The sequence below is a fragment of the Rhizobium sp. M10 genome (assembly GCF_002531955.1).
In the GTDB taxonomy this organism is placed as follows: Bacteria; Pseudomonadota; Alphaproteobacteria; order Rhizobiales; family Rhizobiaceae; genus Rhizobium; species Rhizobium etli_C.
The window spans coordinates 111,274-166,096 of record NZ_NWTA01000010.1; the positions used below are offsets into that span (position 1 = coordinate 111,274).

The 54,823-nt window shown below is 60.5% G+C and carries 59 protein-coding genes, 6 tRNA genes and 2 pseudogenes (2 of these 67 running past the window's edge); 33 read left to right on the plus strand and 34 right to left on the minus strand.

Features of this window, described 5'->3' with window-relative positions; translation table 11 throughout:
- The 3 genes from trmFO to CO671_RS17965 all read right to left on the minus strand — a co-directional run.
- On the minus strand, positions 1-299 hold the beginning of the coding sequence (gene trmFO, locus CO671_RS17955; RefSeq protein ID WP_097607045.1) for a methylenetetrahydrofolate--tRNA-(uracil(54)-C(5))-methyltransferase (FADH(2)-oxidizing) TrmFO. The gene continues 1,132 nt to the left of window position 1, outside the view; 299 of the gene's 1,431 nt are visible here — the first part of the coding sequence; its start codon is at positions 297-299; the stop codon falls past the left edge of the window.
- 100 nt (positions 300-399) lie between these two features.
- Positions 400-543 (minus strand): DUF1127 domain-containing protein, encoded by a 144-nt coding sequence (locus tag CO671_RS17960; protein WP_010030024.1) that lies wholly within the window; start codon positions 541-543, stop codon positions 400-402.
- A 298-nt stretch (positions 544-841) separates the two neighbouring features.
- Positions 842-988 (minus strand): DUF1127 domain-containing protein, encoded by a 147-nt coding sequence (locus tag CO671_RS17965; protein WP_004678838.1) that lies wholly within the window; start codon positions 986-988, stop codon positions 842-844.
- 889 nt (positions 989-1,877) lie between these two features.
- Between CO671_RS17965 and CO671_RS17970 the strand changes: the two genes are divergently transcribed.
- The 5 genes from CO671_RS17970 (at position 1,878) to CO671_RS17990 (ending at position 6,061) form a co-directional block, all read left to right on the plus strand.
- Positions 1,878-2,972 (plus strand): DUF2157 domain-containing protein, encoded by a 1,095-nt coding sequence (locus CO671_RS17970; protein WP_097607046.1) that lies wholly within the window; start codon positions 1,878-1,880, stop codon positions 2,970-2,972.
- On the plus strand, positions 2,969-3,559 hold the full coding sequence (locus tag CO671_RS17975) for a GDYXXLXY domain-containing protein (protein ID WP_097607047.1): 591 nt from the start codon (positions 2,969-2,971) through the stop codon (positions 3,557-3,559). The genes CO671_RS17970 and CO671_RS17975 overlap by 4 nt, the downstream gene beginning before the upstream one ends.
- A 153-nt stretch (positions 3,560-3,712) precedes the next feature.
- Positions 3,713-3,797, plus strand: a tRNA-Leu gene (locus CO671_RS17980).
- Between the two features lie 203 nt (positions 3,798-4,000).
- Positions 4,001-5,485, plus strand: a complete 1,485-nt coding sequence (tig, locus tag CO671_RS17985) for a trigger factor (protein ID WP_097607048.1) — start codon at positions 4,001-4,003, stop codon at positions 5,483-5,485.
- A gap of 153 nt (positions 5,486-5,638) precedes the next feature.
- Complete coding sequence (locus tag CO671_RS17990) at positions 5,639-6,061, plus strand: nuclear transport factor 2 family protein (RefSeq protein ID WP_097607049.1); 423 nt, start codon at positions 5,639-5,641, stop codon at positions 6,059-6,061.
- A 64-nt stretch (positions 6,062-6,125) separates the two neighbouring features.
- Here CO671_RS17990 and CO671_RS17995 read toward each other — a convergent pair whose 3' ends face one another.
- The 6 genes and pseudogenes from CO671_RS17995 to CO671_RS18020 form a co-directional block, all read right to left on the minus strand.
- Entirely contained in the window at positions 6,126-7,895 is a 1,770-nt protein-coding gene (locus CO671_RS17995; protein WP_097607050.1) for a radical SAM protein, read from the minus strand.
- A 161-nt stretch (positions 7,896-8,056) separates the two neighbouring features.
- Positions 8,057-8,860, minus strand: coding sequence for an endonuclease/exonuclease/phosphatase family protein (locus tag CO671_RS18000; RefSeq protein WP_097607051.1), 804 nt, complete (start codon positions 8,858-8,860; stop codon positions 8,057-8,059).
- A 55-nt stretch (positions 8,861-8,915) separates the two neighbouring features.
- Positions 8,916-10,322 carry a Si-specific NAD(P)(+) transhydrogenase gene (gene sthA / locus CO671_RS18005; protein ID WP_097607052.1) on the minus strand — a complete coding sequence of 469 codons (1,407 nt, stop codon included), beginning with the start codon at positions 10,320-10,322 and terminating at the stop codon, positions 8,916-8,918.
- 115 nt (positions 10,323-10,437) lie between these two features.
- Positions 10,438-10,584: pseudogene (locus CO671_RS18010) on the minus strand (JAB domain-containing protein); the annotation flags it as partial.
- On the minus strand, positions 10,574-11,761 hold the full coding sequence (locus CO671_RS18015) for an alpha-hydroxy acid oxidase (RefSeq protein WP_097607134.1): 1,188 nt from the start codon (positions 11,759-11,761) through the stop codon (positions 10,574-10,576). The pseudogene CO671_RS18010 and the gene CO671_RS18015, both read right to left, overlap by 11 nt.
- A gap of 238 nt (positions 11,762-11,999) precedes the next feature.
- Positions 12,000-12,929 carry a LysR family transcriptional regulator gene (locus CO671_RS18020; protein ID WP_097607054.1) on the minus strand — a complete coding sequence of 310 codons (930 nt, stop codon included), beginning with the start codon at positions 12,927-12,929 and terminating at the stop codon, positions 12,000-12,002.
- Between the two features lie 92 nt (positions 12,930-13,021).
- Between CO671_RS18020 and CO671_RS18025 the strand changes: the two genes are divergently transcribed.
- From CO671_RS18025 to CO671_RS18035, 3 genes are all read left to right on the plus strand, one after another.
- Positions 13,022-13,654, plus strand: coding sequence for a flavodoxin family protein (locus CO671_RS18025; RefSeq protein ID WP_348627718.1), 633 nt, complete (start codon positions 13,022-13,024; stop codon positions 13,652-13,654).
- 103 nt (positions 13,655-13,757) lie between these two features.
- A complete protein-coding gene (locus CO671_RS18030; RefSeq protein ID WP_097607056.1) occupies positions 13,758-14,738 on the plus strand; it encodes a quinone oxidoreductase in 981 nt (326 codons plus the stop codon).
- A 97-nt stretch (positions 14,739-14,835) separates the two neighbouring features.
- On the plus strand, positions 14,836-15,324 hold the full coding sequence (locus tag CO671_RS18035; protein ID WP_097607057.1) for a DUF4440 domain-containing protein: 489 nt from the start codon (positions 14,836-14,838) through the stop codon (positions 15,322-15,324).
- 215 nt (positions 15,325-15,539) lie between these two features.
- On the opposite strand, the gene radC is transcribed toward CO671_RS18035, so the two are convergent.
- Together radC and map are read right to left on the minus strand one after the other, a co-directional pair.
- Positions 15,540-16,364 carry a DNA repair protein RadC gene (radC, locus tag CO671_RS18040; RefSeq protein WP_097607058.1) on the minus strand — a complete coding sequence of 275 codons (825 nt, stop codon included), beginning with the start codon at positions 16,362-16,364 and terminating at the stop codon, positions 15,540-15,542.
- Positions 16,365-16,367: 3 nt separating this feature from the next.
- Complete coding sequence (map, locus tag CO671_RS18045) at positions 16,368-17,204, minus strand: type I methionyl aminopeptidase (RefSeq protein ID WP_004673840.1); 837 nt, start codon at positions 17,202-17,204, stop codon at positions 16,368-16,370.
- 236 nt (positions 17,205-17,440) lie between these two features.
- On the opposite strand from map, the gene CO671_RS18050 reads away from it, so the two are divergent.
- From CO671_RS18050 to CO671_RS18060, 3 genes are all read left to right on the plus strand, one after another.
- Positions 17,441-18,100: a TetR/AcrR family transcriptional regulator gene (locus tag CO671_RS18050; protein WP_010029629.1), complete on the plus strand. Its 660-nt coding sequence runs from the start codon at positions 17,441-17,443 to the stop codon at positions 18,098-18,100.
- A 120-nt stretch (positions 18,101-18,220) separates the two neighbouring features.
- Complete coding sequence (locus tag CO671_RS18055; protein ID WP_097607059.1) at positions 18,221-18,403, plus strand: hypothetical protein; 183 nt, start codon at positions 18,221-18,223, stop codon at positions 18,401-18,403.
- Complete coding sequence (locus CO671_RS18060; RefSeq protein WP_097607060.1) at positions 18,400-18,732, plus strand: DUF6105 family protein; 333 nt, start codon at positions 18,400-18,402, stop codon at positions 18,730-18,732. The genes CO671_RS18055 and CO671_RS18060 overlap by 4 nt, the downstream gene beginning before the upstream one ends.
- Here the strand turns inward: CO671_RS18060 and ruvX are convergent.
- A complete protein-coding gene (ruvX, locus tag CO671_RS18065; protein WP_097607061.1) occupies positions 18,669-19,163 on the minus strand; it encodes a Holliday junction resolvase RuvX in 495 nt (164 codons plus the stop codon). The genes CO671_RS18060 and ruvX overlap by 64 nt on opposite strands.
- A gap of 113 nt (positions 19,164-19,276) precedes the next feature.
- Here ruvX and CO671_RS18070 point away from each other — a divergent pair, with 113 nt between their 5' ends.
- From CO671_RS18070 to CO671_RS18090, 5 genes are all read left to right on the plus strand, one after another.
- Complete coding sequence (locus CO671_RS18070) at positions 19,277-19,981, plus strand: metal-dependent hydrolase (protein WP_010029171.1); 705 nt, start codon at positions 19,277-19,279, stop codon at positions 19,979-19,981.
- 69 nt (positions 19,982-20,050) lie between these two features.
- The gene (gene gatC / locus CO671_RS18075; protein ID WP_004673847.1) at positions 20,051-20,338 is read left to right on the plus strand and encodes an Asp-tRNA(Asn)/Glu-tRNA(Gln) amidotransferase subunit GatC; all 288 of its coding nucleotides are present in this window, start codon (positions 20,051-20,053) and stop codon (positions 20,336-20,338) included.
- Between the two features lie 58 nt (positions 20,339-20,396).
- Positions 20,397-21,878 (plus strand): Asp-tRNA(Asn)/Glu-tRNA(Gln) amidotransferase subunit GatA, encoded by a 1,482-nt coding sequence (gene gatA, locus CO671_RS18080; protein WP_064683533.1) that lies wholly within the window; start codon positions 20,397-20,399, stop codon positions 21,876-21,878.
- 165 nt (positions 21,879-22,043) lie between these two features.
- Complete coding sequence (locus CO671_RS18085) at positions 22,044-22,394, plus strand: hypothetical protein (RefSeq protein WP_097607062.1); 351 nt, start codon at positions 22,044-22,046, stop codon at positions 22,392-22,394.
- A gap of 117 nt (positions 22,395-22,511) precedes the next feature.
- Complete coding sequence (locus CO671_RS18090; protein ID WP_097607063.1) at positions 22,512-22,787, plus strand: hypothetical protein; 276 nt, start codon at positions 22,512-22,514, stop codon at positions 22,785-22,787.
- A gap of 50 nt (positions 22,788-22,837) precedes the next feature.
- Here the strand turns inward: CO671_RS18090 and CO671_RS18095 are convergent, their stop codons facing one another.
- Positions 22,838-23,095 (minus strand): YjhX family toxin, encoded by a 258-nt coding sequence (locus CO671_RS18095; protein WP_097579117.1) that lies wholly within the window; start codon positions 23,093-23,095, stop codon positions 22,838-22,840.
- A gap of 313 nt (positions 23,096-23,408) precedes the next feature.
- Between CO671_RS18095 and CO671_RS18100 the strand changes: the two genes are divergently transcribed.
- Positions 23,409-23,915, plus strand: coding sequence for a GNAT family N-acetyltransferase (locus tag CO671_RS18100; RefSeq protein WP_097607064.1), 507 nt, complete (start codon positions 23,409-23,411; stop codon positions 23,913-23,915).
- A 77-nt stretch (positions 23,916-23,992) separates the two neighbouring features.
- Here CO671_RS18100 and CO671_RS18105 read toward each other — a convergent pair whose 3' ends face one another.
- Both CO671_RS18105 and CO671_RS33775 read right to left on the minus strand, forming a co-directional pair.
- Positions 23,993-24,367, minus strand: coding sequence for a VOC family protein (locus tag CO671_RS18105; protein ID WP_097607065.1), 375 nt, complete (start codon positions 24,365-24,367; stop codon positions 23,993-23,995).
- Between the two features lie 7 nt (positions 24,368-24,374).
- On the minus strand, positions 24,375-24,551 hold the full coding sequence (locus CO671_RS33775) for a hypothetical protein (protein WP_170965000.1): 177 nt from the start codon (positions 24,549-24,551) through the stop codon (positions 24,375-24,377).
- Between the two features lie 260 nt (positions 24,552-24,811).
- On the opposite strand from CO671_RS33775, the gene gatB reads away from it, so the two are divergent.
- The 5 genes from gatB (at position 24,812) to CO671_RS18130 (ending at position 28,353) form a co-directional block, all read left to right on the plus strand.
- Entirely contained in the window at positions 24,812-26,314 is a 1,503-nt protein-coding gene (gene gatB / locus CO671_RS18110) for an Asp-tRNA(Asn)/Glu-tRNA(Gln) amidotransferase subunit GatB (RefSeq protein WP_096770336.1), read from the plus strand.
- A gap of 3 nt (positions 26,315-26,317) precedes the next feature.
- A complete protein-coding gene (locus CO671_RS18115; RefSeq protein ID WP_010031402.1) occupies positions 26,318-26,821 on the plus strand; it encodes a GNAT family N-acetyltransferase in 504 nt (167 codons plus the stop codon).
- Positions 26,822-26,824: 3 nt separating this feature from the next.
- Positions 26,825-27,298, plus strand: a complete 474-nt coding sequence (locus tag CO671_RS18120) for a GNAT family N-acetyltransferase (protein WP_097607066.1) — start codon at positions 26,825-26,827, stop codon at positions 27,296-27,298.
- Positions 27,299-27,400: 102 nt separating this feature from the next.
- Positions 27,401-27,799 carry an NADH:ubiquinone oxidoreductase subunit NDUFA12 gene (locus CO671_RS18125; RefSeq protein ID WP_004671258.1) on the plus strand — a complete coding sequence of 133 codons (399 nt, stop codon included), beginning with the start codon at positions 27,401-27,403 and terminating at the stop codon, positions 27,797-27,799.
- A gap of 113 nt (positions 27,800-27,912) precedes the next feature.
- Positions 27,913-28,353 carry a DUF2155 domain-containing protein gene (locus CO671_RS18130; protein WP_097579123.1) on the plus strand — a complete coding sequence of 147 codons (441 nt, stop codon included), beginning with the start codon at positions 27,913-27,915 and terminating at the stop codon, positions 28,351-28,353.
- 87 nt (positions 28,354-28,440) lie between these two features.
- On the opposite strand, the gene CO671_RS18135 is transcribed toward CO671_RS18130, so the two are convergent.
- From CO671_RS18135 to CO671_RS18160, 6 genes are all read right to left on the minus strand, one after another.
- Positions 28,441-29,385 carry a DUF2167 domain-containing protein gene (locus CO671_RS18135; protein WP_097607067.1) on the minus strand — a complete coding sequence of 315 codons (945 nt, stop codon included), beginning with the start codon at positions 29,383-29,385 and terminating at the stop codon, positions 28,441-28,443.
- A gap of 62 nt (positions 29,386-29,447) precedes the next feature.
- Positions 29,448-30,062, minus strand: a complete 615-nt coding sequence (gene aat / locus CO671_RS18140; protein WP_097607068.1) for a leucyl/phenylalanyl-tRNA--protein transferase — start codon at positions 30,060-30,062, stop codon at positions 29,448-29,450.
- A gap of 7 nt (positions 30,063-30,069) precedes the next feature.
- Positions 30,070-31,425 carry an acetyl-CoA carboxylase biotin carboxylase subunit gene (gene accC, locus CO671_RS18145; protein WP_016732915.1) on the minus strand — a complete coding sequence of 452 codons (1,356 nt, stop codon included), beginning with the start codon at positions 31,423-31,425 and terminating at the stop codon, positions 30,070-30,072.
- A 4-nt stretch (positions 31,426-31,429) separates the two neighbouring features.
- Positions 31,430-31,903, minus strand: coding sequence for an acetyl-CoA carboxylase biotin carboxyl carrier protein (gene accB, locus CO671_RS18150; protein ID WP_097607069.1), 474 nt, complete (start codon positions 31,901-31,903; stop codon positions 31,430-31,432).
- A gap of 20 nt (positions 31,904-31,923) precedes the next feature.
- Positions 31,924-32,361: a type II 3-dehydroquinate dehydratase gene (aroQ, locus tag CO671_RS18155; protein WP_097607070.1), complete on the minus strand. Its 438-nt coding sequence runs from the start codon at positions 32,359-32,361 to the stop codon at positions 31,924-31,926.
- Positions 32,362-32,507: 146 nt separating this feature from the next.
- Positions 32,508-33,266 (minus strand): DsbA family protein, encoded by a 759-nt coding sequence (locus CO671_RS18160; protein WP_010032448.1) that lies wholly within the window; start codon positions 33,264-33,266, stop codon positions 32,508-32,510.
- A gap of 210 nt (positions 33,267-33,476) precedes the next feature.
- Here CO671_RS18160 and CO671_RS18165 point away from each other — a divergent pair, with 210 nt between their 5' ends.
- Positions 33,477-34,634, plus strand: coding sequence for an aminotransferase class I/II-fold pyridoxal phosphate-dependent enzyme (locus CO671_RS18165; RefSeq protein ID WP_097607071.1), 1,158 nt, complete (start codon positions 33,477-33,479; stop codon positions 34,632-34,634).
- 32 nt (positions 34,635-34,666) lie between these two features.
- Here CO671_RS18165 and CO671_RS18170 read toward each other — a convergent pair whose 3' ends face one another.
- Both CO671_RS18170 and phaC read right to left on the minus strand, forming a co-directional pair.
- A complete protein-coding gene (locus CO671_RS18170) occupies positions 34,667-36,010 on the minus strand; it encodes a DUF2778 domain-containing protein (protein ID WP_097607072.1) in 1,344 nt (447 codons plus the stop codon).
- 208 nt (positions 36,011-36,218) lie between these two features.
- A complete protein-coding gene (gene phaC / locus CO671_RS18175) occupies positions 36,219-38,087 on the minus strand; it encodes a class I poly(R)-hydroxyalkanoic acid synthase (RefSeq protein ID WP_245423842.1) in 1,869 nt (622 codons plus the stop codon).
- Between the two features lie 146 nt (positions 38,088-38,233).
- On the opposite strand from phaC, the gene CO671_RS18180 reads away from it, so the two are divergent.
- From CO671_RS18180 to recJ, 5 genes are all read left to right on the plus strand, one after another.
- Positions 38,234-38,647 (plus strand): hypothetical protein, encoded by a 414-nt coding sequence (locus CO671_RS18180; RefSeq protein ID WP_010030004.1) that lies wholly within the window; start codon positions 38,234-38,236, stop codon positions 38,645-38,647.
- A 221-nt stretch (positions 38,648-38,868) separates the two neighbouring features.
- Positions 38,869-40,086: an LL-diaminopimelate aminotransferase gene (locus tag CO671_RS18185; RefSeq protein ID WP_064683553.1), complete on the plus strand. Its 1,218-nt coding sequence runs from the start codon at positions 38,869-38,871 to the stop codon at positions 40,084-40,086.
- A 61-nt stretch (positions 40,087-40,147) separates the two neighbouring features.
- A complete protein-coding gene (locus CO671_RS18190) occupies positions 40,148-41,473 on the plus strand; it encodes a homoserine dehydrogenase (RefSeq protein ID WP_097607074.1) in 1,326 nt (441 codons plus the stop codon).
- Between the two features lie 208 nt (positions 41,474-41,681).
- Entirely contained in the window at positions 41,682-41,927 is a 246-nt protein-coding gene (locus tag CO671_RS18195) for a hypothetical protein (protein WP_010029066.1), read from the plus strand.
- A gap of 80 nt (positions 41,928-42,007) precedes the next feature.
- Positions 42,008-43,810: a single-stranded-DNA-specific exonuclease RecJ gene (gene recJ / locus CO671_RS18200; protein ID WP_097607075.1), complete on the plus strand. Its 1,803-nt coding sequence runs from the start codon at positions 42,008-42,010 to the stop codon at positions 43,808-43,810.
- Positions 43,811-43,856: 46 nt separating this feature from the next.
- Here the strand turns inward: recJ and CO671_RS18205 are convergent.
- The 5 genes from CO671_RS18205 to gloA all read right to left on the minus strand — a co-directional run bounded on the left by CO671_RS18205 (position 43,857) and on the right by gloA (position 46,336).
- Positions 43,857-43,931 (minus strand) — tRNA-Glu (locus CO671_RS18205).
- Between the two features lie 301 nt (positions 43,932-44,232).
- Positions 44,233-44,307: transfer RNA gene (locus CO671_RS18210), tRNA-Glu, on the minus strand.
- Between the two features lie 73 nt (positions 44,308-44,380).
- Positions 44,381-44,455: transfer RNA gene (locus CO671_RS18215), tRNA-Glu, on the minus strand.
- 198 nt (positions 44,456-44,653) lie between these two features.
- Positions 44,654-45,730, minus strand: coding sequence for a D-Ala-D-Ala carboxypeptidase family metallohydrolase (locus tag CO671_RS18220; protein ID WP_097607076.1), 1,077 nt, complete (start codon positions 45,728-45,730; stop codon positions 44,654-44,656).
- Positions 45,731-45,895: 165 nt separating this feature from the next.
- Entirely contained in the window at positions 45,896-46,336 is a 441-nt protein-coding gene (gloA, locus tag CO671_RS18225; protein WP_064683557.1) for a lactoylglutathione lyase, read from the minus strand.
- A 195-nt stretch (positions 46,337-46,531) separates the two neighbouring features.
- Here gloA and CO671_RS18230 point away from each other — a divergent pair, with 195 nt between their 5' ends.
- Together CO671_RS18230 and CO671_RS18235 are read left to right on the plus strand one after the other, a co-directional pair.
- The gene (locus tag CO671_RS18230) at positions 46,532-47,110 is read left to right on the plus strand and encodes a cold-shock protein (RefSeq protein ID WP_004675946.1); all 579 of its coding nucleotides are present in this window, start codon (positions 46,532-46,534) and stop codon (positions 47,108-47,110) included.
- A 1-nt stretch (position 47,111) separates the two neighbouring features.
- Positions 47,112-47,594 (plus strand): DUF192 domain-containing protein, encoded by a 483-nt coding sequence (locus tag CO671_RS18235; RefSeq protein WP_097607077.1) that lies wholly within the window; start codon positions 47,112-47,114, stop codon positions 47,592-47,594.
- Positions 47,595-47,669: 75 nt separating this feature from the next.
- Here CO671_RS18235 and CO671_RS18240 read toward each other — a convergent pair.
- A tRNA-Pro gene (locus CO671_RS18240) sits at positions 47,670-47,746 on the minus strand.
- Positions 47,747-48,406: 660 nt separating this feature from the next.
- On the opposite strand from CO671_RS18240, the gene CO671_RS18245 reads away from it, so the two are divergent.
- The 3 genes and pseudogenes from CO671_RS18245 to CO671_RS34235 form a co-directional block, all read left to right on the plus strand.
- A complete protein-coding gene (locus CO671_RS18245) occupies positions 48,407-48,712 on the plus strand; it encodes an ETC complex I subunit (protein WP_010004800.1) in 306 nt (101 codons plus the stop codon).
- 57 nt (positions 48,713-48,769) lie between these two features.
- Positions 48,770-48,846 (plus strand) — tRNA-Arg (locus CO671_RS18250).
- Positions 48,847-49,908: 1,062 nt separating this feature from the next.
- Positions 49,909-50,102: pseudogene (locus CO671_RS34235) on the plus strand (ATP-binding protein); the annotation flags it as partial.
- 212 nt (positions 50,103-50,314) lie between these two features.
- Here CO671_RS34235 and CO671_RS18260 read toward each other — a convergent pair.
- The 5 genes from CO671_RS18260 to CO671_RS18285 form a co-directional block, all read right to left on the minus strand.
- Positions 50,315-52,156 (minus strand): right-handed parallel beta-helix repeat-containing protein, encoded by a 1,842-nt coding sequence (locus tag CO671_RS18260; protein ID WP_097607078.1) that lies wholly within the window; start codon positions 52,154-52,156, stop codon positions 50,315-50,317.
- Positions 52,157-52,927: 771 nt separating this feature from the next.
- Complete coding sequence (locus CO671_RS18270) at positions 52,928-53,383, minus strand: Imm50 family immunity protein (protein ID WP_097607079.1); 456 nt, start codon at positions 53,381-53,383, stop codon at positions 52,928-52,930.
- A 167-nt stretch (positions 53,384-53,550) separates the two neighbouring features.
- Positions 53,551-53,883: a hypothetical protein gene (locus tag CO671_RS18275; RefSeq protein WP_097607080.1), complete on the minus strand. Its 333-nt coding sequence runs from the start codon at positions 53,881-53,883 to the stop codon at positions 53,551-53,553.
- 200 nt (positions 53,884-54,083) lie between these two features.
- Positions 54,084-54,395, minus strand: a complete 312-nt coding sequence (locus tag CO671_RS18280) for a hypothetical protein (protein ID WP_097607081.1) — start codon at positions 54,393-54,395, stop codon at positions 54,084-54,086.
- Positions 54,396-54,600: 205 nt separating this feature from the next.
- Positions 54,601-54,823, minus strand: partial view of a DUF3597 domain-containing protein gene (locus CO671_RS18285; RefSeq protein WP_097607082.1) — the 3' portion only. 221 nt of this gene lie beyond the right edge of the window; only the last 223 of its 444 coding nucleotides appear in the window; its start codon lies beyond the right edge, outside the window; it ends in the stop codon at positions 54,601-54,603.

The following is a 54,823-nucleotide window of genomic DNA, read 5'->3' on the forward strand; positions in this document are numbered from 1 at the left end:
GCCAGCGCGCCGCCGGCCGGCACCTGGTGGCGGTCGGCGGCAGCCATGATCAGCGAGCCCGCCATGCGCATCTCGGCATGGATGACACCGACGGCATTGCTGGTCGCATCGTCGGACCGGAAGGAATTGGAGCAGACGAGTTCGGCAAGACCGTCGCTCTTGTGCGCATCCGTGCCGCGCACGCCGCGCATTTCATGCAAAATGACGGGAACGCCGGAGCTGGCGATCTGCCAGGCGGCTTCCGAACCGGCAAGCCCGCCGCCGACGACGTGAATAGGAGGATAGGAGATCGTGTTCATTCCGGGCTGATATCATGTCGGCAGATGCGATCCAACACCCGGAATCAAAAACGGCGCCCTGATGGCGCCGTCTTGAAGCATCGTGCCGGTTTTCCCGCGATTAGCGGAACGAGCGGGATGCGATGTTACGGATGTCGTAGCGGCTGACGCCGATGTCGGACAAGGTCTGGTTCGACAGGTTGCCGAGTTCGTTGAGTGTACGGCGGTAGCTGAGCCAGCTTTTTGCAATGCGGATCGGGTTCATTGTCATCTTCCTCGAACAAATGTCCGCTTGACGGCGGGATCGCCTGTCTCTCTGCGGTTGATGTTTATATAGGCGAAAACCCTCTCATTGTGCAGTGCAAATAAAAGGCGTCTGCCATGCAAATGTGCAATATGATGCTTGAGAATTAAGCGGTGTACATTTTTTGAGCGGGCTAAGGAACTGGGAAGATCCTGCAACCGAGACGACCGTCGATTGCCGCAAACGAAAACGCCCGCTGCGGTGCAGCGGGCGTTTTAATCTTGGGGGATCTGCTTGGGAGGAAGCAGAAACCTTTGAATTAACGCGAAGAAGCTTCGCGGGCGACGCGATGGATATCCGAACGGTCGATGCCGAGGTCATGCAATTCGCGGTTGGTCATGCGGCCGAGTTCGGTGACCGTCTGACGATACTTGCGCCAATTGTTGAAAGAGCGGGTGATGTTCATGTTAAGCCCCTTTCCGAGGGTTTGATCTGCCAGCAGCCACCCATCGGCGCTGACCTCTATTTGATGACCGCAATATATGTTGCGGCGCGAAGGACGAAAACAGCCAAGTTTTCAGGTCACCTATGCGAGTTATGCAATGCTTTACACAATCTTACCGCAGTCTGGTCAACGAATAGGCAAAGTCACTTGAGCGAATACCCGAGCCTTGAAGTGGCGAAGGGGCTGCGATGAGGAAAACCCGCCTCTGGCGAGTTGGGCGCTGGGCGGGCGGTCCGGTGCCGGTTCGACAAGCTGTCAGTCATTGCGATTGCCCCACGCAAAGCGGCGCGATCACGAATGCGGTGCCACGGCTTGAGGCGAAGAAAAATCCGGTGGATCTTGCTTTCCCGATGGCACAGCGCAGCTAGTATCGGATGTGCTAACGCCTTGAACTTACGCATTATGCTGTCTTCAAATAAAACGCCCGCCGGGGGAGGATCCGGCGGGCGCATTATAGTGACTGGCAACTGGGAGGAGGAGTGTCGCCAGTCTATCGCAGCGCGCTTGGGAGGAGGAGTGCGCGGCTGCGAATCTCGTCACGGATAAAGCAATCCGCGGGCGTCCGGCGGTGCCGGGCCGGCATCCCCGTGCTTCGATATCTGGGTAAATAGTATGACTAATTGATATTTTGCAGTGCAATAATTACATGAGAGATATGCGTAATGTGCATACCTCTTCCTTCATATGCTGATATTAGCAGTTCCGACGTTAGCGCCCGGTTAACATCTGACCCAAGTTAGACCAATGAGGAATTTGCATATTTAGCGCTGAGGCGTTTGCGAAGCTGCCTGCTGCGTCTATAAATGACGGCAGCCGCAGCGCGAGCGTCGCGGAACCGAGGGGTGGAAGCATGTATCGCGGCAGATTGGAGCGGGATCTCTCGCTCTGGGTGGGCAAGGGTCTGCTGGCAAAGGAAACGGCCGGCGCGCTTCTCGCCGAATATGACAGTCGCCCGGCCAGCTTCAGCCTCGGCCGGGTGCTGATGGCGCTGGCGGCGGTGCTGCTTGCTGCGGCCGTTTTGCTGGTTGTCGCTTCCAATTGGGAGGCCATTCCGCGCCTCGTCCGCGTCGGCGCTATCCTCGCCCTGATCTGGGCCGTGCACATTGCCGCCGCCCTGATGCTCGCCCGCGGTGCGGCGGCGGCCGCAGGCGGCTTGTTGGTCATCGGCGCGATGAGCTTCGGGGGCGCCATTTCGCTGGTCGGGCAGATGTATCATCTCTCCGGCGACCAGCAGACGGTGATGTATCTCTGGTTCGCCATCGCGACGATCTCGGCGATTCTGTTCCGTTCGGGCGCGGTGGTGGTCGTTGCGGGCTTTCTCTCCTGGGCGTCCTTCGCCGTTTATCTCGAGAACCATGACACGCATTGGATCGGGCTTGATCCCTGGATGGCGCCGGTCATGGCGGTGATTGTCATTGCGTTGGTGCGTTACACCGGCGCTGCGCGAGCACGTCATCTCGCCTATTTGCTCCTGATCGGCTGGCTTGCATGGCTCTACACGCTCTATGAGCAGATGGCGGTGGCGCTCGCCTTCGCCGTCGGCGGCATGGCGGCCTTCGTGCTGACAGCGTTGCCACATCCCCGTATCGCGCCCCTGGTCAGGAGTGCCGGCGCGGCCCCGGCTTTCTACAGCTTCCTCGTCGCCGCAATCGGCTTCCTGCTCCTGCATATCGAGATTGAGCAGGGATGGCGGCTGGTGGTGCTCGGTCTGGCGACACTTGCCGCCGCCGTGCTGGCGATCGCGCTGCATGGCAGGAACAATGGCGCCGTGCGTTACCTCGCCTATACGACTTTTGCCGCAGAGATGCTCTATCTCGCTTCCGTCACCGTCGGTTCGATCCTCGGCACGTCGAGCCTTTTCCTGTTTTCCGGTCTTGTGGTCGCGTTTGTCGCTTGGATCGTCATTCGGCTCGAGCGGCGCTTTTCGCGGGAGGCGCGCGCATGAGTTCGTGGATGGCAAGGCTGCAGTCCGGCAAGGGCTACCTGCTTTCGGCGGTCATCGTCGCCGGCCTGCAGACCATAATCCTCGGCACGATCATCCAGAGCCGGGCGTCGATTCTCAGCAATGGCGCCGAAGTGCTGCTGAAGACGGCCCCGGTCGATCCGCGCGATTTCCTGCGCGGCGATTATGTCGTCCTGAACTATGATATTTCAACCGTGCCGGTGCAGACGGTTTCCGGCGGCATTCCGGCCGAGCCGGGCGAACGCACGCTATGGGTCCGGTTGAAGAAGCAGGCGGACGGTTTCTGGACGGTGACCGAATCGTCCTTCCACGCGCTGCCGCCGCAGCCGGAGACGGTGATCCTGCGTAGCCAGCCATTCTATAGTGGCGGATTGGCTGCGGGCGACAGCGTCCGCGTCGAATACGGCATCGAGCGTTATTACGTCCCCGAAGGTCAGGGTAAAGCACTGGAGGAGGCGCGCAATGATGGCAACGTCGCCATAGCGGTGCGCGTTTCAGCGGACGGAAGCGCGCAGATCCGCAGCCTGCTCGTCGATGGCAAGCCGGTTTACGACGAGCCGCTTTACTGATCCCGCAAGCCTTCGGGGCAGGGGCGCTTTTAAGGCGCAAATCCCCTGTCATTTGCCGTTCATTTTTCCTTTGCCTCGACCAAATCGGGTGATATAGAGACGCCGCGCTCCGGAAGGCCTCATGCGCAGGCATAGGCATGCGGTTCTGTGGACGCGGGTATGGTGAAATTGGTAGACACGCCAGATTTAGGTTCTGGTGCCGCAAGGCGTGGGAGTTCAAGTCTCTCTACCCGCACCAGGCTGTTTGCAGGGGGAGACCAAGAACTTGGTTGTCCCCGAATGACCGAAGGTTGTTCCGAATACTCGGAAGTGAGTGCCGTTCCCCTTTTGGCGGAATGATACAGGAATTGGGAAAAGCCACGCGCGGCACGCTGCCGGCGTCGTGCTCATCGAAACGAACGGCGTCTGGGCACGGCCGCCACGACATGAAGGTAGGAAGACATGCAGGTTATCGAAACGCTCGCTGAAGGGCTGAAGCGCGAAATCAAGGTCGTTATCCCGGCCAAGGACATGGAAGACAAGATGAATGAGCGTCTTGCCGATGTGAAGGACAAGATCCGCATCAACGGCTTCCGTCCGGGCAAGGTCCCCGCAGCTCACCTGAAGAAGGTCTATGGCAAGTCGATCATGGCCGAGCTCGTCAACGAGATCGTCCGCGAACAGCCGACCGCCATCCTGTCCAGCCGCGGCGAAAAGTCGGCCACGCAGCCGGAAATCGCCATGACGGAAGACAAGGACGAAGCCGACAAGATCCTCTCCGCCCAGCAGGATTTCGAATTCACGCTTTCCTACGAAGTGCTGCCGCCGATCGAGCTGAAGTCGGTCAAGGGCATCAAGGTCACGCGCGAAGTCATCGACATCTCGGATGACGAAGTCAACGAGCAGGTCCTGAAGGTTGCCGAAAGCGCCCGTTCCTACGAGAGCAAGACCGGCAAGGCCGCCAACGGCGACCGCGTCACCATGGATTACGTCGGCAAGGTCGACGGTGAAGCCTTCGAAGGCGGCACCGACCAGGGCGCCGAGCTGGTAATCGGTTCCGGCCGCTTCATCCCCGGCTTCGAAGACCAGCTCGTCGGCGTCAAGGCCGGCGAAGAGAAGACCATCACCGTAACCTTCCCGGCCGACTATCCGGCCAAGAACCTCGCTGGCAAGGAAGCGACCTTCGACATCACGGTCAAGGACGTTGCAGCGCCTGGCAAGGTCGAGATCAACGACGAACTCGCCTCCAAGCTCGGCATTGAATCCGCCGACCGCCTGAAGGAGATCGTCCGCGGCCAGATCGAATCGCAGTATGGTTCGCTGACCCGTCAGAAGCTGAAGCGTCAGATCCTCGACCAGCTCGACGAGATGTACAAGTTCGACACTCCGTCTTCGCTCGTCGACGCCGAATACAACGGCATCTGGAGCCAGGTGAACAACGACCTCGCTCAGTCCGGCAAGACCTTCGAGGACGAAGACACGACCGAAGAGAAGGCACGTGAGGAATACAAGACGCTCGCCGAGCGTCGCGTCCGCCTTGGCCTCGTTCTCTCCGAAATCGGCGAAAAGGCCGGCGTCGAAGTGACCGAAGACGAAATGCAGCGCGCCATCTACGATCAGCTGCGCCAGTATCCCGGCCAGGAAAAGCAGATCCTCGAATTCTTCCGCAGCCAGCCGGGTGCGGCCGCTTCGATCCGCGCACCGATCTTCGAAGAGAAGGTCATCGATCATCTGCTGAGCGAAATCGACGTCACCGACAAGAAGGTGACGAAGGAAGAGCTGCTCGCCGAGGAAGAAGGTGAAGCCAAGGCCGAGACCAAGAAGGCCGCGCCGAAGAAGAAGGCTGCCGCCAAGACCGAAGCCGCCGAGGCTGGCGAAGGCGAGGAAGCCGCTCCGAAAAAGAAGGCTGCTCCGAAGAAGAAGGCTTCCGAGGACAGCGCCGAATAATCGCTTCCCGGTTCAGACGTTTGAAAGGCCCCGCCATCGTGCGGGGCCTTTTCTTTTTCGACCATCCGGCCTTTCATGGTTTATCGCAGCAACAAATAGTTGAAATAAAGTATAATTCGATGCAGATTTGTTGATGGTTGGAGGGACCTGAAAATGACTGCAAAATACGACATGAAGAAATTGGTGGAGGAAATCTATGCTGTGCGCGACCGCGGCGATATCGAGGGCACGCTGGCGCTGATCGGAGAGGATTGCACTTTCCGGATGGCTGGCAATACACGGCTGGCGCCTTTTTCGACTGAATTGGGCGGCCATGCCTTTCGCCAGGTGATAGCGCAGCTCATCACCGTGTGGGATCTATCCAAGATCAGTACGACCGGCATCCATGTGGACGAGGATGCGCAGATCGTCTTTGCCCACCGCGAAGGGGAAGTCACACATATCCCGTCCGGCGTGAGCTTCCACACGGAATTCGTCGACAAGATCCATTTCAGGGACGGGAAACCGGTCAAGATCGTCGAATTTGTCGACACGCTACAGGTGGCCGAGACAACCCGGATAATCCAGGTCGCTTAAGCTGCCACCAGAGCGCCTTGCACCAACCTTGCTTCAAGCGAGGCGCTTGAGCGGGAACTGTGGCTCAATGCCGTGTCAGCTCCGCGACTTTCCGGACATGGCTGACGGCCGCGGCCCCACCGGCGGTTTTGGTGAAGAGGCTGAGCGTCTCTTCCTCGTCGTCCGCGACGGGTGTCAGGGCCTGATCCGTGTAGCTCTTCGACTTGGCATCCCGTGAAATCAGAAAGGCCGAAATCGTCAGGCCGATGATCGTGCCGGCGAGCGAAACATGTTTGCTCACGGTTTCCCAGGCAAAGCGCGGCCAGAAGACCAGCGGATTTTCACGCGGCAGTTCGGGGCGCCGCTCCGACGGCGTCTTCAGGCGCAGGAGGCCGCTTTGCAGCGGATGCACGTTTTCCAGCGGCACGGTGGTCGCGAAGGAGACGAGAACCTTGACGAGCCTTGCGAGCGGCACGCCGGTCGCCACGGCCCGTCGCAGCAGCGTCTTCATATGGTCAGGCGAATAATAGAGCGACCATGCCTCGTGGTAGATGTCTTCCCACTGCTGCTTGCTCATCTTGGGGTGCGCAGTGCAGACATGTTCGACATCGTAAATGTTGAGATCGCCGTCCATCTCGACGCCCTTCTTCCACAGGACCTGATGGTCCTCGGAACCCGGCAGCGGTGTCAGGATGAAGAATTCGATGACGTCGAGCGGCAGCTCTTCCTGAATGATCGCGATATCGCGGCGGATCGATTCCGGCGTATCGGCCGGGAAGCCCAAGATATAACCGGCCAGCGTCATGATGCCCTCAGCCTTCCAGGCGAGCAGCATCTTGCGGTATTCGGTGATCTTGTTCTGGTTCTTCTTGGCGGCGGTCAGATTATCAGGATTGACGTTTTCGAGGCCGATGAAGACGCGGGTGACGCCGGCGCGCCGGGATTTCTCGATGAAGTTCGGAATCTTGTGGCAGAGCGTATCGACCTGGATCATCAGGCCGAGCGGAATGCCGTCCCGCTCCTTGAGCTCGATCAGCCGATCGAAGATCGCCTCCCAATCCTTGTTGCGGGCGAAATTATCGTCGGTAATGAAGAATTTATGGATGCCCTGCGCCCAGTTCATCCGCACCAGCTTTTCAACATCGTCGGCGGAGCGGAAGCGCGACTTGCGCCCCTGGACGTTGATGATGGTGCAGAACGAGCACTGGTAGGGACAGCCGCGGCCGGCATCGAAGCTGGTGCTGAGGCCGAGCGTGCGCTGGATATTGTCCTTCGGCAGGAAGGGAACCGGCGTACCGCCGATGCCGGGAAGGTCGTTCATGAAGTTATAGAGCGGCTTCAGTTCGCCGCTAGCGGCGTCACGCAGCACCATGTCCAGCCGCCCCTCGGCCTCGCCGGCGAACATCGAGATGCCCATGTCGCGGCAGGCGTCGAGCCCGACCGCCTTGCCGTCGAGCATCGACAAGCAACCGGAGACATGAAAGCCGCCCATCGAAACCGGCAGGCCGGCATCACGGAAGGGGCGGGCGATATCGAGCGCGCGCGGATATTGGTTCGACTGGACGCCGACCAGTGCGACCATGCCGAAATTGCCGTGGCGCTTGAACTGGGCGAGCAGCCGGGGGAAATCGATGCGCGTATTGGTCTCGTCGATCACGGTGATGTCGATCGCCGTATCGGGCCCGAGCACCTGGCGCTCGGCGCATTCGGCGGCGATGCCGTAGAGGGCCGCAAGCGAATTCGAGGGGATCATCGCCCGCCACCAGCGGATGACGTAACCGTCATCGTCATAATGCGACGGCTTGATCAGGATCAGCTGAAAACGTCTGCGAGCGGCTTCCAAAGCATGGGACAAGAGTATCTATCTTTCTCTAGAAACGTCTGCCCGGAGGCAAAATGGAGTTGAGAGCACAAATCAGGCACGGCGTATCGATGCGATTGATCAGGGTTTAAACTAAGGCGTAAAAATCGGGGGTGCGCGCAAAAGTTTCGTGCAGCCCATCCTTCCTCAATATACTACCCGACATCGAGCAGCAATGCGCGGTGGTCGGAGACCTCGGGCGCCTCGACCACCTCGAACCTGCCAACCTTGACCCCCGGCGTGACCAGCATGTAGTCGGCAAAGCGGCCTTGCTTCAGATAGTGAGAGGTCCGCGTATCGACAAGGCCGTTTCCGGTGACGAGATCGGAAAGGCCCAATCGAGCGAGGACCTCAAAGGTCGCGCTGTCGGGCAGCACGTTGAAATCGCCGCAGACCACGAGCCCTTCGCCGCCGGGCCAGACCCGTTTGACGAGCCCGGCCAGCGCCAAAGCCTGCTCTTCGCGCGCCGCCGTATCGCCCTTGCCGGCAGGATCGCGCAGACCATGCATATGGGCGATGGTAATCGCGGAAGCGTCTGCATGGCTGAAGAGACGGATGCAATGCGCGTTTCGCGGGCGGGGATGTTCGCCCCAGCCGCCGGCGGAAAAACTGCCATGCACGAAGTCGATCGCCTGGGCGATGACGGAATGCGATTTGCGCACGAAGGTCGCCAGCCCGAATTCGGCGACAATGGCAGCGTCGCCGTCGAAGAGCACGCCTCTCGATGTCGGGCAGAAGAAGCCGTCATGGCCGGGCAGGGCGGCGCTGATCTCCGCAAACAGGTTGGCGCGCTGCGGCAATTCCAGCCCCGCATCGCGATAGATCGACCATCCGGAACCAGGATCCGGCGCCCGCAGCACCTCCTGCAGGCATAGCACGTCAGGATCGGCCTGCCTGACATAGTCGATCAGCGCCTCATGCAGCCTGCCGCCCCATGCGTTCAGCGAAATGATGCGCAATGTCTTCGGCTCCCTTGGGTGGCCGGATGGAGATGGCTGCCCTGTCGCTGTGCGCCTACAATTCCGACTTGATGTCGCCCATCCGGTTCCAGGCGTCGAGGCCGGCGATCTTGTAGGCTTCGGCGAGCGTCGGATAATTGAAGGTGTTTTCGACGAAATATTCGACCGTGCCTTTGAGGTTGAGCACCGCTTGGCCGATATGCACCAGCTCGGTGGCGCCTTCGCCGACGATATGCACGCCGAGCAGGCGGCGCGTCTTCAGCGAGAAGATCAGCTTCAAAAGCCCGGTGTCGAGGCCCATGATATGGCCGCGCGAGGTCTCGCGGAAGCGGGCGATGCCGCATTCATAGGGAATGCCGCGCTCCTTCATCTCTTCTTCGGTCAGGCCGCAGGTCGAAATCTCCGGCACGGCATAGATGCCGTAGGGGAAATATTTCGGCGGCTCCTTGGCGACCGCGCCGATCGCCACGCGGGCGGCGATCCGGCCCTGCTCCATCGAGGTCGAGGCGAGGCTCGGAAAGCCGACGACGTCGCCGGCGGCGTAAACGTTCGGAACCGAGGTCTGAAACGTCTCGGGATTGACCTTGAGACGGCCGCGGTTGTCGGCCTCGAGGCCGATCGCCTCAAGGTTCAGCGTGTCCGTCGCCCCCATGCGGCCGGCCGCAAAGAGCACCATGTCGGTCGTCAGACGCCGGCCGCTGTCGAGCGTCAGTTCGACCTTGCCGTTATCGAGCGTCTCGACCTTGTCGGCCTTCTGGCCGAGCAGCAGTTTCATGTTGCGGTCGCGCAGCTGATAGGTGAAGTCCTCGATGATTTCCTTGTCGATGAAGTCGAGCATCGTCGCCTTCGGGTCGATCACGGTGACGGCGGTGTCGAGTGCGCTGAAGATCGTTGCATATTCGATACCGATGACGCCTGCACCGATAACGATCATCGAGCGCGGCAGCTCCTGGATGTCGAGCAGCTCATCGCTGTCGAGAACGGTCTTGCCGTCGAAAGGAATGTAGTCCGGGCGGAACGGCTTGGTGCCGACGGCGAGCAGCACGCTGGCGGCGCTGACCTGGGTGACCTCGCCGTCATCCTTGATCACCTGCAGCGTTGAAGCATCGACGAAGCTCGCCTTGCCGCGAATATGGTGCACGCGGTTGCGGGCAAACTGGTGCTCGAGGACCTCGACCTCGTGGTCGAGGGTAATCAGCAGGCGGCGGCGCAGGTCTTCGGCGCTGATCTCCTGCTTGACGCGGTAGGATCGGCCGTAAAAGCCGCGTTCCCGCCAGCCGGAGAGATTGAGCGCGGTCTCGCGCAGCGTCTTCGAGGGGATGGTGCCGGTATGAACGGACACGCCACCGACGCGCTTGCCCTGCTCGATGACGAGCACTTTCTTGCCGAGTTTCGCAGCCTGGATCGCGCCGCGGCGCCCTGCGGGACCGCTACCCACCACAACGAGATCGTACTGAAACATCCTCTAGCCCCGGATTGGAATGGAATCATTTGCGACAAAAATGTCGCCCCTCATCGGTAGCCGGTCAATGTTACAGATTGTTTTACGACCATTGATTCCGCCGGACCTGTGTTTTTCAGATCAGCTTCAGCCCTTTCAAGCTGATATGGCCGTCCTTGCCGATGATGATGTGGTCGTTGACGATGATATCAAGGGCATAAGCCGCGTCGATGATTACTTTCGTCATATCGATGTCAGCGCGCGACGGCTTTTCATGCGCGGGTGATGTAATCCGCGGAAATATCGCCCACCCTGGTAACGCCGAGCAACGCCATATTGCTATGCAGTTCCGCCTTCAGGATATCCGCCGCCTTCAGCACGCCCGGCAGCCCCGCGACGGCTGCGGCATAAAGGAACGGCCTGCCCACGAACACGAAACAGGCCCCGAGCGCCAGCGCCTTCATGATATCAGTTCCACGCCTGATGCCGCCGTCGACCATGACGGCGATGCTGTCTCCGACACGTGCCGCAATTTCCGGGAGGACCTGAAGGGGAGATGCGGTGCCGTCGAGCTGGCGGCCGCCATGATTAGAGACGATCACGCCATCCGCCCCCGTATCGGCCGCCCGTGCCGCGTCGTCGGGATGCATGATCCCCTTGACCACGAGCTTGCCGGACCACCTCTTGCGGATCTGCTCCAAATGGGCCCAGTTGAGATGGTCGCGCCTGCCGAAATCGCGCATGACGTTGGAGGAGATGATCGGCGCGCCTCTTGTGGCATAGGAATTCTCAAAATGCGGAATGCCGTGCCGGGCGATCGTGCGCAGGAATGTACCGGTGCTCCAGCGAGGGTGCGAGATGCCCTGCCATGCCAAGCGGAGACCGGGACGCAAAGGCGTCGAAAATCCAGCCCTGACATTGTTTTCGCGGTTGGGCAGCGTGGCCGTGTCCACGGTCAGCAGGAGCGTGCCGATGCCGGCCGCAGCGACGCGATCGATGAGAGCATCGATACGATCGGGTTCGCCGGGCAAATAGGCCTGAAACCATGCTTGTGGCGAGGCCGCAGCGATCTCTTCCAGGGGGATGAGTGACGAACCGCTTATGATCATCGGGATTCCCGATTGGTCCGCGCCTTGCGCGAGCGCGATGTCCCCCCGATAGGCCATCAGCGCGCTGATCCCCATCGGCGCGATCCCGAACGGCACGGCATAAGTTTTGCCGAAGAGGCTCGTCGCGGTGCTGCGCGTCGAGACGTCCCGAAGCACACGCGGCCGGAAGGCGTAGGCCTGGAAGGCCTCTGCGTTATGCCGCAGCGACGCATTGGTCTCGGTCGCGCCGGCGATGTAACCGAACAGCGGCTTCGGCAGATGTCGCCGCGCCTTGATTTCAAAGTCGTCGAGGCAAAGCACGTCGCGGCAGAGCCGGGTCGATCGATCAGTGTTACCGCTGCGGATCGTCATGAGCTTTATCTTCTCGGTATCCCCGGCGGGCATTTGTTCAGCGAATGGGGCGCAGATTGCATACAATCGCGCGTCACCCACTGCTGTCAACTCCAGCCTTGCTCAATCTCCGCTCGCCTCAAATGCTATCTTGCGGCCTCGCGGGATCGGCGGTATCGCGAGAACAGGGCGTGATATTGTCGGCATGCCGGGCTCTGCATCTCGTCGGCGATCAGCCCCAGTGCTTTTCAGCTCAGCTTCAGCCCCTTGAGGCTGACGTGATAGGTCCGCCTGACAGCGAGGAAAGTTGCGTTGCGAGAGTGTCAATGACGACACGCAAACGCATGGGGACGTATGGTGCGGTTGGCCAGACCGCATAGGTGTCGAGGCTGCGCGAGGAATATTGCTTGAGAATGGGGATCACCCGTCCAGCCTCGATATGATCTTGAACAAGCCAGCCCGGCAGGGAGGCAATGCCTATGCCACGCACCGCCGCATCGACGATGGCTTCCTGGTTATCGAATTGCAGCCGCCACTTGAGGCGCGGTTCGGTTTCCACGCCATTCGCATCGATCAAAGGCCACGGAAAAGGCTGTTCGTTGCGCCAGTAGACCAGGGCTTCATGCTCGCCCAGGCTTTCGATATCTACCGGTTCGCCATGCTTAGCGAGATAGGACGGCGCTACACATACGACCTTGCTCTGAGTGAATATCCTTCGACTGCTCAGTCCCTTGCTGTCGCCGGGCGTATGATTGCGAATTGCAAGATCAAAGCGCTCCCCAATGAGATCAACGACAGAGTCACTGAAGCGCAGATCGAGTTCGAGAGCCGGGTGCTGTTGGGCCAGGTCGAGAAAGATCGGTTCAGCGCAGTATCGGCCAAACAATACAGGCATCGTGACTTTCAGCTTGCCTCCGACTTCACGTCTTCCTGATTCCAGCAGGACTTCTCCCGCTCGAAGCTCTTCCAGGGCACGCAGACACCGCTCGTAGTAGACTTGGCCGTCCTCTGTGAGACTCAAGCTGCTTGTCGTCCGATGAAACAGGCGGACGCCCAAGCGCGCCTCCAAACGCGCAATTGTTTTGCCCACCGCGGAGCGCGAAAGCGCCAGTCGCTCAGCCGCACGCGCGAACCCTCCGGCTTCAACCGCTTCCACAAAGACCGGGACACCATCCAGACTGTTTCGCACCAAGTGCTCCTGTAGAATTTTTCGCTACATCTTGAGGACAAAATATCGCCCAATGTAAACCTTGAAGCGACACTACAGTGCGACGATTATAAATGCCAGATGGCATCGAGGCAGAGCTTCGTTGCGATTTTCAAAGAGCAACGGAAGAACAGATGCAGATAGCGATCGTATACGACAGCCAGATGGGGCACACCGCCAAGCAAGCACAGTCGGTAGCCGAGGGTGTCGGGTTAGTCCCGGGCGCCGAGGCGAGACTGCTCCCGGTCACCGATGGCATTCCTTGGGACTACCTGGAAACCTGTGATGCGATCATCTTTGGCTCCCCCACCTTCAACGGCTCGCTTTCAGCTCGCCTGAAACAGTTCATGGAGGATTCGAGCAAGCCGGCCTACGTCACCAAGGCGTGGCGCAACAAAATAGCCGCAGGGTTTGCGAACTCGGGCGCTCCATCGGGCGACAAGCTTAGTACTTTGATTTCGATGGCGCTCTTCGCCGCCCAGCATGCCATGATCTGGGTTGGTGTAGACCAGTTTGCGAGCCTCAGTCGCGAAGAGGACAACTACCTCGGCGGTTGGCTAGGCGCGATGGCGCAGTCCAACTACTTGGAGCCCCCGGAACTTAGCCCCGGCGCCCCCGACCTGCGGACTGCGGTCAAGCTCGGCAAGCGCGTAGCCGAAATCGCCAAGTTTTTCCAGGCAGGCCGAGCAGCGCTGCAGCCGGCGTAAGCCAATCGAAAAGCTGCCTTGAGTGCACGCTCACCCTTTGTTTCTCGCGCCCGGCAAGCCTTCAACACAATCAAATGCAGGCACTATGCCTGAGGAGAGATAGATGCGGAAAGTTGTACTCAAAGAATTCGGTGGCCCCGAGCAGCTAATTGTCGAGACCGCCGAGGACCTGCATCCTGGTCCCGGCCAGATCCTGGTCGATGTCGAAGCCGCCGGGATCAATTACCTTGACCTCACGCAACGCAGCGGCGCATCGCGAGTGCATCTTATCGAGCTTCCAACCGTGCTGGGTCTGGAAGGCGTCGGCCGCGTGCGGGCGTTGGGCGATGGTGTCGCGGCATCTTCCGGCATCAAGGTGGGCACTCGCGTTTCCTGGATGGATGCACGCGGCTCCTATGCGAGCCAGGCGGTCGTTCCCGCCGAACGGGCGATCGCGATCCCGGATAGCTTCACCATCAGCGAAGGTCTGCTGTTCCAGGCCATGACCGCCCATTATCTGGTTCACGAATACCGGGGCATCCAGCCGGGTGATCGCGTACTGGTCCATGCGGCTGCAGGGGGACTGGGGCAGCTTCTCGTCCAGTGGTTCAAGCATCTAGGCGCCTGGGTCGTTGGTACGACTTCCAGCGACCGCAAGGCGGAGATCATCCGCGCGCTGGGAGCCGACGCCGTGATCGTCTACGGCGACGATTACGATTTCGTCGATCAGGTTGCGAAACTCACGGGCGGCAAGGGCGTGGATCTGGCGATTGACAGCTTGGGCGAGAAGACGCTTCTCAAGACGGTCGCGACGCTCGCTGGTGGTGGAACCGTCGTGGCGATCGGTGCTGCCTCCGGACCTATTCCATCGATCAATCCGACAGCGCTTACCCAGCGTGGCCTACGCCTCGCGGGGGGATCGGTGTTCTCCTATGTCGCCGATCCCGGCGAGTTGCAAGAGCGGGCTTCGGATGTGATCGCGGCCGTTCAGGCAGGATGGCTGAAGCTGGACGAAGCGACCAGTTATCCGCTGGATCGCGCCGCGGCTGCACACCAGGACATCGAGAGCCGGCGGGCGAAGGGCAAGCTTTACCTCATTCCCTAAGCCGATCGCGACACGCGGGTAAGAGGCCGATGGCCCGTCCATCGGTCCTCCCGACTACCGGAAGCAACCTCACCCTCGTGTGACAAGGAGAGAAATCATGCGCAAACTACTTCTCGCGGCGGCGATCGCCTTAACGACTTTCGCAACGTTCAGTCTGGCTCAACCGGCTGTGGCCGCCGAAACAGGCCCGGCGGCGGAGGAGCAGGCAATCCGCGGTATTCATGAACGCATGGCCGGACTGGTCCAAGCTCGGGATGCGGGTGCGATCAAGCAACTTTATGCAGGCGACGCCGTGCTCATGGCGCCCGGCGAAAAGGCGGTCGTGGGCAACGAAGCGATTGGTGCACGATGGGCCCGCCAATTCGGACTGCAAGATCTCAAGTTCAGCTTGCGCACGGAGCAATTGATCGTCTCCGCGTCGGGGGATCTCGCGCATGATCGCGGAACCTATGATTTCGCGGCGACCCTCCGGCAAAGCCCGATCAACGACACGGGCAAGTATGTTCTCGTCTGGCAGAAGATCGATGGCCAGTGGAAAATCATCGCCGACATCTTCAACAGCGATCCGGCTCCCGCGGCGAAATAATCAGGGGGGCCTCCGGAGCCGACCTTAAGGCACCGGCGATCCGCTCTGGCGAGGAAGCATCTTTGTTCGCTCCGGGAGGTGGTCGTACTTCTCCAGCGAAGTCTCGCAGCACGAATGGGGAAATGTACCGTCGACGGCGGGCATCGCGCGGACAGGCCGTGACATTGTCGGCAGGCCGGGCTCTGCATCCCGTCGGCGATCAGCCCCAGTGCTTATCAGATCAGCTTCAGCCCCTTGAGGCTGACGTGGCCGTCCTTGCCGATGATGATGTGGTCGTGGACGGTGATGTCGAGCGCCTTGGCGGCCTCGATGATCACCTTCGTCATGTCGATGTCGGCGCGTGAGGGTGTCGGGTCGCCGGACGGGTGGTTGTGGACGAGGATGATCGCTGTTGCCGAAAGCTCGAGCGCGCGCTTGACCACTTCGCGCGGATAAACCGGCGTATGGTCGACCGTGCCGCGGCCCTGCACCTCGTCGGCGATCAGAACATTGCGCTTGTCGAGGAAGAGAATGCGGAATTGTTCGCGGGTCTCGTGCGCCATGGCGGCGTGGCAGTATTGAATGACCGAGGACCAGGAGGAGAGTACCTGTTTGCTTCTGATCTCGCTTTTCAGCGTCCGGTGGGCCACGGTCGAGATCAGTTTCAGGTCGAGGGCTACAGTCTCGCCGACGCCCTTGACCTCGGTCAGCAGCGCCGCCGGCGCGCCAAAAACGCCGGAAAGCGAGCCGAAGCGTTCGATCAGCGCCTTGGCGATCGGCTTGGTGTCGCGCCGAGGGATCAGGCGGAAAAGCAGGAGCTCGAGGATTTCATAATCGGCAAGCGCCGTGTCGCCCTGCTCGCGGAAGCGGTCACGCAGTCGCTCGCGATGACCGTGGTAATGTTCCGGTCCGGAGAGCGAGGCGGGCAGGGCGGCCCGGGCATTCGGCACAGTTGGGTTGTGCGGCCGGCCGCCGAAGAACGAACGTTCGTCGGCAACAGGCTCTTCGGTTGCGAAAGGCAGCTCGTCGTCGGAAGATGTCGCAGCTGGCCTCTTCGCCATCGGTCACCTGGCAAGCGACGGCAGTCCGGGCCGGTCGAGCCCAGCAGGTGACAGCGTGAAGATTTCGCAGCCGTCGGCGGTAACGCCGACCGTATGTTCGTATTGCGCCGAAAGCGAGCGGTCGCGGGTCACCGCCGTCCAGCCGTCGGCCAGCACCTTCACATGCGGCCGGCCGAGATTGATCATCGGCTCGATGGTGAAGATCATGCCCTCGCGCAGCTCCGGCCCCTCGTTGGCGCGGCCATAATGCAGGATATTCGGCGAATCATGGAACAGCCGGCCGACGCCATGGCCGCAGAAATCGCGCACCACCGAACAGCGCTCGGCCTCCGCATAGGTCTGGATCGCTTCGCCGATCGCGCCGGTGCGGGCGCCGGGCCTGACCGCGGCAATGCCGCGCATCAGTGATTCATAGGTCACTTCGAGCAGTCGCTCGGCGGCCCGCTTGACCGTGCCGACGGGATACATCCGGCTGGAATCGCCATGCCAGCCGTCGAGCACGAAGGTGACGTCGATATTGACGATATCGCCTTCACGCAGCGGCTTGTCGTTGGGGATGCCGTGGCAGACGACGTGATTGATCGAGGTGCAGGTCGACTTGGTATAGCCGCGATAGTTCAGCGTCGCCGGATAGGCGCCGTGATCCATGCCGAAATCGAAGACGAACCGATCGATCTCATCGGTTAGCAGGCCGGGCTTGACGATATCGGCCAGCGCATCGAGGCAGCGGGCGGTCAGCTGGCATGCCTTGCGCATGCCGTCGAATGCTTGCGTGTCGTAAAGCCGGATGGCGCCGGTGTTCTTCGGCGGCGCGGAAGAGGCTTCGATATAGTTCACCATTGCAGGGCCTTAGCGGAGAATATTAGCTTTGTTCATAATGCAGCTATGACGGGTTCGTCCATCGCGATCAACTGTCGGGGCGAGATTTCTGAAGCGATTTGGCCGCCTCCCGCAGCCATTGCCCGCCGAATTATTCGTGCCGAACGAAATATCCACAATCTTCCCAAAGGGATAGGATTGATTGGATGAAACCTCCCCGCTACTCACCGCTTGGTGACAGCGGGGAAGGGTCGGTCATGCTGAATGAAGCGGTAAATCTTGAGAGTTCGCCCGGCGCCGAGGCGGCGCCGGAACGGCGAGTGCGCGATCGCGGCGCCACCGAGCGCGCCATCCTTGCCGCCGCCAAGAGCCTGTTGGCGGAAGAAGGCTTCCAGAATTTCGGCATCAATGCCGTCGCCCGCCGCGCCGGTTGCGACAAGCAGCTGATCTACCGCTATTATGGCGGCCTTGACGGTCTGGTCGAGGCGATCGGCGCCGATCTCGGCACATGGGTGAGGGATCGCATTCCCGAAGATGCCGGCGGCATGTTCCTGCTCACCTACGGCGATCTGATGGAGCGGCTGGCGCTGCTTCTGCTCGACGCCTTGAAAAATGATCCGCTGATGCGCCGCATCCTCGCCTGGGAGGTCTCGGAAAATACCGAGCAGGTGAGGCGGCTGTCCGAGGCTCGTTCGAAGGCTCTCGCCCTGTGGCTGGATCGCATGCGCGGCTCGCTGGCGCCGCCGAAGGGTGTGGACGCGACCGCCGTCAACGCCGTCGTCATCGCAGCAATCCAGCATCTCGTGCTTGCCGCCGCCGCCGGCGGCCAATGCGCCGGCCTGTCGCTCAAGACAGCAAAGGATTGGGAGAAGGCGGCGACGGCGCTGAAGCGTCTCGTGCGCGGCGTCTATGGCTGACATTCGCGTTATCCACAGGAGGCGGGCCGGCGTTAACCTTAACGAATGGTTTACGTTGCGTGGGGCGGGTTAAGCCGACACTGTGCCATCAGCAGAGATGGTACGAGTGAGAGTCCCGAGTTGACATCCGTGGGAAGCAAGATCGCCAAAGCCGCCTTTCTGGTGACGGCAGTGATGTTCTTCGCAATCCTGGCGCTGGATATTGCAATTCCGACGCTGGTGCTTTGCATCATGGCATTGTCGACGTGGTTGGTCTCCCTCGATCTGCCCGTCGCGCGCAAGCATGGAGGAGAGGCCGCATGAAGTGGTTTCTGATCTTCTGGGCCGGCCCCATCGTCTTTCTGGGCGGATGGTACTGGCTCTCCTATTACGACATCAATTTCGGCTTCCTGATGCTGACACGACAGATTCATGACCTGACGTTCCAGATCTACGGCGAGGCGCTCGGCATGCCGCCGGAGGCTATCCCGCCCCTCGTTGCCCGGGCCATCGCCGTCGACAGTCTCATCGTCTTCGCCCTCCTTGGCTTCAGAAAGCGCAAATCGATCCTAGCCTGGTGGCAGACGCGTCAGGCGCTGAATTCCTCTCCATCAGATCTTGCCAGCAAGGAAAGCCTGTCGAGCGCGCCCTGAAGGATGAAGCTGGCCGCCGCCGAATCGATCCGTTCGGCGCGTTTGGCGCGCGAGACGTCCATTTCGAGCAGCGTCCGTTCGGCTGCGACGGTCGAAAGCCGCTCATCCCAATAGACGAAGGGCAGCGCCGTCTTCTGCTCCATGTTGCGCACGAAGGCGCGCGTCGCCTGCACGCGCGGGCCCGCCGATCCGTCCATATTTATCGGCAGGCCGATCACGAAGCCCGCGACCTTTTCCGTTGCCGCGAAATCCATGAGCGCCTGCGCATCGATGGTGAATTTGACACGGCGGATCACCGGCCGTGGCGTGGCGAACCGCCGCCCGAGGTCGGACATCGAAAGCCCGATGGTCTTGGTGCCAAGATCGAGGCCGGCGATCGCCTGCCCGGGGGCAAGAATCCGGGCCATTTCCTCGATCGTCAACACCGTCATTGCCGTTTCATCCCGTCAAAAGAAATTGAAGTCGCCGCCGCTTTTCTTCGCCGGCGCATGAGATATGTCCTTACCATCGAAAACAGATTTTGCATCACGTAAGGAGAGATTTCATGAAGATCACCTGGCTTGGCCATTCCGCCTTTCGCATCGACACCGGAAAGGCGAAGATTCTGCTCGACCCGTTCCTCAATCATAACGCTTCCTTTGCCGGCCAGGACATCAAGGATGTTTCTTCAGGCGTCACCCATATCCTGCTGACGCACGGCCATGGCGACCATGTCGGCGATGCGGTCGCGCTCGCCAAGGAAACCGGCGCCGTCGTTCTCGCCAATGCCGATCTCGCCGCCTGGCTGGGTTCCAAGGGCGTCGACAGGATCGAAATGGGCAATACCGGCGGCACGATCACCTTCGGCGGCTTCTCGGCGACCTTCACCAATGCGCTGCATTCCTCCGCCCAGATCACTGAGGACGGTGTCTCGCATGCGCTTGGCAATGCCAACGGCCTGATGCTGCATTTCGACGACGAAGCCTCGATCTTCGCCATGGGCGACACCGACATCTTCTCCGACATGGGGCTGATCAACGAACTGCACCAGCCCGATATCGGTTTCGTGCCGGTCGGCGACCGCTTTACCATGGGCGGCGCGGTAGCCGCACTCGCCTGCCAGCGTTATTTCAGCTTCAAGACCGCGATCCCCTGCCATTTCGGCACCTTCCCGATCATCGATCAGACTGCCGATAAGTTCATTGACGGCATGGAGGGATCGAAGACGCAGGTGAAGGCGCTGAAGCCTGCCGAGAGCCTGTCGATCTGACGAAACCCCGTTGCACCGGGCGGACATGGCCTTTATAGCGGGTAGGAAAAATCCTATCCGGAGAATGCCATGTCCGTCGATCTTGCCACCGTGAAGCGCGTCGCCAAACTTGCCCGTATTGCCGTCTCCGAGGACGAGGCAAATCGCATGGTCGGCGAGCTGAACGGCATCCTGGGCTTCGTCGAGCAGCTCTCCGAAGTCAATGTCGACGGCGTCGAAGCGATGACCTCGGTCACCCCGATGGCAATGAAGAAGCGGACCGATGCGGTGACCGATGGCAACAAGGCCGCCGATATCGTCGCCAACGCGCCGGTCACCGACCACAATTTCTTCCTGGTGCCGAAAGTCGTCGAATAGGGCTCGAACGCCTCTTTCCGACCCTGTTGCCATTTTAAAGATCTGAAGCGAAAACACGATGAGCGAACTCACCAGCCTGACCATTGCCGAAGCCCGCCGGAAGCTGCGTGCCAAGGAAATCACCGCACTCGAACTCACCGACGCTTATATCTCGGCGATCGATGCGGCCAATGAGCGGCTGAACGCCTATGTGAAGGTCACGCCGGATCTGGCCCGCGTCATGGCCAGGAAATCGGACGAGCGCATCGCCGCCGGCACGGCCGGCGAGCTGGAAGGCATTCCGCTCGGCATCAAGGATCTCTTCGCCACCGTCGGTGTCCACACCCAGGCTTGCAGCCATATCCTCGACGGCTTCGAGCCGCGGTATGAATCAACCGTCACCCAGAACCTTTGGGACGACGGCGCCGTTATGCTCGGCAAGCTGAACATGGACGAATTCGCCATGGGCTCGTCCAACGAGACCTCCTATTACGGCCCGGTGATCAATCCCTGGCGGGCTGAGGGCTCCAACCAGCAGCTCGTTCCGGGCGGCTCCTCCGGCGGCTCCGCCGCAGCCGTCGCCGCGCATCTTTGCGCCGGCGCCACCGCGACTGATACCGGCGGCTCGATCCGCCAGCCCGCCGCCTTCACCGGTACCGTCGGCATCAAGCCGACCTATGGCCGCTGCTCGCGCTGGGGCACCGTGGCTTTCGCCTCCTCGCTCGATCAGGCCGGCCCGATCGCCCGCGACGTGCGTGATGCCGCGATCCTCTTGAAGTCGATGGCAAGCGTCGACGCCAAGGACACGACCTCGGTCGATCTGCCCGTGCCGGACTACGAGGCCGTCCTCGGCCAGTCGCTGAAGGGCATGAAGATCGGCATCCCGAACGAATATCGCGTCGACGGCATGCCTGAGGAGATCGAGACCCTGTGGCGCCAGGGCATTGCCTGGCTGAAGGATGCCGGCGCCGAGATCGTCGATATTTCGCTGCCGCATACCAAATATGCGCTTCCGGCCTATTACATCGTCGCCCCCGCCGAGGCCTCCTCGAACCTGGCGCGCTACGACGGCGTGCGCTACGGCCTGCGCGTCGACGGCAAGGATATCGTCGACATGTACGAGAAGACGCGCGCCGCCGGCTTCGGCCAGGAAGTCAAGCGCCGCATCATGATCGGCACCTATGTGCTGTCGGCCGGCTATTACGATGCCTATTACATCCGCGCCCAGAAGGTCCGCACGCTGATCAAGCGCGATTTCGAGCTCGCCTTCGACGCCGGTGTCGACGCCATCCTGACGCCGGCCACCCCATCTTCAGCCTTCGGCGTCGCCGACGAGAACCTCGCCGCCGATCCGGTCAAGATGTATCTGAACGACATCTTCACGGTGACGGTCAACATGGCCGGCCTGCCGGGCATCGCCGTGCCGGCGGGTCTCGACCAGAAGGGCCTGCCGCTCGGCCTGCAGCTGATCGGCAAGGCTTTCGACGAGGAAACCCTCTTCAAGACCGCCTACGTCATCGAGCAGGCTGCCGGCAAGTTTACGCCGGCCAAGTGGTGGTAACGGACTTCACGATCCGAATGATCGCCGACGCCGACCCTAAACGGTCGGCGTCGTCGGTTTATCGCATGGGCGGCGCGTGAGGCTTTCGAGGATCGCTATCCATCTGGTTGCCCGATCAATATGACCGCGCGAGATCCGTGTTTCGGACACTACTGGGGTTATCAGATGGCCGAAATGAGCGAAGTTATGGCGACTTTCGAACGCTATAAGGAGGAGGCAGGCCGCTTTCTCCTGCAGGTTCAAACTGTACGCGTCTTAGACTTCGACGCTTTTGATAGGCTTGAAGCGCACGGTCAGGAGATAGCGCGGCGACTCAAGGGGCACTCCTCAGTTCCCAAGTCTGTGCTGCATGAGATGCGAGTGGCCGCGAAAATCCTCCGAGCCGAGGCACTTTACATGTCGACCGAGCAGCGCGCTATGAACGATATGGCTGATCGGCTGGAGATGACATTCGATCTCATTCTGCTGGACGAAGATCATAGTGATCGACCCCCCGGTATTCCTCGGAGCCTCTGAAGTCGCGCAATATAGCGAAACTGATACCCACTCGGTATGAGCGTACAGTTCCTGAAGGCATCTCGGATTTCGAGGCGGCGCCTGCTATAAGGGAGAGGACTTTCCGGGAGGGGCCTCATGTCGAACCAGGATCTTGTGCGACTGATCGAGGCACTCGATCGTCTTGCGGCCGGCGGTTTCGTCATGGGCGCGGATTGGCAGGCGGTTCACGATATCTGTCAGGGCCACGAAGGCGAACAGCCGTTCGACTGGGGCCATGCCCTCTGTCATCGCATCGAGGGCGACGACTGGAATGCCGATTACTGGTATCGCTGCGCCGGCAAGACGCGCGGAACCGGCACGATGGCCGACGAATGGTCGGCGATGCGAGCGATATTGTCCCGGAAGGCTTGAAGCCGAGCCCCGACCGCGCCGTTCGAGGCGCGATCAGGTTGATGGCCCGATTATCTGTTGTCCAGCTGTGATCTGACCAACTTCAACCCTCTTTCGGTAATCCGGTAGGGCTGGCCGCCTGACGATTTGATCGCCTTCAGCCGCTTCAGCCTGCGGAAGAGATCGAGGTCGACGCCGGGATAGAGCCAGCCGTCGCGGGTAAAGCAACTGACGTTCTCGATCTTCCTGTCGTCGTCGCGGATGATTTCGATGCGGCCGCCTTGGGCCATGAGATGCAGGATGCGTTGCTCCGTGCGGGAAATGTCCATGTGTTGAGATCCGGTATCGCGCCCGGCAGGGCGCACAAAAACGGTCTGACGCTCGATCGAACGTCAGGGCTTCGTTTTTTCGGGCCCATGCGCGCAAGAAAACTTGCGGGCAGGGCCTTTACCGGGTCTCAGACAGGTTCAACATAAACACCTCGATAGGAAGGATTTTGTATTGAGGTCGCAAAAGGCGGTCAAGAGCGCCTTTGTCGTTCAAAACCGGTCGAAAATCATGGTTTCCACCGGTCATCCCCTTGGGGGCACTGGTAAAATCCGCGACTCAATGGTCTAGTTGCGGGGTAACGCGGGGGTGCCGTTGATCCACATTCGCAATGCCCGCGACGGGGAAGCGGAACTTTTGAGTGAGATCGGGCTGAGGGCCTGGCAAAAGGCGATGGCGTCGATCGGCGAATCGGACGCGATGATCGACGCAGCGCGCAGCGCCTTTCGCAACTTCGTGGAAAACGACTGGCTGACCATCACCGTCGTCGAACAGAACGGCAAGGTCGCCGGCTGGGCGGCGCGCGAGGGCCTGGATGAAACCATCTCGGATTTCTGGATCGACCCCGTTTTCACCCGCCAGGGGCTGGGTTCGGCGCTTCTCGAGCGCATCGAAAAGGAGATCGCCGAACAGGGCTTCGCGAAGGCGGCGATGCAGACCCATTCCGGCAACAGCGAGGCGATCGGCTTTTTCCGGAAACACGGCTACAGCATCCACTGGCTCTCGGTCGCCTATAATCCGAAGCTCGACCGCGACGTGCCTTCCGTCGGGCTGACGAAGCAGCTCGTCTCCGACGGCGGCGGATACGGACAGGAATTCTGAGGTTTAAAGGCCCCGCAGAAGGCGGATGAGTGCTTGCGGCGCGCATGTGCAAATGCCGCCGGGCGCCGTTCGCGAGGCTATTCGGAGGTGACGCAGAAGTTGTTGCCTTCGGGGTCATTCAAGACCGTGTAGGCATCCGTCTCACGCACGAAAGTCGCGCCGAGGGATAAGAGCCGTTCCACTTCTTGTCTGCGATCCGAAGCGGCGATATCGAGGTGGACACGGTTGCGAGCGGGACGCTCTCCCTGGCGAAGGTGGAAACAGAGGCGTGTTCCGGGGCCGTCGACCATCACGGTCGGGTCCGTTTCAGGTGTCAGCCCCATCGCGGCAAGGCGAGCGAGCTCCGCACCGTCATAAGGCATCACGTGGTAGCCATCGAGCGCCGCCGCCCAGAAACGGGCAACACGCGAGGGGATGTCGCAGTCGATGACGATTTCTTTCAGCCTTCCCATGGCGCTTCTACGGCTTGCGGGGTCGACGCTGGGAAACGCGCTCGACGATCGCGCCGCCGATAGCGGGTAGCAGTGCGAAAAGCATGAGCTGCGCTGTTCCCTGCAGCGTCAACAAGGTGGAAATGATGAGCGCGACCAGCACCCCAAGGAGGGCTCCGGCCAGATAGGGCAGATAATCCTTCAATCGAGCCTCCATATCGTGAGGGCCTCAAGTCCGAGCGGTGCTTTTGGACAAACATAGAGAGGACTGCGGTATCGACAATCGGGGACGGTCGAAGCTCGTTTCGATCGCTTTCGCATATGGGAGCATGCTGCGCTCCGGTGCAATGCCGCTTCTCGGCTTTAAGCGACCATCGGCAGCTGCTAACGCCGCGAAAGCCTTGCACCGGCACGCCATTTCATTTACCTCACCAATGGAAAAGAACAGCCTGCAAAGAGTATCAGATGACCCTTGTCGACGTCCGCACGCCTGATCCGAAACGCTTCATCCCCGGCGCCACCGGCGACTGGGAAGTCATCGTCGGCATGGAAGTCCATGCCCAGGTGCTCTCCAATTCGAAGCTCTTCTCCGGCGCCTCGACGGAATTCGGCAAGCCGCAGAATTCGAACGTGTCGCTCGTCGATGCCGCCATGCCCGGGATGCTGCCCGTCATCAACGAGGAATGCGTGAAGCAGGCGGTGCGCACCGGTCTCGGCCTCAAGGCTCAGATCAACAAGCGCTCGCTCTTCGACCGCAAGAACTATTTCTACCCCGACCTGCCGCAGGGCTATCAGATCTCGCAGTTCAAGGATCCGATCGTCGGCGAGGGCAAGATCGTCATTTCGCTCGGACCGGACCGTCAGGGCCAGTTCGAGGACATCGAGATCGGCATCGAGCGCCTGCACCTGGAACAGGATGCCGGCAAGTCGATGCACGACCAGCATGCGACCATGTCCTATGTCGATCTGAACCGGTCGGGCGTGGCGCTGATGGAGATTGTTTCCAAGCCCGACATGCGTTCCTCCGACGAAGCCAAGGCCTATATGACCAAGCTGCGTTCGATCGTGCGTTATCTCGGCACTTGCGACGGCAACATGGACGAGGGCTCGATGCGCGCCGACGTCAACGTCTCCGTCCGCCGCCCGGGCGAGGCTTTCGGCACCCGTTGCGAGATCAAGAACGTCAACTCAATCCGCTTCATCGGCCAGGCGATCGAATATGAAGCCCGCCGCCAGATCGGCATTCTCGAGGATGGCGGCGAGATCGAGCAGGAGACGCGCCTCTTCGATCCGAACAAGGGCGAGACGCGCTCGATGCGTTCCAAGGAGGATGCGCACGACTATCGTTACTTCCCCGATCCGGACCTGCTGCCGCTCGAATTCGACGATGCCTTTGTCACGGCGCTGGCAGCCGATCTGCCGGAACTTCCTGACGACAAGAAAGAGCGCTTCGTCCGCGAGCTCGGCTTGTCGGTCTATGACGCCTCCGTGCTCGTCTCCGAAAAGGCGATCGCCGATTATTTCGAGGCCGTGGCCGCCGGCCGCGACGGCAAGACGGCGGCAAACTGGGTGATCAACGACCTGCTCGGCGCGCTGAACCGCACCGGCAAGGACATTGAGCAGACGCCGGTCTCGCCGGCCCAGCTCGGCGCCATCATCGACCTTATCAAGGCTGGAACCATATCAGGCAAGATCGCCAAGGACCTCTTCGAGATCGTGCTGACCGAAGGCGGCGACCCCGCCGAAATCGTCGAAGCGCGCGGCATGAAGCAGGTGACGGATACCGGCGCGATCGAAAAGGCCGTCGACGAGATCATCGCTGCCAATCCCGATCAGGTGGAAAAGGTCAAGGCGAAGCCGACCATGGCCGCATGGTTTGTCGGCCAGGTGATGAAGGCGACCGGCGGCAAAGCCAATCCGCAGGCCGTCCAGGCGCTGGTCAAGGCAAAGCTCGGCATCGAGGAATAAACGGTGTATTTCGTCCGCACCGCCGGCGAGGGCGACCTGGAGAAGGTCCGCGCGCTTCTGGTGGAGAGCTTTCACGCCACCTATGACGACCTGCATGGCAAGATCAAGGTGGACGAGCTGATCGCCCATCTCTTCACGCCGGCGGCGCTGAAGGCACGCCTGACGCGCAAGGACGCCGAATTTCTCGTTGCCGACGACGGCCGCAAGATCGGCGGCGTGGGTTATGCGGCGATGTCGCAGGCGTTGACGAAAACGGTCATGCTGCACCTCCTCTATGTCAGCCCGGCGCTGCAGCGCCAGGGCATCGGCCGCGATATCTTCGCCGAGCTCGAAACCTGCTTTCCCGCTGCCGAAATCATGCGTCTCGAAGTCGAGCCCCAGAATGCGGCGGCGATCGCCTTCTACCGGGCGCACGGCTTCACCGAGGTTGGCCGCAATGAGTATAGCGGGCCCGGGCAATCCGGCATTCCGGCGCTGATTTTCGAAAAACCGCTCGAGGGGCACTGAGCCATGCAGGTCGGGGTGCCGGATATTCTCGTTCGTCGGGCGAGGAAGGACGATCTGCCGGCCCTCGTGGCAATCTTTGCCGCCGATGCGCTCGGCGGTCACGGCGATACGACGGATCCTGAGGCCTTTGCCGATTATGTCAGGGCTTTCACAGCCATCGAGGCCTCGCCCAACCAGACGCTTTACATTGCCGAGCGCGGCGGCGAGGTCGTCGGTACGTTCCAGACGATGCTGACGACGACGCTGACCGGCCGCGGCTCCTCGGCGATGATCATCGAGGCGGTGCAGACGCGCTCCGATATGCGCGGGCAGGGGATCGGCGCGCGGATGATCGAATTCGCCGTCGCCGAGGCAAAAGGCCGCGGTGTGCGCCTTGTGCAATTGACCTCGAATGCGATACGCAAAGACGCCCATCGTTTTTATGAAAGGCTTGGCTTCAAACCTTCGCATCTGGGCTTCAAGATGGCCTTGAAATGACCCTTGGCTCTCGTGGAATCGCTGGACAATTCGGCTTGGCGACGGCATAAGCGAGAAAACGAATTCTGGTTTGGTCCGCACTGGCGGGCACAAGGAAAAGACATGTGGAATCTTCTGGTTCAGACCTTCACCTGGTGGAACAGTCAGACGATGGGCACGCGTTTTGCGACCTGGCGTTTCGGCAAGCGCGTCGGCGAGGATGAATTCGGCAACGTCTATTATGAAGGCGGCATGTCCTCCTACGGCCTGCCGAAGCGCTGGGTGATCTACAAGGGTTATGCCGAAGCCTCCGCCATTCCGCCGGGCTGGCACGGCTGGATGCACCATCGCACCGATGTTCCTCCGTCCAAGGAAAACTACGTCGCCAAGGAATGGCAGAAGACGCACCGCCCCAACCTCACCGGATCGCCACAGGCTTACCGCCCGCCGGGCTCTCTCGCGGTTCCCGGCGAGCGTCCGCGCGTCACCGGCGATTACGACGCCTGGACGCCCGGCAACTGAGACGGCTGACCGGGCGATCCCCAAGCCCGGCTTTTGGCCACAATTGACCTTTACCCGCAGGTTGGCCGCGCTTGACCGCGGATGAAACTCAAAAATTATCTGGAGACGGGTACATGAAGCTCTTCACGCGGAACATGGTCCTGCGTGCCGCCGGATCGCTGCTGGCGCTCTCGGCCCTGCTTCCGACCGGTGCGGCACATGCCGCCCGCATTGAAAACCCGGTTGCCGTCTTCTCCGGCCTCGACAAGATCACCGGCCGCATCACCACCTTCGACGTCTATGTCAACGAGACGGTGCAGTTCGGCGCATTGCAGGTGACGCCGAAGGCTTGCTATTCGCGCGATCAGGCCGAAGCGCAGAAGATCGACGGTTTCGTCGAGGTCGACGAGATCACCCTCGACCGCAAGATCCGCCGCATCTTCACCGGCTGGATGTTTGCCGCCAGCCCCGGCCTCAACGCCGTCGAGCACCCGATTTATGACGTCTGGCTGAAGGACTGCAAGACGAGCTCGGACGTCCCGGCGCCTGACGGCACCAAGGCGACGGCCCGTTAACACGTCGCGCGGCGGCACCGCAGCGTCAGCGCCTCTCTTTGAGACGCGCAAGAGACGCCGCAACGCTTTAATGCGCGTATCGCGCCCCTACGCAGTCGGCGTCTTGTTCCTGTTGAAAAGGCCCTTGGCAAAGCGAAGCGCGACGCCGGCCAAGACGACGACAAGGATGCCGGCCTTTTTGAAGAAGGCAAGGGCAAGGGCCAGCAGTCCTACCTTTGCGGCAATCTTGGCGCCAGCGCCTGCGGCGATCATTCCTGCCATGCCGTAGGCCGCGACCTTGTCGCCGTCGACATAGTCGCCATAGGTCATCCCCTTGTCGAACTGCACGAGCTTCGTGACCGTCGGATTGACCGCCTCGATCTCCTTCAGCTGTCGGAGTCCGGCAACGAAGTCGAATTCAAAGACACCCTCGCGCCCGAACACACGCACGGAATAATTCAGCGTGTGCTCAGCTTGCGTGTCGTTACCGAAAATCAGATCGCGCGCCCAGTGCATTGCATGCGCCGGCTTGTCATAGCGCGGCGCCGAAGCCCAGCCGACAAGGGTGATCTTCGGGAAGCCTTGCTTTTCGCGCTCAGGATTCCGTTCGCTGATCGCATCCTTGATGTTCTGCAGCAGTTCGTCGTAATTCGTCGTGGCGGCGTCGCTGTCTGAGACATAACCGTCCGCGCTGTATTCGACGATCGATCCCCAGGATTGCGGGTCGGTCGGCGCGTATTTCGCCGGGAAGATCATTCCCAGCGTTCCATCAGCCGCCGCCGGCGGGTTTCCCCAGATATCGACAAGCACCGTCTTCGTGTCGGCCGGGCTGAGATAGTAGAAGTCGGCGGGCACATTGAGCGTCGCCTTCGCTTCGGGTAGCTTGATCAGACCCTGCTGAAAATCGAGCTTTTCCAGTAACGGTTTTTCCGCCTCCGCAAAATCGGTCCTGCCAGGAAACATCTCTTGATAGGGACGTGCCTCGGCCTGAGCTCCAAGTAAGGCGAAAAGCATCGCCGCCGCAAAATATCGTCTCAAAATTCTATCCCCCATTGTATTTTCCGGAAGCTACTGAAATCGGCCGGAAAATCAACGCAGGGATGAATCGATCGCGTCTAAAACTTCAGGTGTGGCGATTCCATCGCGGCGGCAAGCAGAGCGGCATAATCGGCCTTCGGAACGTCGATCGCTCCGAACGTCTTCAGATGCTCGGTGGTGAACTGGGTATCGAGCAGGGTAAAGCCCCTTTCTCTCAGCCGGTCGACCAGATGCACGAGGCAGATCTTCGAAGCGTCCGTGCGGCGTGAAAACATGCTTTCGCCGAAGAAGGCCGAGCCGAGCGAGACGCCGTAGAGACCGCCGACCAGTTCATCGCCGTGCCACGCTTCAACGGTATGGGCGTGGCCCATGTCGAACAGCGTCGAATAGAGCGATCGGATTGTCTGGTTGATCCAGGTGCTGGGGCGACCCGATGTCTCCTCGGCGCAAGCCGCGATCACCGATTCGAAGGCGTGGTCGAAACGGATCTCGAAGGGATGTCGGCGCACCGTCTTGGCGAGGCTCTTCGATATATGGAAACGATCGAGCGGCAAGACGCCGCGCAATTCCGGCTCGACCCAGAAAATCTCCGGGTCGTCTGCGGATTCGGCCATCGGGAAGAGGCCGATGGAATAGGCGCGCAGGAGAATGTCAGGGGTGATGCCTGGTGACTTCCTGCGCGATCCTGCCATTCCTGTCCTATGCCGCCGGTGTGTTGGCGAGGTGGTGTTCCAGCCAGTGGATGTCGTAATCGCCGTTGGCGATATCCTGATTGGAGACGAGTTCCTGGAACAACGGCAGCGTCGTCTTGATGCCGTCCACGACGAATTCATCGAGCGCGCGGCGCAACCGCATCATGCACTCGACGCGGGTGCGACCGTGCACGATCAGTTTGCCGATCAGGCTGTCGTAATAGGGCGGGATCTTGTAGCCCTGATAGGCGCCGGAATCGATGCGTACGCCAAGGCCGCCCGGCGCATGGAAATGCGTGATCGTGCCGGGCGAGGGCACGAAGGTGCGCGCATCCTCGGCATTGATGCGGCATTCGATGGCGTGGCCGGAAAAATGCACTTCGTCCTGTGTCACCGACAGGCCGCCGCCGGAAGCGACACGGATCTGCTCGTGCACGAGGTCGATACCAGTGATCGCTTCGGTGATCGGATGTTCCACCTGCAGGCGGGTGTTCATTTCGATGAAATAGAACTCGCCGTTCTCGTAGAGGAATTCGATCGTGCCGGCGCCGCGATATTTCAGCTTCTTCATGGCGTCGGCGCAGATCTGGCCGATCTTCATCCGCTGCTCGACATTGAGCGCTGGCGAATTCGCCTCTTCCCAGACCTTCTGGTGGCGGCGCTGCAGCGAGCAGTCGCGCTCGCCGAGATGGATGGCATTGCCTTCGCCGTCTCCGAATACCTGGATTTCGATGTGGCGCGGCTTGCCGAGATATTTTTCCATGTAGACGGCATCGTTGCCGAAGGCGGCTGCCGCTTCCGTGCGCGCCGTCGACCAGGCCTCGATCAGATCGGCCTCGCTCCTGGCGACCTTCATGCCGCGCCCGCCGCCGCCGGCGGTTGCCTTGATCAGCACGGGATAGCCGATTTCGGCGGCCGTCCGCAGCGCATCCTCTTCGGTCTTCACTTCGCCGTCCGAGCCTGGAACGACAGGGATGCCGAGTTCCAGCGCCGTCGTCTTGGCGGTGATCTTGTCGCCCATGATGCGGATATGATCCGCCGTCGGCCCGATGAAGGTGATGCCATGGGCGTCGAGAATATCGGCGAACTTGGCGTTCTCGGAGAGAAAGCCGTAGCCCGGATGCACGGCGTCGGCGCCGGTGATCTCGCAGGCTGCGACGATCTGGTGGATATTGAGATAGCTCTCACGCGAGGAGGGCGGACCGATGCAGACGCTTTCGTCGGCAAGGCGCACATGCATGGCATCGGCGTCGGCGGTGGAATGCACCACGACGCAGGCAATGCCGAGCTCCTTGCAGGCCCGGAGCACGCGAAGGGCGATTTCCCCGCGATTGGCGATGAGGATTTTCGAAATCATGGGCATGGGCCTATTCGATGACGACGAGGGCTTGGCCGTATTCGACGGGATGTCCGTCATCGACGAGAATTTCGGTCACCTTGCCCGACTTCGGCGAGGGAATCTGGTTCATCGTCTTCATCGCTTCGATGATGATCAGCGTCTGGCCTTCCTTGACGGTGGCGCCGATCTCGATGAAGGGGCGCGCGCCCGGAGCCGGCGCCATGTAGACGGTGCCGACCATCGGCGCATTGACGACATTGGCAGGATTGCGGGTGGGGGCAGCGGCCGGCGCGGCGCCTGCCGCTGCCGGAGCGGCGGCTGCGGGCGCGGCAAAGGCCGGTGCTGCGATCGGCGCCTGCACATATTGCGTCGTGCCGTTGCGCGAAACGCGGATGCGCAAGTCATCCTGCTCGACCTCGATCTCCGTCAGATCCGTCTCGTTGAGAATGTTGGCGAGATCGCGGATCAGTGCCTGATCGATACCCGATTTCTTTTCAGCCATGGTGTTGCCCTGTCTTCTTCTTATGCCGTGATGTTCTTCAGCGCATGCAGCGCCAGTATGTAGCTGTGGGGCCCGAAACCGCAGATCACGCCCTTGCATGCCGGCGCGATCATCGATTTGTGGCGGAATTCTTCCCGTGCATGGACGTTGGATATGTGGAGTTCGACGACGGGAATGGAAATAGCGCGGATCGCATCATGCAGCGCGACCGAGGTGTGCGTGTAGGCGCCTGCATTGATGGCGACGCCGACGGCCTTTTCGTCGGCCTCGTGAAACCAATCCACAAGCGTACCTTCGTGATTGCTCTGGCGGAAATCGATATCGAAGCCGAGTTCGCGGCCGGCGGCCTTGCAGTCCGCCTCGATGTCCTTCAACGTCTTGCCGCCATAGATGCCGGGTTCTCTTTTACCCAGCATGTTCAGGTTGGGGCCGCTCAGGACAAAAATCGTTTGCGTCATCGAATGTTCCGTAAAATGCACGACGGCAACCTATAGACTCCGCGAAGGCTGAATGAAAGCCCTTACGGATTGCCCGGCAGGAATCGCGCCACATTTGTCCACATGGCTGAAACGCTTCGATTTTGGCGATGAGATGGCCGCCTTGATCAGCAGGCGGTCTTGCCGCAGCTGCGCATATTCTTGACCTTGGCTTCGAGATCGTCGAGCCCGACGGCGCCCGGCACCATTTCATTGCCGATTACGTAGGAGGGTGTGCCGCTGATGCCGAGGCTGGAGGCGAGCTGGTAGGTCGCCTGGACGATGCCGTCGTTCGGGCTCTTCGCCATCTCGGCGCGGATCTTGTCTTCGCTGACGCCGAGCGAGGCGGCAACCGCGATCGCGCTTTCGTCCGAGGCGCGGCCCTCGCTGCTGAGCAGGGCGACATGGAAATCGGCGTATTTTTCAGGCGCCAGCTTGCGGAAGGCGTCCGCCACCTTGTGGGCGGCGACCGAATCCGGCCCGAGGATCGGAAATTCCTTGAGCACGAATCGGACGTTCTTGTCCTTCTTCAGCATCGCCTGCATGTCGGGAAGCGCATGACGGCAGTAGCTGCAATTATAATCGAAGAACTCGACGACGGTAACGTCGCCCTTCGGATTGCCGAGCGTGACGTCGTTCTTCGAATCGAAGATGTCGGTCGTGTTCTCTTCGATCGCCATGTTGGCTTTCGCCAGCCGCTGGGCTTCCTGCTTCTTCTGCAAGGCCTCCTGGACATCGAGCATGATCTCGGGATTCTCGATCAGATATTGCTTGATGAACTCGCCGAACTCCTTCTTCTGCTGGTCGTCGAGCGCTGCCGCTGGAAACGGAAGGGCGATCGATGCGGCAAGCGCCAATGCGGTGAAGGTTTTCGGGAAGAAGGCCATGATATCCTCGTCAACGGCGATGGGTGGTCTCCCGATCGAGAAGACCGTCGCCGGGTTAATGGACTTGAATGCGTCGCGTCAAGGTAGAGGGCGTTCGGTTCCGCTCAAACAGGAATTTTTCATCCCCGCGTAACGCTCGCGGGATTGTGATGAGCCGATTAATGCGGCAATTGTCGGGCCGTCATTGAAGAAGCCGAGCGAGAAACGATCTTGTTTTCCATATCCAAACGCAGCGAAGTCGAGCCTTTTCATGCCATGGACGTGCTGGCGGAGGCGACGAAGCGGCGTGCGGGCGGACATCCCGTCATCTCGATGGCGGTCGGTCAACCCTCGCATCCAGCCCCTCAGGCGGCCCTCCAAGCGGCCCGCGAAGCCCTTGCCGAAGGCCGGATCGGTTACACCGACGCGCTGGGAACGGCGCGGCTGAAATCGGCACTTGCCTGGCATTACAAGGATCGCCACGGCCTGGAGATCGATCCGGCGCGCATTGCCGTCACCACAGGTTCCTCGGCCGGCTTCAATCTCGCCTTTCTGTCCCTCTTCGATGCCGGCGATACGGTGGCGATCGCAAGACCGGGTTATCCCGCCTATCGCAATATTCTCGGCGCGCTGGGTCTGAAGGTCGTCGAGGTGCCGGTAACGGCCGAGACCCACTTCACGCTCACCCCCGAGAGCCTCGAGGCGGTGCAGAAGGAAAGCGGCGTGAGACTGAAGGGCGTGCTGCTCGCAAGCCCCGCCAACCCGACCGGCACGGTGACCGGCCGCGAGGGGCTGAAGGCGCTTTCGGATTACTGCGCGGCCCATTCCATCGCCTTCATTTCCGATGAAATCTACCACGGGCTGACCTTTGCCGGCGAGGAGGCGAGCGCGCTGGAACTGACCGACGAGGCGATCGTCATCAACTCCTTCTCCAAATATTATTGCATGACCGGCTGGCGAATCGGCTGGATGGTGCTGCCTGAACGCCTGGTGCGGCCGATCGAGCGGGTGGCGCAGAGCCTCTATATCTCCCCGCCCGAACTCTCCCAGATCGCCGCCACGGCCGCCCTCGGCGCAGCCGAAGAGCTTGATAAAGTCAAAGCAAGTTATGCCGCCAACCGCGACCTGCTGCTCGATCGACTGCCGAAGATCGGCCTCGCACCGGCTTCGCCGATGGACGGCGCCTTCTATGCCTATCTCGATGTCTCGCGCTTCACCAATGACAGCATGGGCTTTGCCAAACGGATGCTCGCCGAAATCAACGTCGCCGCAACCCCCGGCATGGACTTCGATCCGCTGGAGGGACACCGCACCCTGCGCTTGTCTTACGCGGGATCGCAGGCAGAGATCGCCGAGGCGGTGGAGCGAATCGCCGGCTGGTTGAAGTAGCGTTTACGGGTGGCCGCTCGCCTGCTTATCCATCAGCTGCGCGATGAAAACAGCGAGGCAAGCGTCGAAGCCGGCTTGTTGTTCAGCCGCGGCACGACCACCAGCTGCTTGATCTCGCCGCGCTTGTAAGCGGCTAGGAAGCGCTTGTAATCCTTGAAGGAGACGCAGCCGTTGGAATCGCCGTTCTTGCCGAGCATGTAGGTGTGGGCGAGCAGGCCGACCCGGTCGTAGATGGCGTCCGAGCCCTCGACCGGCGTCAGCCGGATCGCTGCGACGCCGTGGAACAGGGCCTCGCGCATGGTGAGGATATAGGTGTGCGGCGGCGTCGGTCCGCGCATCTTCTTGTTGGCGTAACGCGGATTGTCGCGCATCTTGCCGAGGCCGGAATGAGCTTCCAGCCGCTCGCCGTTCGGCAGATAGACGGTGCTGTTTTCGATATCGTAGATAGCGACGCCTGCGCGCAGCTTCGGCGAGAAGACCGGCTTGTCGTAACGCGGGACGGCGTCGTCCTCATCGTCCTCGATCAGCGCGTTCGGCTTGGCATAGGCAAGGACCGGCTCGGCGGCACGCTGTGCCTCCTTGGAACCTGGGGCCGGTTTGCCGATCAGGCCGTCCGGGCGCGCCATCGGCAGCGGCACGGAGTCGGCATCCGGCGCGAGCACGAGATCGAAGGGCTGCTGCTCTTCGGCCTCGGCAACTTGTACCGGCGCAGGTTTTTCCTGCGGCAGCGACGCCGTCTTGAGGGCGGGCACGGTCGGCTGGATCGGGGTTGGCGCAATCTGTTGCGGTCCGGCATCGGCAAGGGCGAGCAGGGCAGGAAGTTCAACGGCTGCGACGGCTTCCTTGGAAGGAATGATGATGCGGTCGCCCTCGTTCTCTTCGGCCTCCGCCCGGGCAAGCTCGACCGGCGGCGTGACGATATCGTCCTTGACGAATTTCGCGGTGTCCGAAGGTGTTGCCGCGGCAACGGCGACCGGCGGTTCGGCAGGGGTGACAAGACGATTCTTTGCAAGCGCCAACGATGCTGCTGCGGCAGCATTGGACTTTTGCGCATGCGATTGGATGAGATGAGCCGTCAGGGCAACGACCGGCTTGGCATTGAAGGCGGCCAGCCGATCGGCTTTGCCGACATGGATCAGTCGTTCGTGGGATGTCGCCGGCTTGAGCTTCGGCGCCGACGCGACATGCGTGAAGCTCTCAGACGGGGAAACGGGTGCGCCGATCGAATGCATTGTCGCGAAGGTCGCGATCAGCCATGTCGAGGTCAGAAGTCCGGCGCCGACGACGCCGTAAAGAAAGCCGCGAGATCTGCGCAAACGAACAGCAGATCCGCCAAGAGAGGTGACGCAATCAAACGCCCCGACCGCAAACGCCATACCAAACTCGTCTTTCAAACTCGCTACGCAGGCCGGCGGCACTGACTGACTACACTTCGCCGGCGCCGGTAATGGCGCAAATGGGCCGAATTTAGACCGCTTGCGACATCCGACTGTTTCGCAAGGATGACGAATTATGGTTTCTAATTTGTTTACGCGGCGCCGGACTTTCCCATGACGTCTCAAAAAGAGATGCGTCCGGCGTTTGTCAGACGCGTTCCATCACGTAACTTCCCGGCGCTTCCTCGATCGCATTCAGCGCATCGCCGCCGGGTTTGCGCGCCGCAACGCGTCTGCCGTCATGCGTCTCGATCCAGGCTCGCCAATGCGGCCACCACGATCCCGGCGTCTCGGTCGCCTGTTCGAGCCAGGTTTCATACTCGCCCTTGGCCGGGCCGCCCGTCCAGAATTGGTACTTCTTCTTGTCGGGCGGGTTGACGACGCCGGCGATATGTCCGGAGCCGGTGACGACGAACTCCACCTTGCCGCCGAAGAACCGGCTGCCGAGGAAGACGGATTTGGCAGGCGCGATGTGGTCCTCGCGGGTGGCGAGATTATAGATCGGGATCTTCACGTCCTTCAGCGACACGGGCTTGCCGTCGAGGATCATCTCGTTCTGCGTCAGCGCATTGCGGAGATAGCAGTTGCGCAGATAGAAGGCATGATTTGCCGCCGCCATGCGGGTCGAATCGGCGTTCCAGAACAACAGGTCGAAGGGCATGGGCTCCTGGCCCTTGAGGTAGCTGTTGACGAAATAAGGCCAGATCAGCTCGGAAGCGCGCAGCATGTTGAAGGCCATCGACATCTTCGAGCCGTCGAGATAGCCGGCCGACTTCATATGCTCTTCGAGCGCGGCAAGCTGCTCCTCGTCGACGAAGACCTTCAGGTCGCCGGCATGGGTGAAGTCGACCTGGGTGGTGAAGAGCGTAGCGGTCTTGATGCGTTTGTTCTTTTCCTTGGCGTGCAGCGCCAGCGTTGCCGCCAGCAGCGTGCCGCCGACGCAGTAGCCGACGGCATTGACCTCCTTCTCGCCGGTCGCCTTCTCGATTGTCTCGAGCGCGAAATCGATGCCTTCGCGGGCATAGGCCGCCCAGTCCTTTTCGGCGTGGCGCGCATCCGGGTTGACCCAGGAAATGACGAAGACGGTCTGACCCTGGTCGACGCACCATTTGATGAAGGATTTCTGCGGATTGAGGTCGAGAATATAGAATTTATTGATCCAGGGCGGGCAGATCAGCAGCGGCCGCTTCAGCACCGTCTCGGTCGACGCCTCGTACTGGATGATCTGGCAGATGTCGTTCTGGGCGATCACCTTGCCCGGCGTCAGCGCCATGTCGCGGCCGACGGCGAATTTCGTCATGTCGGTCTGGCGAAGGCGAAGCTCGCCGTGGCCGGCGGCGATATCCTCGGCGAGCATCTTCATGCCGCGCACCAGGTTTTCGCCGTTGCTGGCGATCGTCTCGCGATAGAGCTGCGGATTGGTGGGGATGAAATTGCTTGGCGAAAGCGCTGCCGTGATCTGCTTCACGTAGAAGCCGGCCTTGTGCTTGGTGTGCTCGTCAAGGCCGTCGGTCTCCGACACCAGCTTCTCCACCCAGTCGGTCGTGACGAAATAGACCTGGCGCAGAAAATCGAAGAACGGATTCTTCTCCCAGTCCTCGTCGGAGAAGCGCTTGTCCTTGCGGGTGTCGGGCTCGGGCGGCGGGGGCTCGCCCTGCAGTCCGCTCATGCTTTGCATGCGCTGCATCGAGCGCATCCAGATGCCGAAGAACGAGGACATCAGCTGCGTCTGTGCCTCGAAGGTGCGGCGGGGATCGGAAATCCAGTATTCGCTGACTTTCGACAGCGTCTTGACCATGTCGGCCATCGGATCGATGGCAGTTTCGCTGATCTCGCCGCGTTCGCGCGGCGCAAGCCAGGCCGAAGCGGCTTGCCCGAGATTTTCGAGCGCCCGGGCGAAATTCATCGCCATGGTCTCGGGATCCTTCAGCACATAGGGATCGAGATCGGTTGCGTCGAAACCGGCCTTGCCGCCATTCTTCTGGCTGCCACTCTCCTGCTTGCTGTCGGTCACCATTTCCTCCGGCGGCAGCACCCTTTTTATCTCTTCGTTGTACATCGTGACCGAACGAGAAAACAAGTTCCACCCGCATCGGCTCGTGCTATTGCTTTGTGGCTGCGACAAATTTAACAGTCGAAGCAGTCAGAACTGGATTTTGAGGCATGACGAAGAACGGCATCCGGCGCATCGCAACCTTCAACCGCACCGCATTGATTTGCGCCGCGGCGGCGATGGCCCTTGCCGGATGCAATCTGACGGCGGAGGAGAAGGCCGCGGCCGCTGCCAAGCGAGCGGCGCCGACCGCCGTCGTCATGCCGGCCACCAAGGGCGAGGCGGTCGAAGGCGGCCTTGCGAAGTCGCCGGACGGCTATCCGAATTTTGGCGCGCCGCTGACGGCGGCCAATGTCCAGATGAGCGACGAGCAGGCGGCCGAACTGCAGCATCAGCTGACCGCGCTTGCCGCCCGACGCAAGGCCGGCACGATCTCGGAAGCCGAATATCAGGCCAGGGTCGCCGAAATGCGCCGCCTGGCCGCCGAGCACGGCGAGCAGACGCTCTCCGAAATCTCCAAATAGACCTTGCCTTTCAGGCAATTTGGACGCAAAGCCTTCCGGATGGAACGGAAGATGCAATTTTCCTGATAATGCGCTTTGCGCGGCCTTTTCGTCAAAGATTTGCCGCGCGGCTTGGGTCTGATGAATACGGCGCTGCGATTCTGAAGTTCGTGTCGCAGCCGCCGGGAGACGGAACGAACTTCGACCGCGGCCCGAAATGCCGCCTTTCCATGGGGAATGAAATGGAAGAGTTTCACAAAGTCCGGCGTTTGCCGCCTTATGTTTTCGAACAGGTCAACCGTTTGAAAGCAAGCGCGCGAGCGGGCGGCGCCGATATCATCGATCTCGGCATGGGAAACCCTGACCTTCCCACCCCCCAGGCGATCGTCGACAAGCTGTGCGAGGTCGTGCAGGACCCCCGCACCCACCGTTATTCCTCCTCCAAGGGCATTCCGGGCCTGCGCCGCGCCCAGGCCGCCTATTATGCCCGCCGTTTCGGCGTCAAGCTCAACCCGGATACGCAGGTGGTCGCCACCTTGGGCTCCAAGGAAGGCTTCGCCAACATGGCGCAGGCGATCACCGCGCCCGGCGACGTCATCCTCTGCCCGAACCCGACCTATCCGATCCACGCCTTCGGCTTCCTGATGGCGGGTGGGGTGATTCGTTCGATGTCGGTTGAGCCGGATGAGAGCTTTTTCCCGCCGCTCGAGCGCGCCGTCCGGCATTCGATCCCGAAGCCCCTGGCGCTGATCCTCAACTACCCCTCGAACCCGACCGCCCTCGTCGCGACGCTTGATTTCTACAAGGATGTCATCGCTTTCGCCAAGAAGCACGACATCATCGTGCTCTCCGACCTTGCCTATTCGGAGATCTACTTCGACGGCGCGCCGCCGCCGTCGGTTCTCGAAGTGCCGGGCGCGATGGATGTGACCGTCGAGTTCACCTCGATGTCGAAGACCTTCTCCATGCCCGGCTGGCGCATGGGCTTTGCGGTCGGCAACGAGCGGCTGATCGCGGCGCTCACCCGCGTTAAATCCTACCTCGACTACGGCGCCTTCACGCCGATCCAGGTCGCGGCGACCCATGCGCTGAACGGTGACGGCTCCGACATTGCCGAAGTCCGCAACGTCTATAAGCGTCGCCGCGACGTCATGGTCGAAAGCTTCGGCAAGGCCGGCTTCGACGTGCCGCCGCCGGCTGCGACGATGTTCGCCTGGGCGAAGATCCCGGAAAAGTTCCGTCATCTCGGTTCGCTGGAATTTTCCAAGCTCTTGGTCGAGAAGGCCGACGTCGCCGTTGCGCCGGGCATCGGCTTCGGCGAAATGGGCGACGACTACGTGCGTCTGGCGCTTGTCGAGAACGAACACCGCATCCGCCAGGCTGCGCGCAACATCAAGAAGTTCATGTCGACGGCGGATGAGACGATGCATAACGTCATTTCGCTGAACGCACACCGCTAATCTCAACTCTCGGCAGCCGCTTTCCGCGGCTGCCGCCACACAGACATTTCAGGATCGATCCATGGCAGATGCCCTCAAAATCGGCATTGCGGGCTTGGGCACCGTTGGCGCCTCGCTTGTCCGCATCATTCAGCAGAAGAGCAACGAGCTTGCCGTCACCTGCGGGCGTCCGATCATCATCACGGCGGTCTCCGCGCGTGACAAAACGAGAGACCGCGGCGTCGATCTTTCAGCTGTGACCTGGTTCGACCGGCCGGAAGAGCTTGCCGAAAAAGGCGACATCGACGTCTTCGTCGAGCTGATCGGCGGCGCCGAGGGGGCGGCCAACGCTTCGGTTCGCACGGCACTGCAGCGTGGTCTCCACGTGGTGACAGCCAACAAGGCGCTGCTTGCCTATCACGGCGTCGAGCTCGCGATGATCGCGGAAGAGAAGGGCTCGCTCCTGAATTTCGAAGCGGCGGTCGCCGGCGGCATTCCCGTCATCAAGGCGCTGCGCGAATCGCTGACGGGCAATGCCGTCTCGCGCATCTACGGCATCATGAACGGCACCTGCAATTACATCCTGACCAAGATGGAGAAGGAAGGGCTTTCCTTCACCGAGTGCCTCAAGGAAGCGCAGCGGCTGGGTTATGCCGAGGCCGATCCCGCCTTCGATATTGAAGGCAACGATACCGCCCACAAGCTTGCCATCCTGACGACGCTCGCCTTCGGCAACCGCATCGCGGCCGACGACATCTATCTCGAAGGCATCACCAACATCTCGATCGAGGATATCCACGCCGCCGCCGAACTCGGTTATCGCATCAAGCTCTTGGGCGTCGCCCAGCGCACCGATACCGGCATCGAGCAGCGCGTTCACCCGACCATGGTGCCGGTCGATTCGGTCATTGCCCAGGTCGACGGCGTCACCAATGCGGTGGCGATCGAATCCGATGTGCTTGGCGAGCTGCTGATGGTCGGTCCCGGCGCTGGCGGCAATGCCACCGCCTCATCGGTGCTCGGCGACATTGCCGATATCGCCAAGAGCCAGCCGGGCGCCCAGCGCGTGCCGGTGCTCGGCCATCCCGCAAAGGCGCTGGAACCCTATCGCAAGGCGCAGATGCAGAGCCATGAGGGCGGCTATTTCATCCGCCTGACCGTGCTCGACCGCACCGGCGTCTTTGCAAGCGTCGCAACCCGTATGGCCGAAAACCACATCTCGCTCGAATCGATCGTCCAGCGCTCCAAGCAGCATCTGGCGCCGTCGCATCACCAGACGATCATTCTGGTTACCCATGCGACGATGGAGGAATCGGTGCGCAAGGCCGTCGCTTCGATCAAGTCGGAAGGTTATCTCTTCGGCGAGCCGCAGGTCATCCGCATCGAGCGGCCGAAAGAAGAAGCTTGATTCTTTCCCGTCCGGGAACATGAGCCGCCCTGTCTTCCTGAACTGACCCGCGAAAGTTGGACATCAACCTTCGCGGGTCAGTTCACGATGACAGGGCGGTTTTTTTGTTGATCGTGTAACCCGCCCGTACGGAAGTCTATATTAACAAATGCGCAAATATTGATATAAATAAAACCATAGATGGTGAGTCGTCGGCGTGGAGAATTTCATGAGCAAGGACAGCCATGCCGGGAAGGGGTATGGCTGCCCGAGCGAGGTGCCGCCAAACCGTCCTGATGTGCCTGAGGAAATTCTCGAGGCGATCCATCGCGACAATCGCGACGAGATTCCCGATGACATTGACGGCGAAGAAAATACCGAAGGCCGCAACTGGGCCATCCTGCTGACGCTCTTTTCGTTCCTGCTGGTGCAAATCGGCGGCGTCGCCATGATCGTCTGGGCGATCTTCTGGTAAAAATCCGTGTCTGCAAGCCCATCGCTATGTTATCTCCGCTGCTCCTGTAGAAAGAACAGATGACATCAGCGGAGTTTGGCATGGCAGATCTCGTCGATCCGGTACAGCGCGCGTTTCTCGGCGTGGAGAAATCCGCGCTCGACAATCGCTGGGTTGCGCGGCTCGACCAGGCCGGTCAGAATCGGGCGCTCGCTATGTCGCAGGTTCACGGGTTGCCGGATCTGATCGCTCGCGTTCTCGCCGGACGTGGCGTCCCGGTGGACGAGGCGATCGAATTTCTCGATCCGACGATCCGCAGCCTGATGCCCGATCCCCACACGCTGACCGATTGCGAGAAGGCGGCGATCCGACTCATGCGCGCGATCGAGAGCGGCGAGAACGTCGCGATTTTCGGCGACTACGACGTCGACGGCGCGGCTTCATCGGCGCTGATGTTCCGCTTTCTCAGCCATTTCGGCGTCAAGGCGAACATCTACATTCCCGACCGGATCTTTGAGGGTTACGGCCCCAATCCGACGGCGATCAACCAGCTGATCGACAATGGCGCCAGGCTGATCGTCACCGTCGATTGCGGCTCCACCAGTCACGAAGCGCTTGCGGCGGCTGCCGCGCGCAATATCGATGTCGTGGTTATCGATCACCACCAGGTGACACATGAGCTGCCGCCCTGCCATGCGCTGGTCAATCCGAACCGCGAAGACGATCTGTCGGGGCAGGGGCATCTGTGCGCGGCCGGCGTCGTCTTCATGGTGCTGGTGGCGACGCTGAGGCTGCTGCGTGCGGCCGGCAACAAGCGCATCCTGGCCATCGACCTGTTGCAATGGCTGGATATCGTCGCGCTTGCGACGGTCTGCGATGTCGTGCCGCTGAAGGGGCTCAACCGCGCCTATGTGGTGAAGGGGCTGGTCGCCGCCCGCCACCAGAGCAATGCCGGGCTTGCCGCACTCTTCCGCAAGGCCGGGCTCGCCGGCCCGGTGACACCCTATCATTTCGGCTTCCTGATCGGCCCGCGCATCAATGCCGGCGGACGAATCGGCGATGCCGCCCTCGGAAGCCGCCTGTTGACGCTCGACGATGCCGGCGAGGCTGAAATGATCGCCCAGCGCCTCGACGAGCTCAATCGCGAGCGCCAGGCTATGGAGGCTCTGATGCTGCAGGAGGCGGAAGCCGAGGCGCTCGCCGAATATGGCGACGGCGAGGGCGCCTCCGTCATCGTCACCGCCCACGAGAAATGGCATCCCGGCATCGTCGGGCTGATCGCGGCGCGGCTGAAAGAAAAGTTCAAACGGCCGGCCTTCGCGATCGCCTTCGATCCCTCCGGCCGCGGCACCGGCTCGGGCCGCTCCATCAACGGCTTCGACATGGGCAGAATGGTGCGGGCGGCGGTCGACGAGGGGCTGCTCGTCAAGGGCGGCGGCCACGCCATGGCCGCGGGGCTGACCGTCGATCGCGCCGATCTCGGCAGGCTCAGAACCTTCTTCACCGAAAAGGCGGCAAGGACGGTGGCGAACCTCGTCGCCAACGAGACGCTGAAGATCGACGGGGCGATCGGCGCCAGCGGCGCCACGCTCGAACTCATCGACCGCCTGGAGGCGGCCGGCCCCTATGGCTCCGGCCATGCCCAGCCGCTCTTTGCCGTGCCGGCGCACCGCGTGCGCGACGCGCGCCTGGTCGGTGAGAAACATGTGAAGGTGACACTGGAGGCAATGGACGGGTCGCGGCTCGATGGCATCGCCTTCCGCGCCGCCGATACGGCGCTCGGCAATCTTCTCGTCAATTCACGCGGCGCCAGCCTGCATGTGGCCGGTACGCTCGGCGCCGATCATTACCAGGGCGCCCGCCGCATCCAGCTGCGCGTCTGCGATGCCGCGCCGGCAAAATAGAAGGCCGCGCAAACAGGCTGATGATGAGGAATTCGAAGCAAGAAAGTGGCACGCCCTAGGGGAGTCGAACCCCTCTTCCCAGAATGAAAATCTGGTGTCCTAACCGATAGACGAAGGGCGCTTCCTTCGTGGTGGCGCCCTTATAGTCAGCACCTTCAAAAGCCGCAAGCGCCAAGGCGCGAAAAAATCATCGTTTTCGCCGATTTTTTTGTGGCTGTGGAAAATCGTGGCGAACGGTATGGCGGATCGGAAGAATTCAAGCCTGGCGCATCGTTTTGCGGCGCTACGCGCCCACGACAAGAGCTCTGCGCGACGGCTTGCGACATCTGCCGCCTCGATGACAGAGCGGTGCGAGCCGCTTTCTCGATGAATCAGATTTGGTGCGACGCGCTTTCGCCACAGGGAAAGCTCTAGCCCGAATGTGGTACGCCCTAGGGGAGTCGAACCCCTCTTTACAGAATGAGAATCTGTCGTCCTAACCGATAGACGAAGGGCGCAAGCCAGCTTCGTTAAAATAGGAGCGCATGCCGGCTTCTGCAAGCGGATGCAATGGCTTCTATGTAGAGAGAATGGCACGCCCTAGGGGAGTCGAACCCCTCTTCCCAGAATGAAAATCTGGTGTCCTAACCGATAGACGAAGGGCGCTTCCTTCGTGGTGGCGCCCTTATAGTCAGCACCTTCAAAAGCCGCAAGCGGCAAATTCGATTTTTTTCAAAAAAATGACAGATATTTTCGCGGTCGCAGCATTGGATATTACCGCTGCCGAATCAACAGCTTGTATGGCTTGCTGGAAGCGCGGCAAACCAGGCTGACGTAACGTGACGCCGTTCCATGCGGGCGATATCAGATCGCTCTGGCGGTCGTCATGGGCGCGCGTTTGCCGCCGCAGCCCCAATTCCAGTCGCGGCTCTTGCCGGTGTCGAGATGGACGGAATCCGTGTGGCAATAGGTGCCGACGCCGCCGCGATCCGGCAAGGAGCGTATATAGGCGGCGATATCCCATTTCGACACGCCGTCGATCTGGATGTCGGCGGCCTCGCAGCTCTTGTGCATCGATTCGTCAGCGCCGCCGACCAGGCGGTTATGCTCTTCGTCGCGATAGCCTGAGGTGACGATGACGGGCCGGCCGAAGTGGTTTTCGACCGTTTTGATCACTTTCAACAGGTCGGGCTTGAAGCAGCCGACCTCGACATGATCGTTCTGGACGTGCAGCCCGTTCGGCGCGACACGCGTCATGCCGGGCAGAGCGGCCTTGTGCAGGAGGCCGGAGAGGCTGCCGAGCAGGTTTTGCTTCGGCGCGCTGTAGAGCGCGTTCGTCGTCGATGCCGGAATGCCGCCTGTCGCCACCGAGGCGGTTTGCACGGGGAGAGGTTGCGTGCCGGAGTTCTCCGAGGATTGCTGCGGCAGCACCGGCGTCGCCGGCTGTGCGGGCACCGCAGGCTGGCTGTAGACGCTGCTTCTTGTCGGTGCCACGCCTTCCGTCGGCGCATAGGCTTGCGGCTGGATAATGGTGGACGTGCTGTTGTTTTGCGGCAGCGGCTGGTGATCCGAAAAGATGCTCATCGCCTGCGCGTTGATCCGTGTCGACTGCATGACCAGCCCGCCGATATTGGCAGGCGCTGCCATTGCCGGATCGGCCGGCGGAACCGTGGCATTCGAATCCGCTGCCACGCCCTGGGGCGCGGCCTGGGCGCCGGAGACGTTGACGAGCCGGGGGTCGGTATAGACCGAGCGTGGCGCAGATTTCGCGGGCGCTGTCGCGCCAAGCTGGGGCGCTGCGGCCGCCGTTGCCGGAACCACCGGAACCGCGGCGGCTGAGTCGAGCGCCTTCTTGTTCGACGCGCAGCCAGACAGCGCCAGCATCGACGTGGCGATCAGCAAAGCCCCCGTTACAGGCATCCGCATCTCATTGTTACGCAAGCGACCAGTCTCCAGTTGATGCGGAAAACGGCCGAAATCGCCATCTTCCGCGTCGAGTCAGCTGGAGATTGCCTGCAGGGCCGGGTCGCGGCAAGCGCCACGGCGCCGGCCGGATCCGAAATCGCAAAAGCCGCAAGCTTCGCAAAAGCCTTGCGGCGAAAACCCTTACCAGGCGCCGGTATTGCCCATGGAAGCCCAGGGTTCAGCGGCTGGAAGCGGGCTTCCCTTCTGCAGGATTTCGATCGAGATGCCGTCGGGCGAGCGCACGAAGGCCATGTTGCCGTCGCGCGGCGGCCGGTTGATAGTGATGCCGTTGTCCATCAGCTTCTGGCAGATTGCATAGATGTCGTCGACTTCATAGGCGAGATGGCCGAAGTTGCGTCCGCCGCTGTAATCCTCTGTATCCCAGTTGTAGGTAAGCTCGAGGCAGGGCGCTTTTTCGCTGCGCGCACGCTCGAGATCGTCGCGGGCAGCCAGGAAAACCAGGGTGAAACGGCCCTTCTCGTTTTCGTGGCGGCGAATCTCTTCTAGCCCGAACAGGGTGGTATAAAAGGCGAGCGAAGCGTCCAGGTCTCTGACTCGAACCATCGTATGAAGATAACGCATTCTATCTACTCCTTTATTGGGGCTGGCCCTTAACGGCAAGCCGTGGTCAGCTTCGGGCAAGTCAACATGATAAAATGTGCAGCTGGGAATAACCGAAAACTAGGACTTGCGCTTATCCGTTACCAAGATGTTAATCTTGATTTCAAGAATCAGTTAACCGTAACAGTGTGACGCGTATTCGAGGGGCTGGCGACTATGGCTGATAGGATTTCATCGAATGAATACACCGATCTCGACGAGCTGTCGTCAGAGACGGTCGATCTTGTTGAAATCACCGGGGTCGTCAAGTGGTTCGACGTCGCCAAGGGCTTCGGCTTCATCGTGCCGGACAATGGCATGCAGGATGTTCTCCTGCACGTGACCTGCCTGCGCCGCGACGGTTACCAGACGATCCTCGAGGGAACGCGCATAGTTGCCCTCATCCAGCGCCGCGAGCGCGGCTACCAGGCTTTCAAGATCCTTTCGATGGATCAATCGACCGCGGTTCATCCCTCGCAGCTGCCCCCGGTCCGCACCCATGTGCAGGTCACCGCCACCAGCGGGCTCGAGCGTGCGCTCGTCAAGTGGTTCAACCGCACCAAGGGCTTCGGCTTCCTGACGCGCGGCGAGGGCACGGAAGATATCTTCGTGCATATGGAAACGCTTCGCCGTTTCGGCCTCACCGAGCTGCGCCCCGGCCAGGTGGTTCTCGTCCGCTTCGGCGACGGCGAAAAGGGCCTGATGGCCGCAGAGATCCACCCCGATATTCCGAGCCCGGCCAGCCGGTCGCACTAAGATGCGGGGTCTCGTCCTTCATGCGATCAGAAGCGCCATCACGGCGCTTTTTTTCTTGGTCGCCCTGCCGGCCCTGGCTGAGGAGCCGATGCGGTTCGACAAGGAGCCGCTGCTCATCCAGACGGCCGCCGGCAAGACGCTGCATTTCACCGTCGAGGTCGCAGTGACCGCCGACCAGCGCGCCCATGGACTGATGTTTCGCAAGACGATGGCCGATGACGCCGGCATGATCTTCGATTTCGGCGAACCGCGGCGCGTCGCCATGTGGATGGAAAACACCATTCTGCCGCTCGACATGCTCTTTGCCGACAATTCCGGCACGATCCGCCACATCAAGGAAAACGCAACGCCCTATTCGCGCGACATCATCGATTCGATGAGCCCGGTGAAATACGTCGTTGAACTCAACGCCGGCATCGTCGGCAAATTGGGGATCAAGGTGGGCGACAGGATCATGAGCGCGACGACGACAAAGGCGAAGTGACGGCGCGCAAGCTCGTGCGCCCGCGGGCTGCTGCGTCGCGGCTATCAGGAAACTCGAGAATATCAGGATATTGAATGGTCGGAGTGGAGAGATTCGAACTCCCGACCCTCTGGTCCCAAACCAGATGCGCTACCAGACTGCGCTACACTCCGTGCCGTGATTGGCAGGGGGAATACACGGTTCACTTCGCCCTCGCAACCCATAAATCCGGCTCTGCGCGGAGATTTCTCACCGGGCCTGTGGATGCAATACGGAAAATCTCGAAAGGCCGTCAATTTGCCTGCAAGGCGCAACTGGACGTCGGCACGGTTCCGCCTTAGCCGCGGCCGAGCAGGCCGATATATTGGGCGTAGCTGATGGCGACATAGAAGAACGCGGTAATGCCGGCTCCTATCACAATGGCGTTGAACTCTGCCGAACGTCTCATCATGCGCGCAAATCCATGAAATTAATTGAGCTGTAAATAATGCCGGGGGCCGGCCGGGGCAATCGGGTTGTGATCACAACATGAGACGATCGGTAATATTGCGCAACTCGGCCGGAATTCCTGCGCTTTGAGCGGCGGCTGAACACCTGGCGGAATATTCGTGGCTGCGGCGTTCGCCGAAATCCCCGTTTCCGTATGATCGCCTCATCACCGAGGCGGGAGGGCAGGGCGTCGCGCACTGCCTTTTTTCTTGAAAAATCGGGGATTCGCGGATAAGCAAAATTCATCTCTTCGCGTTATCCCTGGCGACGAAGCGAGGCCCGGCGACGGGATTGAGACCATGAAAGGCGGGCGCAGTCCCCGCATATTCGGAGATGCCGCAGTCATGCCTGCCAAGATCTATCGTCCTGCTAAGACCGCCATGCAGTCCGGCAAGGCCAAGACCCATCTCTGGGTGCTTGAATTCGATCAGGAGTCACCCCGCAAGATCGATCCGATCATGGGCTACACCTCCTCGGGCGATATGCGCCAGCAGGTAAAACTCACCTTCGAAACGCAGGCACTTGCCGAGGCCTATGCCCAGCGCAACGGCATCGAATATCGCGTCATCGCCCCGAAGGACCCGGCGCGCCAGGTCGTGGCCTATCCGGATAATTTCCGCTATACCCGCACGCAGCCCTGGACGCATTGACATTTCTCGTCCACATATGCCGCATCCGGTCGCGCTTCGTAAACGCGGCCAGCAGACGGCCCCTTAGCTCAGCTGGATAGAGCACCTGCCTTCTAAGCAGGTTGTCGCAGGTTCGATTCCTGCAGGGGTCGCCATCATTTCAAAGAGTTAGCCGTCCTCTTCGGCCACTACTACGAACATCTGATGGTTTTTCGCAGAAGGGCTTCTAGCACTGATTTTGTCAGCGATGTATTGCCGGACCTTTTGTCCAACGGTGCTTCACTCGCATTCATGGGCATTTAGCACAAAGCTCGAATGCCCGTCTTTGAATGTATAATCATACAAGGCTGACGTAAATTCACCGGCCTTGAATTTGGGCTTCCAAAAGTTGCACGCCTCTTTGCCCAGCCCAGCCTTCATCACTTCCCCGCTAGCGGTGGGGACTGTGTCGCTCAGACGATAGAAGTACCTGATCGCCTTCCCATCCATCTCAACGCGCTCCAACGTCGTGATTGCGTCCAGCTTCCTCGGAAGAACCCTTATTGGCGTAATCGCTTGCCACCCTTGGAGCAACGAAATTTTCGGTGAGCGGTCTGGAGAGAACTATCCCTATGATCACAAGGATAGTTCGGGCCTTCTCAAAACGCGCTGATAATAACCCGCCAACTAGGGCGCCAGCGGCCCCGCACGCTGCGCCCACAAATCCATACACGGCCCAACTTGGCCACTCGCCCATAAATGCAAACATTTTCCCCCTCAGTCCGAAGCGCAGCCCTTCAATAGGTCGTCCCGGGTCCAGATTTTGGCATCAACATGCAGCTGCTCCCTCGTGGAAAAGCCCGTTCTGGACTGCGCCCGAAGGACTGATGTCCGGCCGCCACGGCAACATGGACGATCATCGACGACTGCCGATGTTCCCGACGGGCCTCGCTTGACCTGATACGGTTTCGCTTGGCTGTGGCGCTCCCCCGAAAGCCGCTACCCGTATCACATGGACCCCACAGTGTTGTCCAGGCCGATGAGAGCGGGTTCGGCACGGCAACGGGGTGCGCGGGTAAAGATATCACTGTGGTTGCAAATTGCGAGTGAGATTGTAGACCGCACGCCCCGATCAAAAGCGATTGAGTTAACGCGCCTTTGGGTATGCCTTTCGCCAGTCGCCTTACCCCGACGAAAACCCGCTCTGCAGAAATCTTCAATCTAACGCGGGAAGGCACGAGACCGCTGCGGAATTATTGCTCGAGCTGATATCGCAACACCACGAACGCATTGCCACCTTGATCACCAGCAGCCTTCCGTTCGACGAATGCACGGCCCCGTATGGCGCCCGACCGGCGCTCTGCTCGATCGCGTCACCCGCCACGTCAACATCCGCGAGATGTACGACGACCGCTATCGCCTCGCGCAAAGCGGCACCGGAAAGGCCGGCCGACACCCGTCAAAAAAATTACAGCGCGCGGATGGGATCGCCGCTCGGGCTATGCCCTCCCAGCTTGCTCATCCACGCGCTGAAGTAAACCGAAGTTTGCGCGCCGTGTGGCGGATTTTACTCCGCCGTCGACATATTTCCGGATTGTTGGCACGATTGTTGCGGCGGTCGGACGACCGCCGCAACGGGTATCGTTACAGGAGAAAATCGCCTGCACCCAGCTGGACATGGCCCTTCAGCTGAATTTCGAAGTCATGAACACCGTCGCCGTTCAAATCGGCCTGGATAACGGTAGCGTCGTCCTGGTAGTGCCAAGCGAGCGCGCCAGCCTTCTTGTCGAACAAGGCATTCTCCTGCGCCTGGAAATGGAAGGTTGCATCGCCCTGCGCAGAGCCGTTCGCATCGATCGCCGAGACGTCGATCTTATCGGTGCCGTGCTGGAAGTCGGTGATGATGTCGCGGGCCCAGCCGGACCCGGTCTCCGTCGCTGTCTTGAACGCAAACGTATCCGAGCTGGTGCCACCGCTCATGAAGTCCCTTCCGGCACCACCAATGAGGACGTCCGAGCCGGCGCCGCCCTTCAGCACGTCATTGCCGCTGAGACCCTTGAAGGTCTCGTTGCCGCCGTTGGACTGACCGGTGTGTGGCAGGTAGTCGTTGCCATCGGTGCCGGTGTATACCTTCGTCGATGTGGTCGGCGTTGTCGGTTGGGTCGGCGCGGTCGGCGCGGTTGGCGCTGTCGGCGTGGTTGGCGCTGTCGGTTCCGTCGGCGTGGTTGGCGCTGTCGGTTCCGTCGGCGTGGTTGGCGCTGCCGGCTGCGTCGGCGTGGTCGGCGTTCCCGATACCGGGGCGGAGCCCGATTCGTAGGCGCCCATATCGATAGTTCCAACGACGCGAGCGTCGCCGTCCAGATCGGCCGAGTCGACGCCGTACTTGATGGTTCCGCTGTCGATCGCCGCCGAGCCCGAGGCGAGGTGGAAGTCGCCGTTCGCTGCATTCACGAAATGCGGGTCGATGCCGAGCTTGTTGCCGTTCGCCGCGCTCGGCGTCGCGTTGCCGCCGTCGGTCCTGACCGAGGCCTGGCCGGCCGTGCCGTTGAAGGTGATGTTGTTGGCCCAGACGGTGTTCTGGTTGGTGTAGCCGCCGTAGGACGTGTTATCGATCGCAGTGTTGTTCGAGTTGACCGATGGGTCCGCTACGGCGATGTTGTTGACCCAGGTGTTGTTGCTCGACTGCGCGTTGCTGAGTTCGCCGCGCCAGGTGCCGTCGTTCAGCGGGTCCTGATTGTTGTGGTATGCGGTGTTGTTCTGCACCGTGACGGAGTCGCTCCAGGCAACCTGAATGCCTTTGCCGCCGTTCTCGTAGACGAGGTTGTTCTCGACCAGGGTCTTGAACGTGTAGTTCGGATGACCGCTCGTCTGCGTGCTCTGGAAATCGTCGATGATGATACCGTTACCATCGGTGTGCGCACCCGTCTTCGTGACGTTGTCGTGCGAGATGTTGTCACGCACGATCGTCCGGTAGCCCTCCGTCGAGGTATCGCCGGTGATGTTCCGGTTCTGGTAGATCGAGATGCCCGAGTACCAGCCCGACGACGCATTGTTGTAGGTCTCGTTCCCTTCGATCCTGATGAAGTCAGAATAGTTGAACTGAACGCCCGACTCCCCACTGTCGTGCACCTTGTTGTTGAGAATTGAGACGTGGTGGACGTTGTTCCCTTCGATGCCGTCACCGTTGCCGCCCTTGATGTCGAAGCCATCGATTGTCACGTAGTTGGCGTTGACACTGATCCCGGTGTACGAGCCTGCGGGCGGCCGGATCAGTGCTGCGCCGGGCACTTCCGAGCGGAGCGTGATGTCGCCTGCTGCCGAGCCGTCCTTATCGAAGTTGATGCTCTCGTTGTAGGTCCCCGGCTTCACCACGACCTCGTCGCCTGGCTTAAGGTCCGCCCTCATCGCCTCACTGATCGTGCGAAAGGGAGAAGAGGCACTGCCGTTTCCGCCGCTGCTGGTCGTCGATACGTAGTATGTTGTCATAGTCCTGTTCCTCAACTCTGACGTTGCGTTTGTCAGTTAATATTTTTTAGCTAATCAGCCGTTACGGCGGGGGTTATAGGACGTCATCTTGGGAAAGTGCAACAGCATCTCGGCGGTAAGTACTTGAGAAGTATGGCCATATTGCTGCCATAATGTCTCGATCACTCCGGAGTTACATTTTGAAATATTTGCGGAATTTCGAGTCTCTCAAATTGTGGCAGTATTTCTATCTCGCACGCCGCGAATTATTCTTTCTGCAACTATAGCGACATGCACGGATTGAAAACATTACAAAAACTTGATGGGCGTGTGCGGATTTCCTCAGGCCAAAGGCGGAATCTGCATTTTTTGTGAATTTAACGATTTTGGGGCAAATTCGCCCTCAAAAGTGATACTTATCGACATGGTAAGGAGGGCATGATCGTAGAATCGCCCGCACCTCGAACTTCAAAATGTGCCCCGATCAAGGGAATTGGCGATACGGTAATGGTCTCGTTTATTGAGCCCGATGCGACGAGCGAGGTACTCGGAAAGCTGCCGCAGGCATGCCGCAAGGAACACCAACCACTCACTCGAGTGGGCTGAACCACGGCCCAGTTATCCGCAGAGCAGGCGATCTCTTTGGAGCGACCGTCAACATTGCAGCGCGAACCGCAGCACGCGCATCACTCGGTCAATTGCTAGCCGCGCAAACCCGTTGCCGACTGATGTCACAGGAGAAGTGCCAGGACAGACTAGAAGTTGGGACAAAGTCGAGAAGCAAAGATTTGCTCAAGGGACCGTTGCGGCAGTTGGTCTGTCGTCAGCAGGCCGACCCGGACGGGACGTCACGGTGACTTTCTTCGCGCGGATGAAACCATCCAGCCCGTAACAGGGGCGGAGCTCGATTTCGATGTCTTCCGGTCCTTTTGGAAGGGCATAGTAGCCAGCTCGACCGCGATCTGTTGCGTAGCGGAGGACGAGACCATTGATCACGTTCTGGTGGCTGAAGCCGTCCAACTGCAGGTCCATAATATCTTCGAAGGCGAAAGTGACGACTGCATGCTTGTCAAGGATGCAGTATCCATCTTGATCAACAGCATCGGTGCCGATCCAGCCGTGAATCGTCAACTCGCTGACCGCAGTGCGATTGAGCGAGAGGCTCAGAATTTCCGCGTCATGAAAGGTCGGCTTCTGGCCGAACCAGGCCAGCAGTTCCGGACCCCCTGCAATCTTCTCGTAGGCCATCTCTCACCTCACACGTCAGATTGGTGATGCCACACGATAGCAATCTCAGACGGTGTGACAATCGGCCCTCAGTGCATCGTGTCCGTCGCTTCTGGGCGGCGGCTTCGCTTCGGACGCGTTGTCGACGGCTTGCGAGCTTGAGGCCGCAAGCCGCCGCGCGATCTTGTTTAGCGACCTTGGAAAATTTTGATTATTTTGGGAGTAGGCCGTTGGCGTTTGATGTCAACGACGTCGTCATAGGTGGCGCGACCGGAAACGACCGCTGCGATAAAACGATCGCAACCAACGCGCACAGCGTCTTTGTCCGATGTGTTTGTCAAAATGCCGAGGTTGCGACTGGACTTTCCATCGAAGCCCCTCACGCAATCTTTGGTTGCTTCGTTTCTTGCTCTTGAGCTGCCCTGCAGCAATGTGACGTATGCATCATAGTCCTGGCGCGTCGGCACGCAGGCAGTCAGAAGTCCCATGGCAATTAATACTGTTATGGTACGAGCGCGCATTATTATTCTATTCCCTTATTACCCCAATGATCGGCGTCCGATGTTTATTTCGATTCGCGTGACACCGGAAAGACCCTGCGCGAAATCACTAGGATTTCGCTGGAGGTAGAAGCGATTTGCCAATTGCGCCGCAGCTGCGGCCGGAATTTCGGAAGGGTTATTATGATCGCATTCCCAGCTGTCGCGAGCTTAAGCTCTTCTCAGCGATCCAGGAAATGATCGAAGTAAACCTTGGGAATGGGGTAGGCGTAGACGCCGCGGTCGACGAAGCCGCGTCTGTAAAGGCAGTTTCTGAGCGCCGCATTGTAATGCAGGCTCTGTGGATTCGGCGAGCCGCGTTGCCATGAACCTGCTTCCGGAACGCACCAGCGGAGTGCCTTGTCGTATCGGGTCAGGAGGACCGGGTCGGTGTCGACCCGAACGCCGCTATAGGATTGATAGTTTGAAGGAGATTCTGCGGCCGAAATACAGCCCAGGCCAAGTGCAACGCCAACGACTGCCATCAATCTCATTGGATTTAATTCTCCCTTGATCGATCATCGAAGTAATCGAACGGGAGGTTATTTGTTTCAACGCCTGCGGGCAAGAGGGGCGCACTGTTAGAGCATGAAGCCGAAAAGTGTGAGCGATTTTCGGACGACATCATGCTCTAACTCTTTAATTTAGAACAGGATACTGCCGCCGCAGCGCGGCGGCAGTATCCCTCCTCTCGGTGGATCAATCCAGGAGATCGGCCGGTACCTTGCCGCCATTTTCCGAAAGCCGCTTCATCAGCGCCTTGTGCAGCCACATATTCATTTTTGCGGAATCGTTGGTGTCGCCGGTATAGCCGAGTTCGGCGGCGAGTTCCTTGCGTTCGGTCAGGCTCGCATCCATCCCGACGGCTTTCATCAGGTCGACGATCGAGTGACGCCAATCGAGTTTCTGGCCGCTCTTTTTG

Bases quoted from the DNA above. Each gene is read 5' to 3' on its own strand.
- CO671_RS17960 (WP_010030024.1), bottom strand. From the start codon at position 543: ATGAACCCGATCCGCATTGCAAAAAGCTGGCTCAGCTACCGCCGTACA.
- CO671_RS17965 (WP_004678838.1), bottom strand. From the start codon at position 988: ATGAACATCACCCGCTCTTTCAACAATTGGCGCAAGTATCGTCAGACG.
- CO671_RS17970 (WP_097607046.1), top strand. From the start codon at position 1,878: ATGTATCGCGGCAGATTGGAGCGGGATCTCTCGCTCTGGGTGGGCAAG.
- CO671_RS17975 (WP_097607047.1), top strand. From the start codon at position 2,969: ATGAGTTCGTGGATGGCAAGGCTGCAGTCCGGCAAGGGCTACCTGCTT.
- tig (WP_097607048.1), top strand. From the start codon at position 4,001: ATGCAGGTTATCGAAACGCTCGCTGAAGGGCTGAAGCGCGAAATCAAG.
- CO671_RS17990 (WP_097607049.1), top strand. From the start codon at position 5,639: ATGACTGCAAAATACGACATGAAGAAATTGGTGGAGGAAATCTATGCT.
- sthA (WP_097607052.1), bottom strand. From the start codon at position 10,322: ATGTTTCAGTACGATCTCGTTGTGGTGGGTAGCGGTCCCGCAGGGCGC.
- CO671_RS18015 (WP_097607134.1), bottom strand. From the start codon at position 11,761: ATGACGATCCGCAGCGGTAACACTGATCGATCGACCCGGCTCTGCCGC.
- CO671_RS18025 (WP_348627718.1), top strand. From the start codon at position 13,022: ATGCCAGATGGCATCGAGGCAGAGCTTCGTTGCGATTTTCAAAGAGCA.
- CO671_RS18030 (WP_097607056.1), top strand. From the start codon at position 13,758: ATGCGGAAAGTTGTACTCAAAGAATTCGGTGGCCCCGAGCAGCTAATT.
- CO671_RS18035 (WP_097607057.1), top strand. From the start codon at position 14,836: ATGCGCAAACTACTTCTCGCGGCGGCGATCGCCTTAACGACTTTCGCA.
- radC (WP_097607058.1), bottom strand. From the start codon at position 16,364: ATGGCGAAGAGGCCAGCTGCGACATCTTCCGACGACGAGCTGCCTTTC.
- map (WP_004673840.1), bottom strand. From the start codon at position 17,204: ATGGTGAACTATATCGAAGCCTCTTCCGCGCCGCCGAAGAACACCGGC.
- CO671_RS18050 (WP_010029629.1), top strand. From the start codon at position 17,441: ATGCTGAATGAAGCGGTAAATCTTGAGAGTTCGCCCGGCGCCGAGGCG.
- CO671_RS18060 (WP_097607060.1), top strand. From the start codon at position 18,400: ATGAAGTGGTTTCTGATCTTCTGGGCCGGCCCCATCGTCTTTCTGGGC.
- ruvX (WP_097607061.1), bottom strand. From the start codon at position 19,163: ATGACGGTGTTGACGATCGAGGAAATGGCCCGGATTCTTGCCCCCGGG.
- CO671_RS18070 (WP_010029171.1), top strand. From the start codon at position 19,277: ATGAAGATCACCTGGCTTGGCCATTCCGCCTTTCGCATCGACACCGGA.
- gatC (WP_004673847.1), top strand. From the start codon at position 20,051: ATGTCCGTCGATCTTGCCACCGTGAAGCGCGTCGCCAAACTTGCCCGT.
- gatA (WP_064683533.1), top strand. From the start codon at position 20,397: ATGAGCGAACTCACCAGCCTGACCATTGCCGAAGCCCGCCGGAAGCTG.
- CO671_RS18085 (WP_097607062.1), top strand. From the start codon at position 22,044: ATGGCCGAAATGAGCGAAGTTATGGCGACTTTCGAACGCTATAAGGAG.
- CO671_RS18090 (WP_097607063.1), top strand. From the start codon at position 22,512: ATGTCGAACCAGGATCTTGTGCGACTGATCGAGGCACTCGATCGTCTT.
- CO671_RS18095 (WP_097579117.1), bottom strand. From the start codon at position 23,095: ATGGACATTTCCCGCACGGAGCAACGCATCCTGCATCTCATGGCCCAA.
- CO671_RS18105 (WP_097607065.1), bottom strand. From the start codon at position 24,367: ATGGGAAGGCTGAAAGAAATCGTCATCGACTGCGACATCCCCTCGCGT.
- gatB (WP_096770336.1), top strand. From the start codon at position 24,812: ATGACCCTTGTCGACGTCCGCACGCCTGATCCGAAACGCTTCATCCCC.
- CO671_RS18120 (WP_097607066.1), top strand. From the start codon at position 26,825: ATGCAGGTCGGGGTGCCGGATATTCTCGTTCGTCGGGCGAGGAAGGAC.
- CO671_RS18125 (WP_004671258.1), top strand. From the start codon at position 27,401: ATGTGGAATCTTCTGGTTCAGACCTTCACCTGGTGGAACAGTCAGACG.
- CO671_RS18130 (WP_097579123.1), top strand. From the start codon at position 27,913: ATGAAGCTCTTCACGCGGAACATGGTCCTGCGTGCCGCCGGATCGCTG.
- CO671_RS18135 (WP_097607067.1), bottom strand. From the start codon at position 29,385: ATGGGGGATAGAATTTTGAGACGATATTTTGCGGCGGCGATGCTTTTC.
- aat (WP_097607068.1), bottom strand. From the start codon at position 30,062: ATGGCAGGATCGCGCAGGAAGTCACCAGGCATCACCCCTGACATTCTC.
- accC (WP_016732915.1), bottom strand. From the start codon at position 31,425: ATGCCCATGATTTCGAAAATCCTCATCGCCAATCGCGGGGAAATCGCC.
- accB (WP_097607069.1), bottom strand. From the start codon at position 31,903: ATGGCTGAAAAGAAATCGGGTATCGATCAGGCACTGATCCGCGATCTC.
- aroQ (WP_097607070.1), bottom strand. From the start codon at position 32,361: ATGACGCAAACGATTTTTGTCCTGAGCGGCCCCAACCTGAACATGCTG.
- CO671_RS18160 (WP_010032448.1), bottom strand. From the start codon at position 33,266: ATGGCCTTCTTCCCGAAAACCTTCACCGCATTGGCGCTTGCCGCATCG.
- CO671_RS18170 (WP_097607072.1), bottom strand. From the start codon at position 36,010: ATGGCGTTTGCGGTCGGGGCGTTTGATTGCGTCACCTCTCTTGGCGGA.
- phaC (WP_245423842.1), bottom strand. From the start codon at position 38,087: ATGGTGACCGACAGCAAGCAGGAGAGTGGCAGCCAGAAGAATGGCGGC.
- CO671_RS18180 (WP_010030004.1), top strand. From the start codon at position 38,234: ATGACGAAGAACGGCATCCGGCGCATCGCAACCTTCAACCGCACCGCA.
- CO671_RS18185 (WP_064683553.1), top strand. From the start codon at position 38,869: ATGGAAGAGTTTCACAAAGTCCGGCGTTTGCCGCCTTATGTTTTCGAA.
- CO671_RS18190 (WP_097607074.1), top strand. From the start codon at position 40,148: ATGGCAGATGCCCTCAAAATCGGCATTGCGGGCTTGGGCACCGTTGGC.
- CO671_RS18195 (WP_010029066.1), top strand. From the start codon at position 41,682: ATGAGCAAGGACAGCCATGCCGGGAAGGGGTATGGCTGCCCGAGCGAG.
- recJ (WP_097607075.1), top strand. From the start codon at position 42,008: ATGGCAGATCTCGTCGATCCGGTACAGCGCGCGTTTCTCGGCGTGGAG.
- gloA (WP_064683557.1), bottom strand. From the start codon at position 46,336: ATGCGTTATCTTCATACGATGGTTCGAGTCAGAGACCTGGACGCTTCG.
- CO671_RS18230 (WP_004675946.1), top strand. From the start codon at position 46,532: ATGGCTGATAGGATTTCATCGAATGAATACACCGATCTCGACGAGCTG.
- CO671_RS18235 (WP_097607077.1), top strand. From the start codon at position 47,112: ATGCGGGGTCTCGTCCTTCATGCGATCAGAAGCGCCATCACGGCGCTT.
- CO671_RS18245 (WP_010004800.1), top strand. From the start codon at position 48,407: ATGCCTGCCAAGATCTATCGTCCTGCTAAGACCGCCATGCAGTCCGGC.
- CO671_RS18260 (WP_097607078.1), bottom strand. From the start codon at position 52,156: ATGACAACATACTACGTATCGACGACCAGCAGCGGCGGAAACGGCAGT.
- CO671_RS18270 (WP_097607079.1), bottom strand. From the start codon at position 53,383: ATGGCCTACGAGAAGATTGCAGGGGGTCCGGAACTGCTGGCCTGGTTC.
- CO671_RS18275 (WP_097607080.1), bottom strand. From the start codon at position 53,883: ATGCGCGCTCGTACCATAACAGTATTAATTGCCATGGGACTTCTGACT.
- CO671_RS18280 (WP_097607081.1), bottom strand. From the start codon at position 54,395: ATGAGATTGATGGCAGTCGTTGGCGTTGCACTTGGCCTGGGCTGTATT.